Source organism: Paraglaciecola sp. MB-3u-78 (genome assembly GCF_002835935.1).
Lineage (GTDB): Bacteria > Pseudomonadota > Gammaproteobacteria > Enterobacterales > Alteromonadaceae > Paraglaciecola.
On the sequence record NZ_PJCF01000004.1, the window covers coordinates 57,672 to 115,342 of the forward strand.

Sequence of the window (57,671 nt, forward strand, 5' to 3'; positions counted from 1 at the left end):
CAACAGGCATCAGCCCGTATTCTGGGTGTTGCCAACCTACACAATGAGATTATTGGCTTAGAATCGAGTTTAGCCGAATCTGAAGAGCAGCGTTTGCAGATCATTTTATTGGTATTAATCAGCATTTTAGGTTTGATAGCTTTGGGGTACCTATTTTGGGGTAGAGCTTATTTTCGTAAGTTAGCCACTGATCCACTCACAGGGCTGTCTAACGAACATTCTGTATTAGCTAAAATTAAAAAGGTAAAAGCCCCCATAGGTGACAAGGTTAACGCCCTGGCATTATTTGATGTAAGTAACTTTACCTCCGTTAATGCGGAGTATGGTTACAAGGCGGGCGAATTGGCCCTCAAACAAGTTGCTGATTGTTTAAAGCAGGTTACTAGAGAAAAAGATATCGTTGGACGTGTTGCTGCAGATCAATTTATTGTTTGTTTAGTGAATATTGAAGATATGGTCGCCAAAGAGTTATTCTCAAGAGTTCAAAAAGCCCTAGCCGATGTAAGGTTTAAAGTTGACAGTAGAAAAAAGGTTGATGTTCACTCTCACATGCACGTATATAGATCAGTTAACAGTCTTTCTGATGTCGATGATGTTTTAGCTGAAATTCGCAGTGTTTTGCGTAAGGCATGATAATTTTTATTGTCACCTTCCATGAGTGTGTAACTCCTTGGTAATGAAACTGTTACTTCCCCTTAAATATTACGATGATGCTGGCAGAGTCAAGCCTGCTGTAGCTCTATACGTGTGTATCGCGTTTTTATCCAGAAGTCTGATGATATTAATTGGTTCGGTTTCAGTGCGAGAAAATAGTGAGCAGTTGTTAGCACTATTTTATCCTGAAAAACAATATCTCTATATCAGTCTCGCCATTGCTTTTCCGGCTTTTCTGGCGTTACTTCTTTTGGGGTTTAGAGAAAAAATTTGGGATGCAGATAAGTGTTGGATGTTTTCTTGTATCAAACCATTATTACTTTTTTCTGTATTAGCTGATTTAGGCTTACATATTCTGTTGGCTAACATAGGACATTGGCAATTCTCATGGTTAATTGCCTTTACATTGCTACTGGATTCCCTGACTTTCTACTTTTTGGTGAAAGATAAACACACACAAATGATGTTAAAGGATTGGAAAAAATCTATTCAGATATCGCCAGTAGCAAAACCATTGGCTTAAAATTCGAAGGTTTAGGCTTTAGTGCTTGTTTTTAGTACTTATTGCAGATTGTTGGCCAGTGCTTGGTCGTAATAACTTCTGACACTGATTTGGCTATCATTCACTAAACGTTGGTAACAAATACCAGCAAATGCGTAAGTGTTGCCTGCATAGTTTAATACCACATAAGGTGCGCTAGGATCGGATTCATCATAAGCCCAGTTGCCCCCCACTTTATTGCGAAAAATTTCTCCTATGTAAGCACCGTATATATTACAAATTGTGAATACCGCGGTTTCTTCTAATGCTTGATCTTTATATCGTCCTAACCAGCTTAAAATGACATCATCCACCAGATCAATACTTTGCTCAGAGCCATCCAAGGTCAGATTGAACTCTTCTTCAGTGGTGGTTATTGCGTTCTGGGAGCTGTCTATCATTAAATCTGTCAGTTCTGCCGATGTCATTTGCATATTCTGTGTCTCTGGGTTTTTAATATGACTATTGTGTTGCTTATTAGGTGATTTGTCGAATAGAAATAATTTCGTTGCAGTAAACCTCGTTTTCTTAGTTGATCTGTGGGCTGATGTTTTCGTAAAAAGTAGTTAAATAAACATAGTCACATAAAAATAGGTGTGTGTATTTTTGAAGTATTCATTTTTTTTACCCTTATCAGCACTCATTGCGCTGTGTCTGTTATCTGTTTTAGTAACCTACCAAGTGATCCCTTCAGGTTTAGATCTATTGAAGAGCTTGCAATCCAGTTTTAATGACTACTTTTATTTACTTATTTTATTTATTATTTTGTTGGAATCTATTGTCTATGTTGGGTTCTACTTCCCGGGACAGTTTTTTGCTGTGGTGTTGGTTGTTTTGTCTAAACCCCAGCCCCAAGACATACTTTTTTTAACTTTAGCTATGGTTGTCGCGGCAACATTAGGTTCATGCATTAATTATTTGTTAGGTAGAAACTTTGGTGATGCAAACAAACATCAACCACAGGTATCAGTCAAAAGTTTGTTAGTGGCTATGATACACATCAATTCTTTGGCATTTTATATGTTTAGCCAAGGTACAAATCACAAATCACCCAAGGTCGTACTTTGGGCTGGACTACTTAACTTGCCTTATTATTTGTTTCTTATTTGGGGTACGTCAGTATTAAGTGAGCAAGTTATGCAGATGGCTGAAAACACCTGGTTTTTAGTTATAGCGGTCAGCATTTGGTTGGGTATAGCTTTGTTTGTAGATTATAAAAAGTTTAGAGCGACTCATTAGGATCTTTAACTTTATTATTATATTGACTGATTAATTTTGCTATCACCCTTGCCGAGGCGACAAAACCAAAGGTAGCGGTCACCGCCACTGCTGCCCCCAAACCATTATTACAGTCTAACTTAACACTGCCATTTGTTAGGGTTTTCTTCGAACAAACACTACCGTCAGCTTGTGGGTAACGAAGTTGTTCGGTGGAGTAAACACAATCAATTCCAAAACGTCGTTTGGGGTTAGTACTGAAGTTATAAAATCTGCGTAGTTCTGAACGTAATTTTGCCGCCAATGGGTCTTGGATAGTTTTACTGAGATCCGTCACTTCAACTTGGGTGGGATCAATCTGTCCGCCAGCACCACCAATGGTAATGATGGGAATTTTATTACGCTTACAATGGGCTGCCATGGCCGCCTTTGCTTTTATACTATCTGTAGCGTCCACAACATAGTCATAGCTGTTATTGAGTAATTCTGAAACGTTATCTGGCGTCACAAAATCTTCGATTTGTGTCACTCTACAAGCTGGATTTATTTGCATAATCCGCTGAGCCATTGCGTCAACCTTGGCATCACCCACAGTATCCTGAAGAGCATGAATTTGTCTGTTGGTGTTAGTAATACAGATGTCATCCAAGTCAATCAGAGTAATTTGCCCAAGTGCCGTTCTGGCTAGCCCTTCTGCTACCCAAGAACCTACGCCTCCTATGCCAACTACACACACATGAGATTGCCGTAAAATATCGGTTCCGGATACGCCATACAGGCGTTGGGTGCCACCAAAACGTTGATCTGTTACTTGTTGCTGTTCCATATACTCACATTAAGAAGAGGTTTTTATTCTGATTGTTATTATATCAGTGGCGAGGTGTATAACTCCAATGGAGTCTGTTAACTTTTCAAGGTCACTTTATTTTATTGAATCATAAATAAAGTGACCTTGTTTGGTGTTCTTGATTGAATAACCCGTCAAGCTTTAATACAATTCATTTAAATGAATTCGCAGCAATTTTATTGCCTTGGTAAATTTAGAGTAATCAAAAAGGAATGTGTAATGAAACCTGTTGTTTTAGCTGGTGGAAGTGGTAGTCGTTTGTGGCCTAAATCAAGGGCGGCTTTACCTAAGCAGTTTTTAAGTCTGACCAGTGATTTGACTATGTTGCAAGACACTATCGCCAGATTAGCGGGCACAGATGCTGAGCAACCCATAGTCATTTGTAATGATGCTCATCGATTTTTAGTGGCAGAGCAACTTCGTCACCAGGGTATTCAACACGGAGGTATTTTGCTCGAGCCTATGGGCCGAAATACCGCGCCGGCTATTGCTTTGGCTGCTTTGCATGCCTCGTTACATGGCGAAGATCCAATTTTACTTATTTTAGCTGCCGACCATCTAATCAATGATGCGCCGGCATTTCATAAAGCCATCACTCAGGCAGAAGATCTAGCTAAACAAGGCAAATTAGTGACTTTTGGTATTGTGCCTGACTCGGCGCATACAGGTTATGGTTATATTAAACGTGGTGACAAGGTTAAGGGTACAGATGTCGGCTTTGATGTGGCTAACTTTGTTGAAAAGCCAAATCTAGTAACAGCACAACAATATGTCGACTCAGAGGAGTTTTACTGGAACAGCGGCATGTTTATGTTTAAAGCCAGTCGTTACCTGCAAGAGCTTGAAAAATACGCGCCCGAGATGCTGGCAATATGTAAAAAAGCCATTGCTTCTGAATCCACTGATTTAGAATTTGTACGAGTAGATGCCGATGTCTTTGTCACTTGCCCTGATGATTCCATCGATTATGCGGTCATGGAAAAAACCGATTCTGCTTGTGTCGTACCCCTAGATGCGGGTTGGAGTGATGTGGGCAGTTGGTCATCATTATGGGAAACAGCCAAGCAAAAAGATGCACAAAATAACGTGGTCATTGGCGATGCTATTCTTGATAGCGTGACCAACAGTTATATTAATTCCGAACAACGGCTCATTGCTGTCGTGGGTCTAGATGATGTTGTGGTGGTTGAAACTAAAGATGCCGTGTTAGTGGCTCACAAAGATAAAGTGCAAGATATCAAAAATGTGGTGAATCAACTCAAAGCAGAACATCGCCCTGAGTGGGAATTCCATCGCGAAGTGTTTAGACCTTGGGGTAGTTATGACTCTATTGATAACGGTGAACGTTTCCAAGTTAAACGTATCACGGTAAAACCTGGCGAAAAACTATCTGTACAAATGCATCATCACAGAGCTGAGCATTGGATTGTGGTCTCAGGTACGGCAAAAGTCACCAATGGTGAGCAGACTTTGTTGTTATCAGAGAATCAATCGACGTACATTCCAATAGGTGTGATACATGCGCTAGAAAATCCCGGAAAAATCCCTTTGGAGTTGATAGAGGTGCAATCAGGTACCTATTTAGGCGAAGACGATATTGTGCGCTTTTCCGACCGTTATGGCCGTGTTGAAGCCAAATAGACGCAGTTGATATTGAACCCTGAATTAGAGGTTTTGCAAAGAGAATTTATGAAGATTACATGTTTTAAAGCGTATGACATTCGCGGTAAATTAATCGAACAACTAGATGAACACGTAGCCTATCGTATTGGTAAAGCTTTCGCAGAGTTTATGCAGGCCAAAACTGTGGTAGTGGGTGGGGACGTTCGATTGACCTCAGAGCCCCTTAAATTGGCGTTAGCAGCAGGTTTGATTGATGGCGGAGCAACAGTCACCGATTTAGGTATGACAGGCACCGAAGAAATTTATTTTGCCACTAAGCACCTAAAGGTTGATGGTGGTATTGAAGTCACAGCCAGCCATAATCCTATTGATTATAATGGCATGAAATTAGTTAAAACGGACTCTAAACCCGTCAGTGGCGACACTGGCTTGTTTGCGATTCGTGATTTGGCCGAAACTTACTCAGAAGATGACGTTCAAGCTAGACTTGAGTTTTATTCGAATGGTTTAGTCAGTGAACAAAGGTTTATTCAAGGTGAAGCTTCAGTTGTGGCCAATAAACTAAAGGCCACCGGTCAATATAGCGTATTGGACAATATGCAGCCTTATGTGGCCCATATGTTGTCTTATATTGATACTGCTAACATTACACCCATAAAGTTAGTAGTGAATGCGGGTAATGGTGCCGCAGGTGATGCCTTAGACGCTATCCAAAGCGCGTTAGAAGCAGCCAATGTGCCCATTAAATTTATTAAAGTGCATCATCAACCCGATGGCACTTTCCCAAATGGTATCCCTAACCCTTTACTACCAGAGAGTAGGGCAGATACCGCCAATGCGGTTATTGAACATTCAGCGAATATGGGCATAGCCTGGGATGGCGATTTCGACCGCTGTTTCTTGTTTGACGAAAAAGGGGAGTTTGTCGAAGGTTATTATATTGTTGGCCTGTTAGCGAAAGCCTTTTTAGATAAAAAACCTGGCTCAAAAATCATTTATGACCCACGAGTGTATTGGAACACCGAAGATATTGTTTTAGAAGCGGGCGGTATACCCATAAAAAGTAAAACCGGCCATGCTTTTATCAAAGAACGGATGCGCGCAGACGATGCGATATATGGTGGTGAAATGAGTGCCCACCATTATTTCCGTGATTTTGCTTATTGTGATTCCGGTATGATCCCATGGTTATTGGTAGCAGAGCTATTATGTACCACCCAAAAACCGTTATCCCAGTTAGTCAAAGAGCGTATCGCTGCTTTCCCGTCTTCTGGTGAAATAAACAGTACGTTGGCCGATCCTGATGCGTCCATTAAAGCTGTGTTGGACAAATATGAAGCCAGTGCAACAGTGGTGGATTATACTGATGGCATCGGTCTGGAGTTTGAAAACTGGCGCTTTAACTTACGCAAATCTAATACCGAACCTGTGGTTAGGCTTAATGTGGAATCAAAGGCTGATATTGCATTGATGGAAGAAAAAACTGCGGAGTTGTTGGCTTTGTTAAAGTAATTTATCATTTTAATAAACCAAAAAGCCCAGCTAAATAGCTGGGCTTTTTTTTAGTTAGCTTCTTGGCTATATCAAACCGAAGATTATTTGACTTCTTCACCCGCAGCTTGTTTATCCGCGTGGTAACTCGAGCGCACCATAGGGCCACTAGCAACATGGCTAAAACCTAACTCTTTGGCTGTTTCGCCGAGTTCATCAAATTCGTCAGGGTGTACATAACGTTTTAATGGGAAGTGATGTTTACTGGGTTGTAAATATTGGCCCAAGGTCAGCATTTCCACATCGTGGGTGCGTAAATCTTGTAATACTTGGGCGATTTCGTGCTTGTCTTCGCCCATGCCCATCATCAGCCCCGATTTAGTGGGGATATCAGGATGCTGCTGTTTAAACTTTTTCAATAGGTCTAATGACCATTGGTAGTTGGCACCGGGACGGCACTCTCGGTATAAACGTGGAATAGTTTCAAGGTTGTGATTAAATACATCTGGAGGACTTATCTTGAGTATTTCAAGGGCTCTATCCATACGCCCTCTGAAATCGGGCACTAATACTTCTATCTTGGTAGATGGACTGTGTTCGCGAATTGCCGCTATACAATCCACGAAGTGCTGAGCTCCACCATCGCGTAAGTCGTCTCGGTCTACTGAGGTGATCACCACATACTTTAACTTCATCTCAGCAATGGTTTTGGCTAACTTGATAGGCTCTTCTGCGCTAGGAGGCAACGGCTTACCGTGTGCCACATCACAAAATGGGCAGCGGCGAGTGCAGATATCACCCAAAATCATAAAAGTGGCGGTGCCGTGATTAAAACACTCAGCTAAATTAGGGCAACTGGCTTCTTCACATACAGAATGTAAATTATTTTTACGTAAGGTCTTTTTGATATGGTCAATTTTGTCGGTGTTACGTGGCAGCTTTATTTTGATCCACGCGGGTTTACGCAGCATCTCTGCCTTTTCAGTGGGCATGATGGTGATAGGGATATGTTTAACTTTTTCGTCATCCCGAAGTTTAACTCCGGCTTGCGGGCGTGCGTTAGTCATTAAAGCCTTCTCTATATTCTGTGTTTTTTATACCTAATAAGGCAGATAAATGATCCGTTAATTTCACACCTGCTGCAGCGAGCGTTCTCGGACCATTAAGTTGTGCGCAATCTATCATTTCCAGCCCGGCATAACCACATGGATTTATGCGTTGAAACGGGCTTAAGTCCATATTGACGTTCAAGGCCAAACCATGAAAAGAGCAACCTTTGCGGATCCTTAGGCCAATAGAACATACTTTTTTAGCATCAACATATACACCTGGCGCGTCGGCTTTTGGATAGGCATCAATGGCATATTCTTGTAGTGTATCGACCACACATTGTTCCAATGCCGTCACTAAAGTTCTGACACCGAGTTTGTTTTGTTTAAGATTAAGTAACACATACATCATTTGTTGACCGGGTCCATGGTAAGTGACTTGGCCACCTCTATCGACCTTGACAACGGGAATATCGCCGGGCATGAGTATATGTTCTTCTTTACCCGCTTGGCCTTGGGTGAAAACAGCTTGATGTTCTACCAGCCATATTTCGTCCGCTGTTTCAGGGTCCCTGTTATTGGTGAAATCTTGCATGGCTTGCCAAATTGGCAAGTAGGCTTGGAGACCTAACTGTCTGATGATTAATTTAGTGGGCATTATTTACACAAGCACTCTTTACCAAACCGCTCTTTACAAAGCTATCTACAAAACCACTTTCACGAGCTCTAATTTAGCGAGTTCAACATAAAGGGTTTCCATATGTGCTTTGCTGGTCACTGTTATGCTGAGTGAAATGGAGTGATAAGTCCCTTTAGAACTGGGTTTTACCTTTGGGTCATAATCACCTGGCGCATGCACCTGCAAGCAAGATATTACATCTTGGGGCAAACGCTCATGGGCGATGCCCATGATTTTAAAAGTTTGCTGGCAAGGGAAGTCCAGCAGTTGATCAAAATTAGTGTCCATCTTTTTCTCGAATATGTAATAAAAATATAGGGTATTAACTATCAAAGCCAAGGCGTAATTTGACAAAATCAACCATGCGGTCGATAAACCCACCTTCTTTGACTTCTTGTAAAGCAACTAAGGGATATTCAGCAATATCTTCGCCTTCAATTTGAAGATATAACTTGCCTACTACTTCGCCTTTAGCAATGGGCGCTTGTAATTTTTTGTCTAACTTAAAGTTAGCTTTCAACTTTTTACTTTGACCACGAGGAATATTGATGGGGGTGTCTTGCAATATACCCAGATCGACTGTTTCTTTATCACCCATAAAAATGCGATGGGATACGAAGCTGTCACCTGCTTTATAAGGAGTGATAGTTTCAAAGAAGCGGAAACCGTATTTGAGTAATTTTTTGTTTTCTACTTTACGCGCCCGCTCGCTGTCTGTGCCCATCACCACTGAAATCAAACGCATATCTTCTTGGTAAGCCGAAGTGATCAAGCTATAACCCGCATCTGAAGTGTGGCCGGTTTTTATGCCATCAACATTCAAACTTTTATCCCATAATAAGCCATTGCGGTTGTATTGTTTAATATCGTTGAAGGTAAATTCTTTTTCAGCATAGATAGCATATTCATCTGGTACGTCGCGTATCAGCGCCGCAGATAAAATCGCCATATCTCTGGGTGTGGTGAAGTGCTGGGCATCATGTAAACCATGACTGTTTACAAAATAAGTTGAGGTCATGCCTAGTTTTTCTGCATGCATATTCATCATGCTGGCAAAGGCCTCTTCACTTCCGGCGATATGTTCTGCCATAGCGACACAAGCATCATTACCAGATTGCACGATAATGCCACGATTCAGATCTGCTACGGATATTTGTTTACCTACTTCGATAAACATTTTCGACGATTCTGGAAAGTTTTTAGCCCAAGCTTTTTCAGAAATAGTCACCAAATCTGTGTCTTTGATATTACCGTTTAGGATCTCTATGCCAATCACATAGCTGGTCATCATTTTAGTTAAGCTAGCAGGGGGGAGCTGAATATCAGCGTTTTGCTCTGCGATAACGTTACCCGTTTGGAAATCTATTAATATAAAACCTTTAGCTGCAACACTAGGTGCAGGAGGAATAACCACAGCAGCAGAGGCTGAAAAAATGAATAAACACAGCACTAGGCTGTTTACAAGAGAGCTGAAATACGTTTTTGGTTTAAGCATTAAACTACCGTTTTTGATAATGTTGTAAGAATAGAAGTATTAGGCTCGCCTTATTAGACATAAAATAATGACCTCAATTTATGCTGCGCAATATAGCACTTTGAGGGTTAAATTGCTGCTCAACTAACGACTAATCCAAAATAATATCGGAATTTTTGTTAGCTCTAACAATATGTGACTCTGAATATTATAAAAAGTTTAATGATGTCCGTCAGTTTGAGCGTAAGTCTAAACATAAAGTGCTGCTAATCGGAGTAAACTTTATAAGCGTCAGGATAGTCATTACTTTTAAGTTCATGAAGCAGCTCATCTGCTTCATGATCGTTTTTTATTGGGCCAAGATGTAATTTGTAAATGCCCTGTACGAATCTTGTTTTAAAGGGGTGTTGATATAAACTTTTTAAGCCACTGGCTAATTTATCTATTTGAGTTTTGTTTTGTAATGCAGCCACTTGAATATAGACCTGTTGGTTGGTCATATTGAGGTCTTTATTACTGGTATTACTAATAGTAGGGAAGCGTCCTACTGTGATTTTACCCGCTGGATCTACATGGATAACGTCCAACTTTACATCGGTGATCCCCGTTTTAAGCACGTCTAGTTTTAATGCTGCAGCATAGGATAGGTCAATCACCCGACCAATATGAAACGGCCCTCTATCGTTAACTCTAACCACTACCTGTTTGCCATTTTTTAAATTAGTCACGCGCACAAAAGAGGGCAATGGCAAGGTTTTGTGTGCGGCTGACATTTTGTACATATCGTAAATTTCACCGTTAGCCGTTAAGTGGCCGTGAAACTTCTGTCCATACCAACTCGCGTGGCCTTTATCGCTGAATCCTTTACCTGTTTTGAGGGGCTGGTATCTGATCCCTCTGATGGTATAAGGACGCATATTAGCTGGCGCATAGGACACATATTTTGCCACTGCATCTGTTGTAGTTACACTTTGGGGAATGATTTTAGGAGCCGAGTCTTGATGCTGGTAGTAGCGGCCTTTGGGAGCACAACTTACCACCAGGAATACTAAAAAAATCAAACCTAAGCAACGACAATAGTTTTTCATAACAAGGCTAATGACCTACTTTGGCAGTGGTTGCAGCGTTAAAACCTTGTTTGAGTTGTTGACTGAATTGAAATACTGCCATGGCATATAAAGGGCTATGGTTATAGCGAGTGATCGCGTAAAAATTGGGTAAGCCTACCCAATATTCTTTGGTATCTGGTTGCGCAAATTCAAATAGTTTGACGCTCATCTCTTGGCTTAGGTTGGCCTCGGTAATGCTCACTCCTGCTGCTTGTAATTGTGACCACTGATGGGAATATTTAAGAGATTTTGACAATAATGCTGGGTATTGAGTGCCACTCACTTGCGCCTTAAACGCAATGTCAGCATTGGCCTTCCAGTGATGTTTTTTAAAGTAGTTTGCGACACTGCCTATAACGTCTTCAGGATTGTTCAATAAGTCCCGCACTCCGTCACCATCAAAATCCACTGCGTAATGGCGATAGCTGGATGAGATAAACTGACCCCAGCCCATTGCCCCAGCATAAGAGCCCTTGAGCTGGGTGATATCAAAGTTTTCTTCTTTAGCTAATAAAAAAAATTGGGCTAATTCGCTTCGAAAAAATGTTGCCCGAGGAGGATAGTGAAAGCCTAAGGTGACCAGCGCGTCGAGTACCGAATATTTACCTAGGTAGGCGCCATAAAAAGTCTCAACACCCATGATGGCTACGATAATTTCAGCGGGGACACCGGTTTCTTGTTCTGCACGGGCTAAGGTTTTTTGATGAGTTTGCCAGAAGGCCAAACCTTTGGTTAGGCGCTTTTCAGTGAGAAAGATGGGGTAATACTGATGCCAGGGTTTAGCTTCCCATGGCTTGGCAATGGATTGTAATATAGCCTGATTTTTGGTGGCTTTCTGCAACGTCGATTCAACCACCTTTCGATCGAAATGATGGGTATCTACCATCAAATCTACAAACTGCTTTTGCAGGTCTAGGGGGGAAGCATGGATACTCACGCTGGAGATACATAGGCCTAATACAAAAAACGATTTAAACAACTTCATGATTTTTCCTTGAAAGTTAAGCTAATTCACTTAACCAAAAATCTTAGGGTAACAGACCCCGTTATTCTCGAGACACGATTCTTCTTTGCGTACTAATCGCCATCAAAATACCAAAACCTGCTAGCAGAGTCACCATAGACGTCCCCCCATAGCTTACTAAGGGCAAAGGTACACCAACGACAGGTAAAATACCCGAAACCATGCCCATATTCACAAACACATACACAAAAAAGGTGAGGGTAATGCTACCGGCTAAAATTTTACTAAAGGCATCTTGGGCCTTTACCGCTATCAACATGCCTCGCATAACAATAAAGGCGTAAATAGCTAACAGCCCTACCACGCCCCAAAATCCAAATTCTTCACTGAACACCGCAAAGATAAAGTCGGTGTGACGTTCCGGCAAAAATTCTAACTGAGATTGGGTGCCTTGTAACCAGCCTTTACCTTGGGCACCGCCTGAGCCAATGGCAATTTGTGATTGAATAATATGATAACCCGACCCTAGTGGATCACTTTCAGGGTTGAGAAATGTCAGGACCCTTTGTTTTTGATAATCTTGCATCAAAAATATCCACATAATAGGGGTGAAAGCAGAAGCCGCTACAGCAACAAAGGATATAAAGCGCCAGCTCATGCCGGCCAAAAACAGTGCAAAAACGCCTGAACAAGCAATAAGAAGTGAGGTGCCTAAATCTGGCTGGCGAGCAATCAATAACGTGGGTATAGCCACTAAAACAAAACCAATCAGTATATGCCAAGTTCTAGGGGGTAAATTAAATCGGCTAATATACCATGCCACCATCATAGGCACAGCTAGTTTCATGATTTCAGAGGGTTGAAAGCGAAAAAAGCCTAGGTCTAACCAACGCTGAGCCCCTTTACTGGAAACACCTACCACCAAAACTGCGATTAACATGGCAATACCAATCACGTAAAAATAGACCGACAATTTCTGATAAGCCATGGGGGGGATTTGTGCCACCACTAACATCACACCTAAAGCCAGTGCCAGACGTGTACATTGTCTTTGGATCAGAGCTATGTCTTGTCCTCCAGCTGAATAAATGGTTGCTAAACCTACAACCATAAGCACAAGTAACCCCAATAATAACGTGCCATCACAATGTATTCTGTTCCAAAAAGAACGACTATGAGAGTCTAGTTTCATTCTAAGCATCAGGGTTGTGCCACGACTGGTTTAAGTTCGGTTTGTGTCAGTTTCAGTTCCTCTAGTTCTTGTCCTAAATACTCAATCACCTGGTGTTCAGGAAATGTTTGATCTTTAAAATAATTATCCATCATTTTACGGGCGATAGGTGCCGCTTGAGCGCCGCCGTGTCCTGCATTTTCTAACACCACAGAGAGCACTATTTGTGGTTTGTCGTAAGGTGCATACCCGACATACATCGCGTTATCGTGATTTTTCTTGGAGAGCTTGGATGCATCATATTTTTCGTCTGCAGCGATAGAGACTAACTGCGCGGTGCCAGTTTTACCTGCGGATGTATAATTGGTACCTTTAAATGCGTTACGTGCAGAGCCTTTTCGATTCACGGTACCATACATGGCATCCAATACTATATCCCAGTTGTGTTCGTCTTTTATGGCTATGGGACGCCTTTCTTTAATGGCCTGAACCACCACCTTATCCTTTTGCATATTGCCACGAATAATTTGCGGAATAATCCGTCGCCCTCTGTTGACTAAGGTCACTATTGACTGGGTAAGTTGCACCGGTGTTGCTGTCCAGTAGCTTTGTCCAATGCCTATGTTGATGGTGTCACCGATATACCAAGGGAGGTTAAATAAGGCTTTTACTATGCCCCTACTCGGCATAATACCATCGGCTTCTTCATGTAGGTCGATACCGGTATAATCACCAAACCCAAATTCATACATGCTTTCACTGATACGGTCTATACCTAATTTATAGGCCAGATCATAAAAGAAAATATCGCAGGACACTTCTATTGCTTTCGTCACATCCACCCATCCATGGCCCCATGGATTATGGTCTCGCCATTCACGTTCAACATTTTTTAATTTATATTTACCCACATCATAAATTCGGCTTTCAGGTGTAATCACTTTCGCTTCGAGCCCTGTCAATGCCAATAGAGGTTTAACTGTTGATGCTGGCGGATATTGGCCCTGCGTCGCGCGATTAAACAAAGGCCGGTCTGTGGTGAGCAATTTTTTGTAATTTTTACTGCTGATACCATGTACAAACAGGTTGGGGTCGTAACTGGGACTGCTGTATAACGCAAGTACGCCTCCATCTCGAGGATCGATAGCGACTACAGAACCTTTCATACCAGCAAAGGCCTTTTCAGCTTCCTGTTGTAATTCCATATCGATATTTAGCACGATATCTTGACCGGGAGCAGGTGGACTGAAGTCCAATATGCGGATAATTCTACCCTGATTGTTCACTTCGACTTCTTGAAATCCCACTTTCCCATGGAGCTTTTCTTCATGGTATTTTTCGATGCCTCTTTTACCAATATCATAGGTTGCTGCATAGTTTGCTTCAAACCCAGCTTCGCTGAGTTTTTGTAAATCTTTTTTGTTAATTTTAGCCACATAACCTATTACGTGGGTGAGGGCACTCCCATAAGGATAATATCGAGCGAGTCTCGCTTCGACAGATATACCAGGGTACTTATGTTGTTGTGCAGAAAAAAGTGCGACTTCTTTGGGTTTTAAACGGTTGATCAGATTGACCGGTTTGAAACGCCTAGTGCCTTTTAAGTCTCGATAAAAATCACTGACATCTTCTTTGTCGATATCTAATAAAATACTCAGTGTATTAATGGTTAATTCTAGATCGTCAATCTCTTCTGGTATCACTTGAAGACTAAATACCGGACGATTTTCTGCTAGTAATATACCATTGCGGTCATAAATTAATCCACGATTGGGTGCTACAGGTAATACTTTTATGCGGTTACCGTCGGCACGTGTTTGGTAATCTTCGAAGCGACTTATTTGCAAATAATACAAATTTGTCAATACCATGGCAATCATCACAAATACCACTAATAAACCAATAAAGGTGCGCCTAGCAAAAAGATTAGCTTCCGCTGAATGGTCTTTTATAAGGATGCGCGGTGAAGGCAAATTTATTCTCTATTATTCTCTATGATAAGGATGGTTATTATTAATTGACCAAGCTCGATACAAACTCTCAGCTACAATTATACGCACCAACGGGTGTGGTAATGTGAGACTCGACAATGACCACTTTTGTTCAGAAATTTTTATACATTCGGGGGCTAAACCTTCTGGCCCACCAATTAATAAACTGACATCTCTGCCATCCATTTGCCAACTTTCCATGGTTTTAGCCAATTTGGGCGTGTCCCAAGGTGCACCTGTTACTTCTAAGGTGACGACTCGATTGCCTTTGGGAATGGCGGCTAGGGTCAATTCACCTTCTTTTTGCAAGATACGTTTTATATCCGCATTTTTGCCACGTTTACCGGCAACTATTTCGGTGATCTGTACAGGCATATCGGCAGGAAAACGTCTGCAATATTCCGAAAAACCTTGTTCAACCCAAACGGGCATTTTTATGCCCACTGCTATCATTTGAATACGCACTGGTTAATTTAGCCCCAGAGTTTTTCCAACTGATAGAAACCCCGAGCTTCATCTTGCATTACATGCAAGACCACGTCACCTAGGTCTACTAACACCCAATCACCGGTTTCACGGCCTTCAATACTTAAAGGTGCTGTGCCAGCTTGTTTCGCTTCAACTACCACATTTTCGGCAATTGAAATAACATGACGTTTAGAATTACCCGAGCAAATTAACATGGTTTCGGTAACGGAAGATTTTTCTGCAACATCTAAATCAATGATGTCACGACCTTTTAAGTCTTCGACTTTTTCTATTACAAAGGCTTTTAACTGTTGGTGGTCCAAAGACTTTCCTTATGGTTGAATTTTATACAATTGAATTTAACATAGTTTAACAGAAATCTGCTCTTGTCTGATAGAGCTTATGTTGTTGAATATAATCTATTATCTTCGGCGGCAAAAAAGAATCAACTGATTGATTATTGGCTAGTTGTTGCCTGATTTTGCTAGATGACACTGTTAATGATTGAGTATTAGCCACATAGATATGTCCAGCGAGACGACTATGCAGAGCCATTGGGTTGAAAACTTGCCTTTTTTTTAGCAACTCTTGCAGTTGTGGCCCATGACGTTTTAAAGAATTATCAGTATTGCTGTTCAGTGTTTTTATTGACTCTGCGTTTCTTTCACACACCACAAAATGGCAAAGGTCAAAGAGGGTGGGCCACTGGTGCCATGTAAATAAACTCTGCAAGGAGTCGGTGCCGATGAAAAAACACAAAGGTGTATTAGGCATTGCTTTGCGTATTTCTGTTAAGGAGTCGACACTAAAGGTGGGAATTCCCCGACTAATATCTCTAGGGTCTGCGTAAAATAAACCATGATCAGCACAAACCAGTTCTACCATCTTAAGCCTGTCTTCGCTTGAAGCAGCGGCTGGGTTTTTATGACTAGGGATGTAACAGGGCATCAAGGCCACTTTTTTGATATTAGCTTTTTCTGCCCCTTCCAACACTGGGTAAATATGCCCATTGTGAATGGGGTCGAAGGTGCCGCCAAAAATACCTAAAGGAGGAGTAAGTTGCATATAACTTAATAATTCCTAGTCTAAAATGCCATAGTCTAAAGGCACATTATTCAGTGAATAAGGAACAAATAGCAAACACAAATGGCATAACTCTACATAAGGACGGACAACCTGGGATTGTTTGATGGCGTTATCAAACTCAGTTAACTTGAGTTGTAGTGCTCGCATATGCTCTAAGGATAAACGTTGCAACGCAGATTGATATAGAGATTGACGACTTTTCCAGATGCGGTGCTGATTCCAGTTAATCGTTTTCCCCTGCTGTCGGTCAAATAATATTGACTGCAAGGTTTGCCACTCGCGGGTCAAAGCCCAAACAATAATATTAGGCTCGACTCCTTCACTTTCTAACCGGTATAGCATTTTGACCGCTTTTTGAGCATCACCGCTGAGCAACACATCGATTAAATGAAACACAGTGAATCTAGACTGATCAACAACCGCTTCTTCAACCTGTTCAAAGCTTGGATTGCCTTGGGGATAAAGCAGCATTAACTTTTGGATTTCTTGTTTGGCAGCGAGTAAATTACCTTCACAGTAGTCAACCAACAACTGCGAAATTTGCTGAGATGGCTGCATGCCTGCTACACGCATCTGGTTATTTAACCACTGATATAAGGCATTGCCTTCAAGAGGATAACAAGGCACATAAATAGCGTGTTTATCCACTGCTTTAAACCATTTGGTGTTTTGTACGTCTTTACCAATTTTGCTGCCATGTATCACAATCAGTACATCAGGATTAACCTGTTGCGCTAAGCTAGTTAATACTTTGCTACCTTCTGCACCAGGTTTCCCTGTAGGTAATTCGAGTTCAATGATTTGTCTGCTAGAAAACAACGATAAGGTTTGTGTAGCTTCAATCAGTGTATCCCAGCTAAATTGACCGTCTGCCACTAAAGATTGGCGCTCGTCAAACCCTTGAGCTAAAGCTGCATTGCGAATTAACTCAATACATGCGAGTTTTTGTTGTGGCTCATCACCAAAAATCAGATAAAAAGGTTTTAGCTCTGAGGAGGCATCAAGATTAAACCGGTTTGGATAAACCTGCATTAGCCACCTGTAGTCTGTTGCCAATTAGCATATGAGCTGGCAATTTGGCGGATGATACGATTAGCGGCTTCTTGACGCATTTCATTTTGGATCAAGTCCAACTCACGAGATTTTGCTAAGACTGCATCAGGGTCATCTTGGTATTCCCTTGTGACATCAAATTCTATCTCTTGGGGGTCTTGTGCAGGAAATTGGATCTGATATTTAATGGTATATACCAACTCGTATTCTGCTACTTGTCCGGTTGAAAAAAGCGACAATAATCGTCTTTCTAGTTGGTCGGATGTTAAATAAACAATGGCATCTACTTGTTCAGCGATTTGACTAGCACTGAGGGTATTATCCGAAACTTCTATATTAAACCCTTGTAGCTGTTTCCCCAAGATCCGGTGCAATTGGGTGTTTTTCTGTGCCGCTAATAATTGCAGTTGCTGAATGCCTGTGGGCAGCCCGTAATCACCACGTAACTTAAAGCCGCATCCTACTATTGTTAAAACAATAGTGAGGATACAAACATTTAAGAATATTCGTTGCAGCACCTTAATTCGCCACTATGTTGATTAATTTACCTGGTATATAGATGACTTTTCGAATGGTCTTGCCATCTGTATGTTGCTGCACATTTTGTTCGGCTAAACCCATGGATTCGACTTGTTCTTTCGTAGCATCTGCAGCGACAGTTATTTTAGCTCTGACTTTACCATTAACTTGCAGCACTATAAGTTTTTCGTCTTCCACCATAGCGTCAGCTTCGGCCACAGGCCATGGCGCGGTTTCTATTTCATCTTTATGACCCAAATCTTGGTACATCACATGACAAATGTGGGGTGCGATAGGAGCAAGCAATAAGACTATTGCATTAATACCTTCGCGCAGTACAGCTAAGTCTTGCATCGACGTTTTGGGCGCTTTGTGTAAATGATTAAGCAATTCCATGGTGGCAGCAACCGCTGTGTTAAATGTCTGGCGTCGACCAATATCATCACTGACTTTTTCAATGGTTTTATGGATTAAACGTCTAAGGTTTTTCTGGGTGCTAGACAAGTTTGCTTTATCTAGAGCGGCTATTTCGCCTGCTTCGACATGCTCTTGTACTAAGTTCCAAAGACGTTTTACAAATCTGTGTGCACCTTCAACGCCAGAGTCAATCCACTCTAATGTTTGTTCAGGCGGCGCGGCAAACATAGTAAAGACGCGGATCGTATCAGCACCATATAAATCAATCACTTGTTGGGGATCGATGCCATTGTTTTTGGACTTAGACATTTTGATCATGCCGTGATGGATGACTTCCTTGCCGTCAGACTCAAGTACAGAGCTGATGATCCTGCCTTTATCGTCTTTTTCACTGATCACATCCGCAGGGTTAAACCACTCTTTTTTGCCTGCTGTATCTTCACGATAAAATGAATCCGCTAACACCATACCTTGACATAATAAACGTTTGTAAGGCTCATCAGATTGAACCAAACCTTCGTCACGCAACAGTTTGTGGAAAAAACGTGAGTATAATAAATGTAAAATAGCGTGTTCTATTCCACCTACATATTGATCGACAGGTAACCAATAGTTGGCTTGTTCTGGATCTAACATGGCTTGGTCGTTTTGCGCACTGCAATATCGAGCGTAATACCATGATGATTCCATAAAGGTATCAAAGGTATCCGTTTCTCTTAACGCCGGTTGACCCTGGTATTGGGTTTTTGCCCACTGAGGATCCGCTTTGATTGGAGAAATAACCCCATTCATTTGCACATCTTCTGGTAATTCGACGGGCAATTGCTCACTGGGTACAGGTACGGATTCGCCATTTTCTAAATTCAACATGGGGATAGGGGTGCCCCAGTATCGCTGTCGTGATACGCCCCAATCTCGCAAACGATAATTGACTTTCTTTTTACCCATATTTTGGTCACTAAGGGTTTGTGCAATTTTATCAAAGGCTTCCATTGACGTCAGCCCATTATATTCTCCTGAGTTAACCAATAGGCCTTTTTCCGTAAACGCCCCTTGGTTTACATCACACTCAACAGTACTTTGAGCATCGCCTTGAATAACTTGTTTTATTTCTAGAGCATATTTAGTGGCAAACTCCCAGTCACGTTGATCGTGCCCTGGTACCGCCATTACTGCACCTGAGCCATATCCCATTAATACAAAATTGGCTATCCAAACCGGTACCTTGTCACCTGTTAAAGGGTGAATAGCATAATAACCTGTGGCGCAGCCTTTCTTTTCCATGGTGGCCATATCAGCTTCGGCTACTTTGGTATTTTTGCATTCTTCAATAAAGGTGGCTAAATCACTGTTGGTTTTCGCCGCTTCTAATGCAATGGGATGTTGCGCTGCAACGGCAACATAGGTCACCCCTAATAAGGTATCTGGCCGTGTGGTATACACATCAAAACTGGTTTGTTCTGCGACTGTTTGTTCCAGATTAAAGGTGATTTCTACGCCTTCTGAACGGCCAATCCAGTTTTTTTGCATGGCGCGTACTTGTTCTGGCCATTCTTCTAATTGTTCTAAATCGTTAACTAACTCTTCAGCGTAGTCGGTGATCTTAAGAAACCACTGAGGGATTTCTTTTTGTTCAACTAAGGCGCCAGAACGCCAACCGCGACCATCAATCACTTGCTCGTTAGCAAGAACCGTATGATCTATTGGATCCCAGTTAACAGTAGCGTTCTTTTTATAAACTAAACCTTTCTCGAATAGACGGGTAAAAAACCATTGTTCCCAGCGGTAATAATCTTTTTTGCAGGTGGCGATTTCGCGATCCCAGTCGTAACCAAACCCTAAGGTTTTTAATTGGGTTTTCATATACTCAATATTCGAGTAGGTCCATTTGGCTGGTGCAGTATTATTATTAAGGGCCGCGTTTTCAGCAGGTAAACCAAAAGCATCCCAACCCATTGGTTGCAGTACATTTTTACCTAACATTCTTTGATAACGACTGATCACATCACCAATGGTGTAATTCCGCACATGACCCATATGCAAACGGCCACTTGGATAAGGGAACATAGAAAGACAATAAAATTTTTCTTTATTAGCATCTTCAGTTGCTTTAAAGGTTTGCTGAGTTTCCCAATAGGCTTGAACCTCTTTTTCGATTTCTTGAGGTTGGTACTGTTTTTCGGCCATTAAAAAAGATTTCCGTGACTAGAGGGATAAGGTCAAAAAGACCCTAAACAATGATATGAAATTTAGCTAGTTAGAATACCTTAGCGTATCCCTTGCTAACAATAGTAAATACGTGATTTATCGAGCTTATTCTGAAGTTTTTAGATATATTTAGGCTTTTGGATCCTAAAGGTTAAATTTTAACCGATTAAAAAAATCCTAGTTGTTTATAGATATTCCATTTTATTTGTATTAAAAATAGTCAGTTCTCTATATTCTTTTCGTATCCGTTTGACAGCCTGATGTTTACAGGTTTCACTCATTGGTATATTCCTAATTTGTCGTAATTAAGTCTTTTAACATGCAAAGTAAATATGCCTTACATCTGCAGCAGCTGACTGCAAAACCCAGTAGACGATTGATTAATCAAGCGTTAAAAGATCAGCAAGCTTTACATTCGACTTTTATCGGTCAAGACCGGGCTCGTGACGCTTTATCCTTTGGTTTAGGTATAGCAGCACGAGGATACAATCTTTATGTAATGGGTGAACAAGCCACAGGGCGCTTTACCTTAGTACATGAATTTATTGATAAATACGTGAATAAAACGGTCACACCTGATGATTGGTGTTATATCAATAATTTTGAAGATGAACGTGAACCTTTTTCATTGAAGTTACCAGCAGGTGAAAGTAAAAAGCTGGTTAGAGACATGGAAAACTTGATTGATGAATTATTAGATACCTTTCCCGCGGCATTTGATAACCCAGGATATCAGCGCAAAAAAGCCGCCATCACCCGTGAATTTGATCAAGGTTACGACAAAGCGATTGATGAAGTGGAACAACAAGCGCAACAACAAAATGTCGCCTTGTGTGAAGACGGTGGCACTATTACATTTTCGCCGATTATTGATGGCATACCAGTTACTGATGCTGATTTTGCTAAAGCCTCAGATCAACAGCGTCAACATTATTATCAATTAATTGATGAACTTGAAGACAAATTAAGCGAAGCGTTAATCGAATTACCCAAATGGAAACGTGCCACAGCTGAAAAACTCAGGTCCTTAAAAAAAGAAACGGCAGAGCAGGGGATCAGGCCCTTACTAAAAGATCTAGAACACAAGTATTCATCTGACTTGGCTATCTTAAAATTTTTACGGCAACTTAAATCACATTTGGTCGAAACCGTGGTTGAAGTCTTAGCTGACGATAAAAAAGACGATAAACATGACGAGTACGATAAACGTGCCATTTTAGAAGAACAATATTTACCCAATGTGATTGTTTCCCATGAGTTAAATAGTGGCTCTCCAGTCATATATGAGCCCAATCCCACCCATCAAAATTTGTTTGGTCGGGTTGAATATACCAATATTCAAGGTTCGGTTTTTACCAACTATCGGATGATCCGCCCTGGTGCGATGCACCGCGCTAATGGTGGATACTTGCTACTAGATGTGGACAAACTTATTGATCAACCTTATGTATGGGAAACTCTCAAGTTAGTCTTAAAGTTTGGTTCCCTTAAAATGGACTTGCCGCAACATGATGTGGGTATGGTGAATTCCATCACGCTCAATCCACAACAAATACCTATAGATGTCAAAGTGATATTATTAGGTTCCCGTGACTTGTATTACACCTTGCAAGATTACGACGATGAGTTTTATGAGTTGTTTAGGGTCTTGGTCGATTTTGATCATGAAATTCTCTTGGATAAAAAGACCTTATTTGATTTTGTCGGCCGGGTAAGAATTCAAATTAAAGAACTGGGCTTGCAGAGTATTTCGGCCAAAGCTATGTATCGTTTAGTGGAATACAGTTTACGCTTGGCAGAACATCAACAACGCTTATCTGCACGCTTTTCAGATGTGATTGAACTTCTCCATGAAGCCGACTTTTTTTGCAGAAAGCAAAATGCTCAAGAACTGGATGTGACCCACATCGAAGATGCTTTAGCTGCCAAGACTCATCGTACTGGTCGTGTTAGTGAAGCCGTATTAGACGATATTAAACAAGGCCAAATTCTCATTGCGACACAAGGTGTCGATGTAGGCAAAGTCAATGGTTTAACGGTACTGGAAATTGGCGATAGTATGCTTGGAACGCCTGCGCGGATTACTTCGACGGTTTATGCGGGTTCTAATGGTGTGGTAGATATCGAACGTGAAGTTGAATTCGGTCAACCCAGCCACTCTAAAGGGGTGATGTTATTAACGGGGTATTTGGGTCATAAATATGCTCAATTATTTCCATTAACCTTATCTGCGAATATTGCCATTGAGCAGTCTTATGGTCACATTGACGGTGATAGTGCTTCGTTAGCAGAATTAGTCGCGCTGATATCTGCTTTAACTAAAATGCCTGTTCGTCAAGATTTAGCCATTACCGGCTCAATCAATCAATATGGTCAAGTTCAGTCTGTGGGCGGAGTGAATGAAAAAATAGAGGGATTCTTTAAACTCTGCCAACATCGCGGATTAACGGGTAAACAAGGGGTGATTATTCCCAAGTCTAATCAAGTCAATCTTATGCTTGATAAAGAAGTGTTGGCGGCAGTAAAAGCACAAAAGTTTTACATTTGTGTGGTGGAAACGGTTGATGATGCCTTGGAATTGTTGATGGATAAAGATGCGGGTGTGCATAATAGTAAAGGCCGCTATCCCAAAGGTTCGGTTAACTACATGGCGGTTTCAAGCTTACTCAATATTGCAAATATAGTGGCGGGCGCTGATGATGATTAAGTTCAACTATACCCAATACCTTGAGTGTAAACTCTCAACAGTGAAGCATTATTCTGTTAGGATCTTGTCATTAATTTTTTATTTTATAAGATCACAGTATGAAAATTGCAAAAGGCACAGTTGTACAGTTCCACTATCGAATCAAAGATTTAGACGGCAAAGAATTAGAGTCTAATTTTAGCGATCAAGCCGTTGCTTATCTGCATGGTTATAACAATATGATGCCGGGTATCGAAAAGTCTTTAGAGTCTATGTCAAAAGGTGACTTGCTTGAAGCGGAGCTGGAAGCCGAGGAAACCTACGGTGAAATCCAAGCCGACAGCGAACAACGTATATCGGTTAAACATTTGCTAGGTGCAGATAAAACTGCAGAAAAAAAACCAAAATGGAAAGCGGGTATGACAGCTGTAGTGAACACCGAGCAAGGTCACCGTGAAGTGACAATTGTGAAAGTGGGCAAATTTATGGTGACGATAGATACCAATCATCCATTAGCGGGTAAAACCTTACAATTTGAATTTCAAGTTGAAGATGTGCGCGTAGCAAGCGATGAAGAAATTGAGCATGGTCATGCCCATGGCGATGGTGGTCACCACCATTAGTTCATTTGTTGACTCCCCCGAGTCAACAGACCTTATGTATCAAAAGCGAAAGAATTCGTTTGGAAGTTGAATACTTGATTACGCCCTAAATCTTTAGACTGATATAGGGCTCTATCGGCCCCAGCAAATAATTTGGTAAATTCATAACCACAAACGGATGCATCAGACACACCAAAACTTGCGGTTAATGTGAACTGATGTCCAGTTGCTGAGGTGTCAATTTTTTCAATCTCTTTGCGGCATTTTTCAGCTATATGTGCGGCTAAATGATTGCCACAACCCGCTAACAATATCCCAAACTCCTCGCCGCCTAAACGACCCATTATATCATTTTTACGACAGGCTAATTTTGCCGCATTTACTGCCATTTTAAGGGCTTCATCACCCACTAGGTGACCATAGCTATCATTAATTTTCTTAAAATAATCCAAATCAAAAATCACAAAACTAACGGGTTGATTGGTTTTTTTGCAAAGCTCAATTGCTGAAAAAGCTAATTGTGCAAAATAATGGCGATTGGCAATACCGGTTAATTCATCGGTCTGAGCAAAATAACGCATTCTAAGATAGACTTTTCTATTTTTATAAGCCCATAAAATAAACACAACTAAGGCCAAAGATAATAACGCTAAAATCAAAAGTCTGTTGTGTGCGGATTCTTTGTCTAGCAGCACTTGAGTTTTTAGTAACGCATTTTCATTATCTAAAATGGCGATTTGAGTGTTTATTTGTATTACGTTAAGTTTTGCTTTTTGAATGGCAAGTAATTTTGCATTATTTTGGTCTAGCTGGATTTGACTCGCTGTAGAATATCTTTTGTAGTAATAAAAAGCTTGAGCATAATCCTGGCGATGTTCATTAACCTCTGCAAGCACTTTATAAGCAGTGGTCATAGCGGGTTGATATTGATGTTGCTCTTCAGTATCTATTAGTCTTTGGGCAAGTACTTCGGCACTAGAATCATTTTGTACTGCCATGTAGCTTTTCGCTAATAAGCTGTAAAAACCAGCTATCAGTGCTTGATATCGGGTTTCATTAATACTCGAAATATTACTTTCTAGTAATTCAACAGCTTTTTGAGGGGAATTTAGCGCTAAATGATATTCGGCGAAATAAACATTAATACCTTGTAGAGCAACTGGCTCATTTGCTATTGCACAAAGCTTTGACGCTCTTTCAAAATATATGGTACTAATTTCATTGATTGATGTCTTAATTTGACTGTTGAGTAACTCTGCAGAAGTTAGACACCTAAACCTTGGGGAGACATCAGTGTTTAATAAATCTTTAGCTATATTTTTGGCTAGCTCATATTCACCAATATTATTGTAAAAATTTAGAATGTTATACTTAATAAGCCCAATTTTGGTGTTTTTGGGATTTAAGTCTGGCTCAAGATAGGCAAATAAAAGGTTTACGGTTTGTAAGGCATTTAGCCAATCGTTTGAGGTGGCATATACACTTAATAAAGTACCTAGTGCTCTCACTTTAATATCTATATTTTTACTTTCTTCTGATAATTTATTTAAAGAAAATTTTGCTTTTTGTACATTTCCGTTTATGAACAAGTTGTATGCTTTTAAATACTGAAATAGATCTCGTTCGTTAGCATCAAGTTGAGCTTCATCAATATTATCAAGTATAATTTGTGACTGTTCTGGGTCAGATAACCTTAATTCATCAGCTTTAGCTATTTGCATAGAAAAGCGCCCGCCAGCGTTTGAATCACGCACGGACACTAAAATTAAGAATAGGAGTATTAATCTTAAAAAATTAATTTAATTTAACCTTACTTTGAATTTGTTAATAACATGTTGTATTTTTAAGACTGTTTTTCTTCTGGCTCTTTTTCTTCTTCTGGTTCTTTTTCTTCTGACTCTTTTTCGTCTGGAACGCTAATGAGCTCTATTGCATTAAAAGTATTCGCCTTACTAATTATGTCTTCAAGAGTTTCTTTATCCTGTGCACTCAAAAGGCTTGGGTCAAATGACGCATCAGCGCCTAGTTTTTCAAGTAATGTAATAGCGGTCAAAATAGTTCCTTTTTTATCAAGTTGAAAAGTGCTTGTGTAAACCTACTAATGGGCATTTTTTTCGAGCAAAGCGAGTCTATCTATAATTGATTGGTTTTTCAGTAATTTTTGACTAGGTGGTATCAACATAGTGGTGATGAGAGATAATTCTGCTTCAATAAAATCACCTAAGGTTATCCATTCAATTCTTGGTTCTCGTATGGCAACGGTTGGGCATTCGTACAATGCCACCTTATGTTCATTAGGATAATTCTCATTAAGTAACTCAACTAAAATCTGACGGTAAGCTTTACCGGTACTGAATTTCGCCGCAGACTTGTCACCGGCAATGCCTACTTGCCACAATATTAAATAAGCGCTGGGGTCAACTTGACGTTGATAAAACATAAACTGACTGGCTTCGAAGTGTTGACTGCCTACTTTTCCAGGGTCTACGCCTAAATCAGCATATAAACAATCTTCGGCTGAAATGCCAGGCACCATATGCGCTGCATAGCCTTCTTTTTTCGCTATTTTTATAACGTTGTGTGGCGGCAATGCAAATACACCAGGATGACCATAGAAGGCACCCACTACTTTTTTACCGGCTCGCACTTCAGTCATCATTGCATTGACCATTTCTTTATAAGTGATACGCCTGTCTTTCCCTTCAGCGTAGAACACTTGTAATGAATGTAAGTTTGAGTTCATCTCTGTTACCCACATTTCCATCAGAGGGTGGCCAGCGAAAAATACAATGTCAGCATTTTCTATATGGCTGCGAGCGATTGGCGCTATATGTGCACCAACCGTCATACCTGTTCCTACGCAGACTATACTGCCTGTCTTATTCGAATCGTGCATATCACTACTTATTAGGTTTCAAAGTGATAAATAAATCTACCAAGTGGTTATTAAACCTTTGGCCAAAGGGCATGCGCACAGTGGATATCTATGGGATCTATTTATTGCTATGTTGACACTATCGTTTTGGCAGTTCTATTTTTCTGTCATCGCTTGGTTTATATAAAACTAATACATGTCCAATTGCATGTACTTTGGTGGCCCCAGTTTCTCTGACTATGGCATCCATGATTAAAGTTTTTTCTTCTTTGTCATCTGTCGGTATTTTTACCTTGATTAATTCGTGGTGCTTAATAGCACCGTCTATTTCGGCTAAAACCCCTTCAGTAAGGCCATTGTTGCCTAGTTGAACCACTGGTTTTAATGAATGGGCTAAGCCCTTTAGGTGCTGCTTTTGTTTGTTTGATAAAGTCATTGATTAGTATTTCTTACAAATTTATTAAAGATGGATGGTTGAAAAGAGCTATTCTAGCGCCATCTCACACTTAATCCAAATTTGAATACAGTGTTTTTGACAGGTCGATGAGCAAAAATAAACAATCTGTTAGTAGCCAGCGTTGGTTAAAAGAACATTTTGATGACAAATTTGTGCAAAAAGCACAAAAACAAGGTCTGAGATCTAGAGCTGGATTTAAAATAGAAGAAATTCAACAAAAAGACGGTTTGATTAAACCCTCCATGACAGTGGTTGATTTAGGCGCCGCACCAGGTGGTTGGTCACAATACGCCACGAAAGTGGTGGGTGATGATGGTTTAGTCATCGCTTGTGACATTTTACCTATGGATCCCTTGGCAGGCGTATCATTTCTTCAGGGTGACTTTCGTGAAGAAAATGTTTTAAATGAATTATTGAACAAAATAGGTGGCAAAAACGTAGATGTAGTAATGTCTGATATGGCGCCAAATATGAGTGGTAACGATGCAATAGACCAAGCTAAGTCAATGTATTTAGGCGAGCTAGCTTTAGATATGTGCCACCAAGTTTTGAAGGCAAATGGCAGTTTTGTGATCAAAGTATTTATGGGGGAAGGGTTTGAACCATTTATGAAAGAGTTGCAAAAAGCCTTTAAAATGGTCAAAACCAGAAAACCTGAATCATCCCGAGCGCGCTCCAGAGAAGTTTATCTGGTGGCGACAGGATACAAATTATAGTAGTCTCGTCTTTAATAAGTAACAAGGCGCGAGACGCAATTCATAGAGTCTAATAGACTCTAGCAACAACAGAGGTTTAACAACTTGAGCGACATGGCAAAAAATTTAATCTTATGGCTGGTTATCGCTGTCGTATTGATGTCGGTTTTCCAAAATTTTTCAGGCACTGAGTCAAAATCAACCAATACTGATTACACATTGTTTTTGCGCGATGTTAGTAATGGTGTGGTTAGCAGTGCCACTATCGACAGAAATACAGGGCAAATTAATGGTGTAAAACGTAATGGTGAGTCTTTCACTACCATTATTCCTTATACTGACCTTGCGTTGATGGATGAGTTGATTGAAAACAATGTAGCAGTTTTTGGTAAAGAGCCAGAGGAGTCGTCTCTTTTAACCTCGATATTTATATCGTGGTTCCCAATGTTATTGCTGATTGGTGTGTGGATATTCTTCATGCGCCAGATGCAAGGTGGTGGAGGCGGTAAAGGTGCGATGTCTTTTGGTAAAAGCAAAGCTCGCCTTTTAGGAGAAGATCAAATTAAGACCACTTTTGCTGATGTGGCAGGGTGCGATGAAGCTAAAGAAGACGTATCTGAATTAGTCGATTTTCTCAGTGACCCAACTAAATTCCAAAAGTTAGGCGGTAGGATCCCAACAGGTATTCTGATGGTTGGTCCTCCTGGAACGGGTAAAACGTTGCTGGCAAAAGCGATAGCCGGTGAAGCAAAAGTTCCTTTCTTTACTATCTCAGGTTCTGATTTCGTAGAAATGTTTGTCGGTGTGGGTGCATCTCGTGTGCGTGACATGTTTGAACAAGCTAAAAAATCAGCTCCATGTATTATTTTTATCGATGAAATTGATGCAGTAGGGCGAAAACGTGGTGCCGGTGTAGGGGGTGGTCACGATGAAAGAGAACAAACACTTAACCAGATGTTAGTTGAGATGGATGGTTTTGAGGGTAATGAAGGTATTATTGTTATTGCCGCAACTAACCGTCCAGACGTACTTGACCCAGCCTTACTAAGACCTGGTCGTTTTGACCGTCAAGTGACTGTTGGTTTACCAGATATTCGTGGACGTGAACAAATTCTTAAAGTACATATGCGTAAAGTGCCATTAGGCGACAACGTTGAAGCAAGCTTAATTGCTCGTGGTACCCCTGGATTTTCTGGTGCTGATTTGGCCAACTTGGTCAACGAAGCCGCTTTGTTTGCAGCTCGAACAGGCAAGAAAGTGGTTGCCATGGATGAGTTTGATAAAGCCAAAGATAAAATCATGATGGGCTCTGAACGTAAAGGCATGGTTATGTCAGAGGCAGAAAAAACCAATACGGCATATCATGAAGCAGGTCACGCTATTGTAGGCCGCATGGTACCAGAGCATGATCCAGTATATAAAGTGTCGATTATACCTCGTGGTAGAGCATTAGGTGTGACTATGTATCTTCCAGAGCAGGACCGATACAGTCATAGTAAGAAACATCTTGAAAGCATGATATCTAGCTTGTTTGGTGGGCGAATTGCTGAAAACATTACCTTAGGTGAAGATGGTGTCACGACTGGCGCATCAAATGATATTGAACGTGCTACTGATATTGCTCGTAAGATGGTAACTCAGTGGGGGTTATCTTCGAAAATGGGCCCTATGCTTTACGCTGAAGAAGAAGGTGAAGTTTTTCTTGGCAATACCATGTCTAAGTCTAAGAATATGTCTGATGACACTGCTCGAGCTATTGATGCTGAGATTAAATCGATAATCGATCGTAACTACGAGCGTGCTGAAAAAATCCTCAACGAAAACCGTGATGTTTTGGAGACAATGAAAGATTGTTTGATGAAATACGAAACTATCGACGCTAAACAAATTGATGATTTAATGGCAAGGATAGAGCCAAGACCCCCAGCAGATTGGGTACGTGATAACAAAGATGATAGCGATAAACCTTCTGGCGGTGCACCTGTGGCCGATGCAGATAAAAAAGATGACAAGCCAGTTCAACCTAATGTAGGTAATCCTGGCGACGCAACCAACTAAGTTTATTGGATGTGCTCAAAACGCTTTGTTGATTCTTCAGCAGAGCGTTTTTTTTATACAAAATATAATAATATTGAGCGTTTATGCAGTTTAAAGATAAGTGTTTAGATTTATCTTCACCTAGAGTGATGGGGATATTGAACGTCACACCGGATTCATTTTCCGATGGTGGCACCTTCAATATGCTCGAAAATGGGCTTGCTCAAACGGGCTTAATGTTAAGTGAAGGTGCTGACATTATTGATATAGGCGGTGAGTCCACCAGACCTGGTGCTCAGGATGTTTCTATACAACAAGAGCTGGATCGTGTTATCCCAGTGATTGAGTCAATATGTCAACGTTTCGATACTATTATCTCCATAGATACCAGTAAAGCTCAAGTGATGACTGAAGCAATTAATGCCGGCGCTAGCTTGATTAACGATGTACGTGCACTGCAGGAAAACGGCGCGTTAGAAGCTGCAGTTGCAGCCAAAGTACCTGTATGCCTAATGCATATGCAAGGGCAACCTAGAGTGATGCAACAAAATCCTCATTATGAAGATGTTGTTAAGGATGTGATGGCATTTTTACAGCAACGTATCGCTATTTGCCGTAAAGCCGGCATTGCTGGGGAGCAAATTATTGTTGATCCAGGGTTTGGGTTTGGAAAATCACTTGAACACAATTACCAAATGTTAGCCAACTTTGAAAAGTTTCATAGATTAAATGTACCTGTTTTGGCAGGCATGTCACGTAAGTCGATGCTTGGACATTTGTTACAACGAGAAATAGGTCAACGTTTAGCTGGTAATGTTGCAGTTGCTACAGTGGCTGCGCAAAAAGGTGCACAAATAATTAGAGTTCATGATGTTAAAGAGACAGTAGATGCTGTTAAAATAATAAACATGATTAACGCTTGCAGGAATAATAATGAGCGATAGAAAATATTTCGGTACGGATGGTATCCGCGGCAAAGTGGGTGAAAACATCATTAATCCCGAATTTGTGATGAAATTGGGTTGGGCTGCAGGTAAAGTTTTAGCCGGCCAAGGTACCAATAAAGTACTCATTGGCAAAGACACCCGCATTTCAGGTTATATGTTGGAGTCGGCTCTGGAAGCAGGATTATCAGCAGCAGGTATTAATATAGGTTTGCTTGGACCTATGCCAACCCCAGCTATTGCTTATTTAACAAAAACATTCCGTTCTGAAGCTGGCATAGTGATCAGTGCATCTCACAACCCCTATTACGACAATGGTATTAAGTTTTTTTCTGCCGATGGTATGAAGTTAGATGACGCCATTGAGATTGCCATAGAAGAGCAGATGGACAGACCTATGGAGTGTGTCGCGTCTGATAAATTGGGTAAAGCTGTACGTATTAGCGATGCAGCGGGTCGCTATATTGAATTTTGTAAAGGTAATTTCCCTTCTTCATTATCACTTAAAGGTTTAAAAATAGTAGTCGATTGCGCTAACGGCGCAACCTATCACATTGCACCCAATGTGCTAAGTGAATTAGGTGCAGAAGTCATAGAGATTGGCACTGAACCGGACGGTTTGAACATCAACCGTAAAGTAGGCGCCACGTCAATGAAAGCGGTAACAGAAAGTGTTATCAAAAATAAAGCTGATTTAGGTTTTGCTCTGGATGGTGATGGGGATCGCTTAATGTTAGTTGATCACAAAGGTAATGTGATTGATGGCGACCAAATTGTTTATATCATTGCCAGAGATGCTCTTAAAAGCGGGCGTTTACAAGGTGGGGTAGTTGGCACCGTGATGAGCAATTTAGGCTTAGAAGTGGCACTAGGCACTCTAGGTGTGCCATTTGTGCGTAGCAAAGTAGGTGACCGCTATGTAATGGAGTTACTCAAGCAAAAAGGTTGGTCAATTGGTGGGGAAGGCTCAGGCCATGTACTGAACCTGGCCGCAGCTTCTACAGGTGATGGTATAGTGGCAGGACTGCAAGTTTTAGCTGCTATGTTACATGCGGGTATGACCTTAAACGAGTTGAGTCGAGGTATGACTAAATATCCCCAGACACTGATCAATGTAAGATTTTCTGAAGGCACTAAACCACTTGAAGACATAGGTGTTATTCAAGCAGTGTTAGAGGCTGAAAAAGCCTTAGATGACAGGGGGCGAGTATTGTTACGTAAAAGTGGTACTGAACCCCTTGTTAGAGTGATGGTAGAAGCGAATGATGCGCAGGATTCTAGTACTTGGGCCGAACATATTGCTGATGCTGTGCGTAAAGTAACCGATTAGTCAGGTTTACAGAGCATTAATAGGTTCAGGCACTTGTATATTGTCATTGGGTTAGTTAATATCTCGCGCGCTTTTTTATTGGTGTTATAAAGACATGACGGAGCAAAACGTGCAATTAAATAGTCGTAGACAGTTAGTCGCTGGTAATTGGAAGATGAATGGCGATAAAGCACTGGCTCAGCAAATGCAGGCTCAACTTGCTGCTGCCAGTCTTGATAATATGGATGTGGTGATTTGTCCACCTTTTCCTTATTTGGGATTATTTGATGGCAAAGTCAAATTGGGTTCACAAAATATCAGCCAATTTGACTCTGGTGCGCATACTGGTGAAGTATCTGTCGCTATGCTTAATGAGTTCAACTGCCAATATGTGATTGTTGGGCACTCTGAACGTCGTGCAGACAACAATGAGTCTAACGAATTAGTCGCGTTAAAAGTTGAACAGGTTTTAAAAGCCAATTTAACCCCAATTTTATGTGTAGGCGAACCTGAGAGTGTGCGAGAAGACGGCACATTATTCGAGTATATCGCCGAGCAGTTAGATGCAGTATTGCTGAAAGTTGGCATAAGCCAATTTGCTAATATTGTGTTAGCTTATGAACCCATATGGGCTATAGGCACAGGCAAAACAGCGAGTCCAGCGCAAGCGCAAGAAGTGCATGCTTTTATCCGCGGACATTTAGCAAAACAAGATGACAACATTGCGGCCAATATAGTTATTTTGTATGGCGGCAGTGTTAAAGGTAACAATGCCCAAGAGTTATTTTCTCAGGCAGATGTAGATGGTGGTTTAATTGGCGGTGCCAGTTTAAATCCAGAAGATTTTTTAAGTATTTGCCAAGCGGCAAATCAGTAGAGGCAGCACATGGTTTTTTACGAAATATTAGTTATTGTTTATTTGATTGTAGCGGTTATGTTGATTGGTTTTGTTCTGATCCAACAAGGAAAAGGAGCGGGTATGGGCGCTTCTTTTGGCAGTGGCGGTTCGAATACGGTATTTGGTTCAACAGGATCGGGTAACTTTCTAACGAGAACAACGGCAATACTTGCGACGCTGTTTTTTGTTATTAGTCTGATTTTGGGAAATCAAACAGCAGATAAAGAAAAGTCAGTAGACGAATGGCAAAATCTAGAAGTACCCGCTTCTGAACAAGCTGCAGACTCAGATGTGCCAGTGACTGAACAGACTATGTCGGCTTCTCCTGATGCTGATGTACCTTTAACAGAAGCACCTAAAGAAGACGACGTACCAAACTAATTAAAAGTTAAATTGCGGATGTGGTGGAATTGGTAGACACGCAGCCTTGAGGGGGCTGTGGCTTAGGCCGTGAGAGTTCGAGTCTCTCCATCCGCACCATACACAGGTTCTATGAGAACCTTTAAAGACCCGAAAGCCTAGTTAAAATGAGGCTCTCGGGTTTTTTTATGTCCAAAGAGAATTAATAACGGTTTGTAATATTCAGCTTTTTTAGTAACATCCTTGGTAACATTGAAACGGATCTTTAAATCTGGTGTTACCAAAATGGCTAAAATAACCAAACCACTGACAAATACAGAAGTTAAACAAGCTAAGCCCAAAGACAAGGATTACACCTTGTTAGATGGTGAAGGCCTTCAGCTTAGAGTAAAAACGAGTGGCACCAAAAGTTGGCTATTTAACTATTATCACCCCATCACTAAAAAACGAAAGAATCTTAGTTTAGGTCAATACCCCGCACTAACATTAGCTGAAGCAAGAAAACAGCGCGCAAGTTCAAAAGAATTACTCACCAACAATATGGACCCTAAAGAATATCGTGATGATCAGTTAAGTGATGAAAAACTCAAGATGGGTTTCACGCTTAAGAGTATTGCCCTTGATTGGTTCGAAGTTAAAAAAACTAAAATTGCTGAAACTACATCCAAAAGTTTATGGCGTAATTTTGAAAACCACCTATTCCCAAGTATCGGCCATAGACCAATAGATAAAATCCTTGCCCCAGAAGTCATTAAAACGCTAAAACCATTAGCGGGAAAGGGCAGTTTAGAAACATTACATAAAACCATTGGTCACTTAAATGAAGTAATGAAACATGCTGTTAATACAGGACGTATACACCATAACCCGCTTGCTGGCATTAGTGCTGCCTTTAACACACCCAAAGTGACTCATATGGCAACGATTAAGCCAGAAGAATTACCAGAATTGATGAAAGCTATTAGCTATTCAAATATAACGTTAGTGACGCGTTGCCTATTAGAATTTCAATTACATACCATGGTTCGCTCAAGTGAGGCCGCAAAAGCCAGTTGGGATGAAATAGACTTTGAAAATATGTTGTGGGAAATACCCGCTGAACGCATGAAAATGAAAGTTAAACATACAGTGCCATTAACACAGCAAGTACTAAACCTGCTAGAGCTTGTTAAACCGCTTACAGGTGAACGCAAATATATCTTTCCAGCAGATAGGCATCCTAATCAGCCTAGTGGCTCAGAAAGGGCTAACAAGGCATTACAGCGAATAGGTTTTAAAGGGCGTTTAGTTGCTCATGGTATGCGTTCACTAGCTAGCACCACGTTAAATGAGAAAGGCTTTGATGGTGATGTTATTGAAGCCGCATTAGCCCACCAAGAAGAAAATGAAGTAAGGCGCGCATATAACCGCAGCAAGTATTTAGAACGCAGGCAAAAATTGATGTATTGGTGGTCTGAACATATAGAACAGGCTCAAACAGGAAAATCAGTAAACACAAATGTTGTAGTAAAATTAAAGGGGCAAGGATGAGCCACGATAACGAAGAAGAATATGACTGGGCAGAAGATGAATACTCGATGGAGGAATCAACAATCCTCGATTTAGTAAATAATAAATTGGTGAAGAGTAATTATTTTAATTCGTTTGAATGGAGCAGGAATTGTTTTGAACGAATAAAAAACAATCAAACCTCCCCCTTGATTACTAGTGAATATTTGTTTGAAAATAATTTAACTCCGTCTTTCACAAGTAATCTTAACGACTTAAATAACTATAAAAGTTTAGGCTTTGATGAATTAGATCTTCTTGAAAGTAAATATTCAAAGATAGGAGTCAGAAATTACCAGACTGACAAATCAAATTATATTATTGATAATCCAGTGGAATTGTTTATGGACGAACTGATTTATGGCGAATTCCCCGCACCTGAAACACTTTTATCATTATATAAGTGTTTTAATCTATATTTCTTATCAAAAGGCACTTTAACTTTAGAAGAGGTTTTTTTTGGAAAACCTATTAAACGTGCTGGGAGTTACGCTAAAAGAAAGTTTTCAAAACAGGTTTATTCTGAGTTTCACTGGTGTGTAATGCGAGAAATTCAAGAGCCTAGTTTTGACTTAAAGGACTTTTCTATTCGTTATTTAGCCAATGCCAGCGAAGAAGAAAACCCATCGTTAAGGTATTTTCACGAAGGTAATATAAATAGTTTTCTAAAAGGATATGATCGTTGGAAAAGTAATATATCCAAAGACAATAAACTAAAAAAGACGATAGATGTAAGATTAAGCACCCAATACTGCCTAATTGGTTTGGGTTACGAAACCGAACAAGTTAAAAACTTAATTGTTGAGCACTTTGATGCCAAAGCTAGTATCGAATCTAATCTAATAAGTATTTTACAACAAATAGTGACGGACAAATAACCAGTATATTTGTTTCGCTTTTTGTTTTGCTCTCATTATACATATGTGAATAATAGGAGGTCAGTTAACTATAAGGAACTGACATGACTATTAACAATCACTACCATTTAATCCGCAGACCCGAAGTTTTAGCATTAACCGCTAGATCTAAATCCGCATTACAACTAGACGAAAAAGCAGAGTTATTTTGCCCTGCTATATCGATTGTTTATCGTGCCGTCGCCTATGTAAAATCAGAAGTTGAAGCTGTTATTCAAGCTCGTATTGAGGGGCAACCAACTGAACAAATCAAACAGCTTGTTCAAGAGCTAATCAACCAACGCAATAAAGCGGCTAGGGGGCAACATGGATAATTTATTATTTACTGCTCCAGATGGCTCAATCCCTGAGGTTAACAGCCCTGCTTACTTACTACTGAAGTCACTCTATGAAAATGGAAAGTCTCCTAGAGATTATTTATGTAATGAATTAGGTGGTGGCTTTCGGGCTTACCTTCAGCAACTCATGGGTGGATATTATCAGCATTGGTTAATCCATTCAGAACAAGGCGAATATAACGGTAAAAAACAAGCCTTATATTGGCTTGATGAACGTCACTTTTCTGGTGATTGGGAGCAAGACAAAGACGCAAGAGCCATCGCCCGAAAGCAGTACAAAGACCGCTCATACTACGGTAGTAAAAGTGCGGTTATGCGCCTTCAAATAGCAGAGCAAGAAAAAGCCGAAGCTGATAAAGAATATCAACAGCGCATAGAAAGTAAAAAGCCCACTGAGTGTTAGCAAAGTAGGCTTTCGTTTGAACTGGCTAGTGGATGAAGTTTAGCGGCTAAACCACTAGCCAATAACCAGAGTATAACTGAGAAATTAAGTTAGTGGATACATACCTGTCATAAGCTGTGGATATGGAGTTGTTTTTTATTGGTCACTATTTGTAGGTTTTTTACCCTGAAAATTATTACCATTTAAACCACATCTTTTTATATAGCCAGATACAACAAGTATGTATTCGCTAACTTTTGGCTAGGTAATTATTAATATCCTTTCCTTAATCTCTTAGTTATTAAATTAATATGCCTTATGTAACTAAAGACAAAGCAGTAACAGTAAACGGCCAAACATGGTGGGTAAATTCGGCAGGTAGTGGCTTGATAACACATGCTATTAAATCGATGATTAACCAAGTTGATGCCATGTTAAGCCATCATAGCAAAATACATATAATACGGTTTGACCTGAGAGTTATTGAGTACACCGAAAATAATGAAATAATGACGGTTTTTAACCGATCTTCCGCACCCACTTTAAGAATAAATTCTCCGGTATACATCACCAAGGCAATTAATGATGATGTGTTGTCGTTCTTTTAAGTTCATCACCAGCGGAATGTGTTCAGCTTGATACAGAACTGTAATATTTTCGAAGCATTGGAAAACCCATCGAGCAGTGGGTGTTTGGCTTGGCTTTTTTTTCTGGTCGGGGAAGTAACACGCCTTGTCTTTGAGTGTTTTGCGGATTTGATGCTCTAGACTGGCGTACACCATTAAACAACTGGTCATGACCATCAGTAAGGCTTCAATACGTTCTGGCTTCTTGAGGTAAATGGCACTGGTTAGGAAGTCGGGACTTTTTAAGAAACGAAAGCCTTTTTCAACATTTTGCTGGGCTTTGTAGCTGCTGAGTAAACTGGCCATATCCAAATCATCACTGACATCATTGGTGGCAATAATGAACAGTCCGAGTTGCTGTAAAGCGGTTTGGCGTGATATCAGAGGTGTGCATAATTCGCCCGTGATTTGATATTCAATGCGCGTGGGTAATTCGCCTCGTTTAGGTCGTCCTGCGTTTGCATATACCGCCACTTCAATTGCTCGGGCATTGACATCACACACGGTTTGTTTACTTCGCCATTTTACAATGGCGCTTTGTGCATCTTGGACGCAGGCAAAGCGTTGTTGGCTTAACTGTTTGAAGCTTTTTCGCGCTTGCTCGCCGGCTTTTAACATGCGCTTGTTTAAGTTGTGTTGCTCACGCTTGTAAGCCTGCTCACTGCGAATGAGTAACCATGTTTGTTTAACACCGCCATATTCGCTGTCATAACTGACGCCTTCATAGCCTTGGGAAATAGGGGTAAACAGTAAAGTGGGGGCTTGTGCAACCAGTGCCTTCGCTTCTCTCAGTGTTTGCGGCACCCGCGTGATAAATAATTGACCTTGGGCGTCTAATTCCTCAATCGTTTCTTTGACATAAAGCGCCGCATCGGCCACTAAATAGCGGCTGGCTTGAGCCGCTTTTAAACTACCAATATGCGCCTTCACAATCTGTTTAAAGCCTTCCATATCATTGTTGTTGCCACTGGCGGGCTTCATGTACACCGGAATACCCGACTGGTTTTCGCAAATGAGATTTAATATCACCTGATTGAGCTCAGGGCGATGGTCACGTGAATAGCCTTGGGCAATGCGAATGTGTCCAAACTCACCCACTGGTGTGGCTTGGCCATCATAATGGAAACTAGTGGAGTCGAGATGCACCGCTTGGCAATCTAACCCTAGATGATTGACCACCCGCTCGCCTATGCCTTGGTAAAGAGAGGATACGCCCTTGTCGTAAAGTGCATCCAAACATCGCCCAAGCGCATCGTCATTAATATCATCGGCAGATATTCCTTCCCCGAGCAAACGGTCAAGCGGTTTGCTTTCAAAATATTCACTGTACATATGCAAAGTGCGACCGGTAAAACCTAAACCATTGAGTAGCATCGCCACGAATAATTGTCCAAAGCTGACTTTACGCTCATTAGAGCCACCTAATGCATCATCAATGTATTGTGCAAGTTGAATATCTTTACAAAATCCAGCGACAAGGCCAAGGTGATCGAGGGATTTGGAGGAGGGGTAAGTCATTATTTATAGCTCTCAAAAGAGAGTAATAGATCAAAACTGGGGATCGGCGTCAAGGTGTTTTTAACAAACCCACATCAAGTGGTCAATTAATAACCAAATTCAATTCTAAATTTAGGTGCGGAATGACAGTTTTAATCGTAGATTACATAAATGGCTTAAACGTAAATACAATTTAAACCGTGTTGGTTTTATGTGGTGTAGAGAGTTAGAGACTGCCAAGAAACAACACTATCATTATGCGCTAGTGATTGACGGTCACAAAGTGAATTACCCTTATGAGGTAACAAACAAAGTAAAAGAGGTATGGCGGCAATTAGACGGCTCTGAATTCTTCCCTGACAACTGCTATTACAATGTTAAAAGAAATGACTATGAGACGATACAAGATGCTATCTGGCGTATATCTTACTTAGCTAAAGCTAGGGGCAAAGGATACAAGCCTGATCAAACAAAAAACTATGGTACAAGTCGCATAAAACCAAGAGCCACCGCACCCAGACAAATTAATAATGAGATGAATAACCATGAATAATACAGATATCAAAAACGACAACCAAAGTTATTTACCCGCAATCACTATTAAGCCTGGGATGACTAAGGCACAGATTATTCAATTAATGTTTATATCGTCAAGAGACCCAGTTAAACGGTTTAAGGTATTAGCTCAACTTGATAAATTTGATGTCGATTATTCTCACTTAGGTGAAGACATTCATAGCATAGACAGGAATGCTCTATATTTATTTACGAAGAAAGAAAAATCCGAATTTAAATATTTAACTGAGTTGTTATCTAAAAACCATAATCTAGCATTCAAGGCCGCTGGTGGAGAGTTGAGTTTAGGCGAAGCATTGAAACAGGCTGGCATTAAAGACCGTCGAAGAGTACTTAAGGTTAAACTAAACAATAATCCAATTATTACAGGTCAAAGTATTGTCGATGAGATTGGGATTGAGCGAGCCTTGCTAATAGCTCAAGCAATTATCGCTATCAATAACCCACAATTAAAGCCTGTTTTTCGCACAAGATAAAAATGGTATACTGTAAACTTATCATTACAATATTGAGTGGGTTTTAAGCGTGGCAACAAATACTGAAGCACCTAAAAGTAAGTATATGAGTGGAAATATAAGGCATCTAATTAACCAAGCTATTCAACATGAATTATCTAACCTTCCAACTACTCTTTCAGAAATAAAAGATCCTGTTCAAAGATTAAACTTCTTAACTAAATTTATGCCTTTTGTTTGTGCGCCTATTAAGCAAGTAAGCGTATGTACAGCGCGAAACGAAACTGGCGAAAACGATATTTTTTCGTTGTAGTTTTTCGGAGTAAAAAATAATGCCTAAAGGCCACCACTATGGCAGAACACAAAGCAGGGCGTACACTGGTGAATATCATCGCATCCATGCCAATATATTTAAATCACTACTCACAAAGCCAATAGGTAGCTATTCGCTCAACTCTGACTACCTTAGCGATGAACATCGAAAACTGGCCTTAACAGAAAATGAAAATAGCTTTCGATTTATAACATTTACAATAAACGAAAAGCCTCACCAAATAGCCCTCAAGCTCGATCACAGCAGCGCAAGTAATAAACTATACATAACTTGCCCATACTGCCAAAAACAACGGCAGCATCTATACGCGATTAAATACGCGTATGCTTGTAGGCAATGTATAGGCTTAAATTACGCTAGCCAAAGCGAACGACCAAAAGAAAGACTAATGAGGCGCATTAGAAAGCTTAGAAAAGAATTGTGGGGGCATAACTGGCCTGATGTTAACAATATGTTTGAGCAAGTAACTTACTGGCCTAAACCTAAATGGATACGCTGGAAAACTTTTGAGCAAAAAAGAAATAAGATAAATGAGTTAGAAAAGCAATATTGGCCTATGGCAATTGCTCAAATGAAAACAACTTTTGGTGATCAATTTATGGAATATCTTTAGTAGGTTACTACATTAAACGACTTGTAAAAGCCAAACATAAGCAGGAACTAACAGGACAGCCACGCTCATTAACTGAATTAAGAAACGCTGAACTTAGATGCTTGGATACGGTGAAAATACCGGAACCTCTTTGGCCTTTAAGCGTTTGTTGTGCTTACCATGTTGTAGAGTCCATCATAGTGACAAATTTCCGAAAACCATATAAAGCAGTTATCTTATTAGATGTATCTATATGTTCTTGTGTAACATCTTTTGACCACGATGAATTTTGGTTGGCTGCTTTGTATTCTGTTAAGGTTTCTGGTGAGCATTTACCTTCAACATAAGTATTATTTAATAAATTTAGTTTTACTAAAAATTCTTTTGATAATGCTATTTCACGAATAACTGGCTCAGGAATAACGAAGGTTTTATGCGAGAACGGTGTTGTAACCCCATAATCATAGATGTGTTCATCGTGTTCAGTGATTATATCTGTTGATTCAAACGAATGTATTTTGCCATCAATCTTTATATGTAAAGCTTTGCCGTTACCAATATTTGTTATTGTTTTAGTGCCGGCATCTAACAGAATAGTACCTCTATTATGTTTAGGTGTATCTTGATATAACTCAAAAGCAACTATATTTGAACAAAACATTTTTGATACACGTATGAATTTTGTTTTGTCAAACTGAGAGACTCCTGACGTGGGGACGTTATACATTTGTCCAAAGCTTTTTTGAATATCAGCTTGCGACACACATCCGCTTAGTATTAAAGCACATAAGATTGTGCCAGCCTGAGCAAGCCGTTTTAGCTTGATTATCATATTGGTGTCCTTTTAATAAAAACAATTCCATTGAGATTAATACAGCAGAGATTATTAAAATATTCGTGGCTAAGGCAAAAATAATACTCAAATTAATTGTGGTGGTCAATAAGTAGTGATGGCTGGGCAGAGAAAAAGGGAGACTGTCCAGGGTTAACAAATATGAACATGTTGATAACGGTTTCATCCTGCTTTTTTGTTGGTAAATGTAGGTATTGAAAATCCAAAAAAACTTATCATTAAACTTCATTGGTCCTACTGTAGATATGTTGCCGTGTGTACTTGCTGGAAATAGACGTTTCTAAGCAGCCTGTGCGGCAGTGAGCACAGTGAAGATTTTATAGGGGTCACACGTAAACAGATAAGCTGCCTTTGTGGCACTTTGGAGACAGTGATTATTAAGATGATTTTGTTTTTTAGTAACACTGGTGGTAACACTATGGGTTTGTTTTTTAAGTAATTTACATTGTAATCAATATCTTATGTCGTTAATTCGAGTCTCTCCATCCCATTGGATCCGCCGGACTGGCCTATCCCGGATCTATAGCACCGATCATCTGGCAAATTTATTTTTTAAATAGAAACTAATAGGACAGAAACTAATAGGAAACTAATAGTCATCAGAAACTAATAGGACAGTCATCGTAGTCTGTTGATTATTTCTCAGTGATCTCGGCGTGCTCTGTGGTTCAACATCTTTAGCTATTTACTACTTTTATCTAGCCACTAAATTTCGCGTGACGGTCACTACTGATTAAGTGCAGTTAAATCGCGGGCAAAAAAAAGCCTGATAAATCATCAGGCTTAAAAAGAGAACACACACATAAACTACATAGTCAGAGGGGGAATAGCTGTATTAGTTCAATCTATCGGTAATTTATTTTACTGAATGTAGTCCTGTCCAAATTAAGATAAATTGCCCTGACATTTCAGCTCTTGATTCTTCCTCCGTGCTCTCGATTTTCTCTGTGGTTCAACTTCTTTTGCTTTTAGTTTTTAGCTATCCACTGTATTTATCTGCTTTTTAACATTTAATTTCGATAAACCTTGTCCCATCAATAAATATAGCAATAATCGGGCGTGGTTTTATTTGTTGAGTTTATATAGTGCAATTATTAGCAGTAGAGTGTTTAGGTAAAACACTTAAGTTAGACGGTTCAATGGCTGGGTGGCAACAGCTGTTTTGGGGGGAGCAATGCGTTTCTCAAATGAGTGCCAGTGCCGACAATGAACACTTTTCACATCAATTTTCTCTACAAGGTGAGCAAGGCGAGCTGCAAGTGAAGCTCAATGGTGCTTTGCAATGGCAGCCTTTTGAACTGCAATTCAAGCTTTTAGTTAATGATGAGTTATTGCATGAAAATACCCTTACTGAAAAAGATATAGAGCAAAGGCAAGTCATCCAAGGCAAAAAACAACCGATGAAATTTAGTTTTATTGGTATGGGGGGGCTGGGTTTAAAACTGTTTAAAAGTGCCAAGGTTATTAAAGTGTTATTTGCTGCAGGCAGTTTGGCCGCTTATAGCTGGTTGTTTTCTATTGAGTTTGCCATTGCCCTGATATGTTGCCTGGTATTTCATGAATACGGTCATATCAAGGCGATGAAGTACTTTGGTCTGAAAACCAAAGGTATTTACCTTATTCCTTTTGTGGGAGGTTTAGCCCTCAGCGACGACAAAATTAATACACGCTGGCAAGATGTTGTCATTTCAATTATGGGGCCATTTTTTGGTTTGACATTGTCTATTTTTTGTTTAGTCGGATATTGGCTTACCGATATAGAAGTACTCGCAGGTTTAGCGGTATTTAATGCGCTGCTCAATTTATTTAATATGTTACCTGTATTGCCTTTAGATGGTGGCCACGTACTTAAAAGTATTGCTTTTTCAATTAACTCTCGTGTAGGCATAGTCGCCTGTGCATTGGGAGCCATGTTAGGTGTTTATGTCAGTTATCACTTTGGTTTGGCTTTGTTAGGTTTTTTACTTGCCATAGGTAGTGTGGAAATATTTTTTGAATATAAACGCCGACATCTAAGTGAGCTATTGCCCCTTAACCAATATGCACAAATCGTTTCTATTTTGTGGTATGTCATCACTTTGGGTGGCTTAAGTGCCATTATTTGGATTGTGGGTCAAACAGATAACGGTGCTTTGTCATTACCCCTTCAAATATTGAGTAGTTAATGTGACCCCATCTCTAAACTATTAGGAGATAGTTAATCTATGGTGAATGTTTTTGCAGCGGATTGTGGACCTGCGGTGAGGGGAAGGTCGTTGAAAGCCATTTCTGTGGCGCCAGACAAATTTATTCGAAGTGGTACCATTTGTATAAGGCTAATATCTACTTTTGACCGATGACAATAACTATAGATTGGCAGCTTGCTGTCATAATCTTCCTCAATATCATATCAACTTTAAGCATTGTCACGCTAGTTCAAATTAGGCCATGAAAATGAGAACGTTCCCGCGGTAACTGCTGCATAAATCAAGGCATCAATCAAATACCGAATACAATTTGACCAAGGTTGACCCATCCAAATGCTATAAGAAATTTGTGCCCAACCGTAAGTCAGAAACGAGGCAATGAAGACCTGCCTAAACACCATCATAACATCTGTATTTGCGGTAATCGAAATGCTCGCCAAGTACCCTATTAAGAACGACCCAAAGATAAAAAAGAGTATCTGCTGTGATAAAAGCTTGCCCATAGGAGGCATGCCATTGGGCATAATAGTGATCATCGCAACGGGGCCGTCATTAAATTTTTTTCTCATCGGCTCAGCGCCCATTGCTTTCATATTACTACAATAGGGCAGGGTATAAAGCGCGGGTGCCGGTGATTTTTCTGCCAGTGCAGTGGATACGACTTCTTCATTAGAAAGCCCTTTATAATCTGCATTGTGATACTTAATAAGCATGTGGATCAAGGCACTGGCGATCCAAGATAACAATCCAGCCACCAAAATTGCCAGCCATAATCTTAGTCAGCAGTTTAGATTAAACCCTATCGTTGACAGCTTCCATTTCATCGCTGTTTGGTGCAGAATATATAAAGGTAAATTATTGCCTCCCCCTAGCTATTCTGCATCCTAGCAGTGATGGATGAGTTTGTCGGCCTTGGTTAGGTCACTTATAAATTTAACAACCTCGCTGCAGTTTCCTGTAGATATCAGATAAGGTCTTCAGTGAGGGTAAAGGATCCGTCCTGTCCACAAGGAGCACGGCTATGTTTACATCTCTAAAAGATAAACTGATTAATTCTAAATTTTTAATGGATCGTCTTAACAAATGGTCATGGCTTGGTAAAATTGCCAATAAAATCGCAATAAACCTAACCGTTAATAGTGCAAGAACTCGTCCACACCCATGGAGTACTGTGCATGACTATGTTTCTTGGGTTTCATTGACAGATAAAAAGTGGAGTGCCAGGCATTTACCCGCTGATAGCCGTCAAAGAAAATTGCCAGATACTCTTGTGCTTACGGAGCTATTTAACCGAGGTGAGCAGCCACAGCGAATGTCTAAAAAGTCGACCTGTTTGTTCCCAGCCTTTGCACAATATTTAACGGATGGTTTTATCCGCACCCGCATGCCTAGCGAAAACGCGGGAGACACGGCGCAAGTAAGATTACAAAACACGTCCAATCATCAGATCGACCTGTGTACATTGTACGGACGAACTCAAGAACAAACTGATGCATTACGAGTTAAAAGCGAAGAAAAGGGACAAAAAGGGCGTTTGAAATTTCAACTTCTGAAAGATGAAGCGTTTTCACCTTACTTGTATGACATTGAAGGAAACTTGACAGATCCCGAATTCAAATTACTTGATCCACCATTGGGTATTGGCAAGATACAGGACGCACAGCAAAAGGCACTTATATTCGCAGTTGGTGGTGATAGGGTAAACTCTGCTCCACAGGTCACTATGATTAACACGTTGTTTTTGCGGGAACATAATCGGCTTGCTGAGGAAATAGAAATCGATCACCCTGATTGGGATGATGAACAGATTTTTCAAACTGCCAGAAATATTGTGATAGTACTGTTTATTAAAATCGTAGTTGAAGATTATATCAATCATATTTCACCCGTTGAATTTAATCTCAAGGCTGATCCTAGCGTTGCATGGAATGCAAAATGGAATAAACCTAATTGGATAACCACTGAATTTAGTTTGTTGTATCGGTGGCATTCGTTGATACCCGAAAATATGAATTGGAACGGTGATGACTACTCTCCGTCGAGGGCTTTTATGAATAATAAACCTTTGGTTGATTATGGTCTACGACAAGGAATGTTGGATATGAGCAATCAAGCCGCCGCTGAATTAGGCAGCTTTAATACGGCTAACTTTCTTCTAGGAGTAGAGAAGCAGGCAATAGATCAGGGCAGACTGGCAAGGCTTGCAACCTATAATGATTATCGTGCTTATGTGTCTTTGCCCAAAAAGAAGAGGTTTGACGAGGTATCGTCTAACCCAAACGTTATCGAGTTTTTGGAAAACCATTATTCATCGGTTGATAATATCGATTTTTATATAGGACTTTTTGCTGAAGATAGACAGAAAAACTCCCCATTACCTGAGTTGATTCTGCGTTTTGTGGCTATAGATGCTTTTTCACAGGCACTCACCAACCCGCTTTTATCTGAGCATGTTTTTAATGAAAACACGTTTTCAACTGTTGGTTGGGCAGCAATTAAAAAAACTTCAACTTTATCGGATATCCTAAAACGGCATTATGGCAATATTGGTGACAATGAGTTTATTGGTATGACCCAAGAAAGTTGGCATCCAGAATAGTTTGTTTGAATTAGGATCTACTGTGGTCTTGCGGCACCATCAAAGGTAACGTCCTTTGATGGTGCCGCAATCATATTGCCCTTCGATCAATACTTGCATTAGTCCGCTTGGCAACACTTTACCTCACATCAGCGAGTGACAACACCTTGCAAAAAGTGATTCATGATTTTTCGTTTTGTGATGAGGTTTCGTTGGGCGTAGAGGATATGCAAGAAATTGCTTTGATGTCGAATATGGAGTCTAACTTCACTGAAAAAGCGATTGTGGTGATTATTCCTAGAACACCTGAAGGTTACGCTCGTGTAGCTGCTTTGGGTCAAGCCATTAAATCTCCAGACTGGAGGGTATTAGCGGCGCAAAACTATGAGGATGCGTTAACCAAAATATGATTAATTTTCTTAACCTATGTTTTTTTTCCTATTAATAATCCACTTTTTTTGATGATATGAGTATAAAATCAGCCGTTCATAATACAGTCCTAATACAATATCTGTAATTCAGACTGAATAATCTTACCTCTTCTGCTAATTATACTTGCATAACTGCTTCAAATCCGTAAAATACGGCGGCCTTTTATCTGGCTAAAAACTGTCAGAATTAAAGGTAAATTAAGTTAACGTTAACGCTACAACGAGTCTGAGGCATATATGGTTACTATTCGTTTACAGCGTGGTGGCGCTAAAAAGCGTCCATTTTATCAAGTAGTGGTTGCAGACAGTCGTCGTTCACGCGATGGCCGTTTTATTGAAAACATTGGTTTTTTCAATCCAACTGCAATGGGTCAAGAAGAGCGTTTACGCTTGGATTTGGGTCGCATTGAGCATTGGGTTGGGGTAGGCGCAGGCTTATCTGACCGTGTTGCACGCTTGGTAAAAGATGCACAAAAAGCAGCTGCTTAATTGCAGTTGCAAAAAAGGGTTTAAGCAATGAGTCTTGCGTCTGACACATTAGTGATTGGCATAATCGGAGCACCTTACGGTGTCAAAGGTTGGGTCAAAATTACTTCTTATACCCACGATTTAGACGGCGTGTTTGCTTACACTCCTTGGCTTTTGGGTCAAGTGCAAGAAGGCAACGAGTATGTCGTAGACCAATGGCGAACCCATAATAAAGGTTTAGTTGCCAAACTGGTTGGGGTGGAAAATCGAGACGATGCCGAAGGTATCAAAAATCTTGAGATTTCCATTAAAGCAGCAATGCTACCTGAACTAGATGACAGCGATGTTTATTGGCGTGAGTTAGTCGGCATGCAAGTTGTTACCGATAAAGGTTACAACTTGGGTGTAATTAAAGAGTTATTCGAAACTGGTGCTAACGATGTGTTGTTAGTAAAAGCCAATTTGAATGACGCTTTTGGTCAAAAAGAACGCATGGTTCCTTATTTGTTAGATCAAGTGATTAAACAAGTGGACCGGCAGGCGAGAACGGTCACAGTGGATTGGGATCCTGCATTTTAATGCAAGAGTCTAGTCAGGAACCGAGTCGTTGGTATGGTGTTATTAGTCTTTTTCCAGAAATGTTTGAGACTTTTACCCAGCAGGGAGTAGTAGGGCGAGCCGTGAAAAACGGATTGTTACAAGTAGAGTGTTTTAATCCAAGAGACTTTACTTTCGACAAACATCGCACTGTTGACGACCGACCATACGGTGGTGGACCTGGCATGCTGATGATGGTTCAGCCATTAAAAGACGCTATTCTGGCAGCTAAAGCAGCTGCGGGAAGAAAAACAAAGGTGATTTACCTTTCTCCCCAAGGGAAAAAGCTGGATCAGGCAGGGGTGAAACAGCTTTCTGAAAATGAAAGTCTGATCCTAGTAGCTGGTCGGTACGAAGGTATCGACGAACGGGTAATACAAACACAGGTTGACGAGGAATGGTCAATTGGTGATTACGTGTTAAGTGGCGGCGAACTCCCTGCGATGGTCTTAATGGATGCAGTTTCAAGGTTTGTACCCGGTGTGTTAGGGCATAAACAATCTGCCGAGCAAGACTCTTTTAGTCATGGCTTGTTAGATTGTCCGCACTATACCCGGCCAGAAAACTTGGACGGTGAGCTTGTTCCTAAGGTGTTGTTGAGTGGTGATCACCAAAAAATCAAGCAGTGGCGGTTACAACAGTCGTTAGGTAGAACCTGGCAACGACGCCCTGAATTATTAAACGCTCTAGCTCTGACTGAGGAGCAGCAAAAGTTGTTAGATTTATTTCTAGAAAGTTTGCCGCAGCATAATGACAGTTAATCTAGTATGAGAGGATATGATGAGTAAAGTAAATCAAGACATCATCAAGAAAATTGAAGAAGCGCAGCTAAAAACTGACGTTCCGGCATTCAGTGCTGGTGACACAGTAGTTGTGCAAGTACGCGTTAAGGAAGGCGAAAAAGAACGTCTTCAGGCTTACGAAGGCGTTGTCATCGCTAAACGTAACCGTGGCCTACACTCTGCTTTTACAGTTCGTAAGATTTCTAACGGCGAAGGTGTTGAGCGTATATTCCAAACACACAGCCCGGCAGTCAGTTCTATTGAAGTGAAACGTCGTGGTGCTGTTCGTCGCGCTAAACTTTATTACTTGCGTGAACGCTCTGGTCGTTCTGCACGTATTAAAGAAAAGCTAGGTTAATTTAAATTTTGCGTTACCGTTAACTTAATAAGAAAACCCGCCTTCTGGCGGGTTTTTGCTATCTAGGACTTAAAAAAGTGACGAGTTATTATTTAGTACGATGCACTGCTTGAGGTTCGTTAACTGCGGTTTTTTTATGCATAGTATCAAAAGTACTGCCATAGGCAGGACGTTTAATATTTTTCCCTGCTCCTCGTAACGGTCTCAACTCTCCGTTGGTCCAAACCATCTTGCTTTGGCTTAGCGTATGTAATGCAATCCCCTTGATTGTGTGGCCTTCAAAAATATTAAAGCCAACGTTTTGATGATGTATTTTTGCTGAGATAATACGGCTACCATTGGCATCCCACAACACAATATTCGCATCAGCACCCACAGAGATTGACCCTTTACGTGGATAGATATTAAAGATTTTTACGGCATTGGTTGATGTGACAGCCACAAATTCGTTAGGGGTGAGTTTGCCAGAGTTGACGCCAGAGTCACACAATACCGACATTCTATCTTCGATGCCCGCCGTGCCCTTAGGGATCATGCTGAAGTCTTTTTTGCCCATGGCTTTTTGATCGGCGCAGAAACAGCAGTGATCTGTAGCTGTGGTTTGTAAGTTACCTGATTGCAATCCTTTGCATAACGCGTCTTGGTGTTTCTTGGCGCGAAAGGGGATGGCCTTCTGGGCCAGTGATACCTCTTTCTAGAATTTTTTTCTGTAAGTAAAAAACCAAATCGCCATTTTCTGCATGTACGGTTAGCATGGCGGCTTGATCTGATCTATTGATTACTAATAACAAACAACTTCTATTTCAATACCCTCTTCAAGGTCAAAATAAAAACGTTTACCTGGTTCATAGTCACCATGATTGTATGTAACAAAACCACTTGCTTTGATCTTCTGTTCTACCGCATCTAAATCATCTACCAGAATACCTATATGATTGAGGTGTGTGATGGTTTTATGCGATGTATCAACCAGATGTTTATCATCATGACTATACAGCGCAAGATAAGTCTCATCGCCACCTAGATGAATCGTCCGGCCATTGTCTTTTGCTGCACCGGCCCAGCGGATCTTCCAATCAAATATATGACCCAATATACTGGCGGTAGCATCTGTGTCGCGGACAGTGAGGTTGATATGTTCAAGTCTACTTAGCATTGGATCTTCCTTTTGAATGTTGTGGGAACTTTTTAACTTGAATAGCACTTTAATACCTCAAGTTAACTTGAGGTAAAGTGTTTTTTTAGTTTTTTTCTTAATTTTGAATGGGATCAATTGTGGGTTGCTTTAGGGAGGATTTTTAGCAGTGCATAAGATGTTATTCCACAAGCAAAGGTAGTTTGTTTTCAACATCAATCCATTTCTCGGCATCTTCTGGTGCTGGTTTTAGTTCTGTAATATTTGGCCATATTTCTGCTAAATCGGCATTTATTTTAAGATAGTGTTTTTGATCCTCGGGCAAGTGAGTATCTTGAAAGATAGCTTCTACAGGGCATTCAGGCACACAAAGGCCGCAGTCTATACAAATATCTGGGTGGATCACTAGGAAGTTTTCACCTTCATAAAAGGCATCTACTGGGCATACAGGCACACAGTCGGTATATTTACATTTGATGCAGCTATCAGTGACTACAAAGGTCATGGCCGAGGGTATCTTTGTTTGATTTTTATCATTGGGACGATCATAAAGTAGCGACAGCAAAAAACAACAACTGTGTCGCTAATTCAATCTAGAATTTACCTATCGTAAGCATTCTATCTGACATAAAATACCTCACCTCGGCAATTGAAGAGCTGCGCCGAATACAGGTGAGTTGTTTATGTTTTATCATTGGAAACCTTATGTTGCGTTTAAACGAAGTTAAATTACCTTTAAATCATAATGAAGAGGCACTGCCCGCTGCTATTTTGCAGAAGTTGGGAATTGCCCCAGAAGATATGTTGTCTTTTGAGGTATTTAAACGTGCTTATGATGCCCGTAACAAAGCAGATATTTTATTGATTTATATTGTTGATATTGAGGTTGTTAATCAAACGGCGTTACTCACTCAGTTTATCAATGATCCCCATGTGCGCGAAACCCCAGACATGACATATAAGTTTGTTGCCCAGGCCCCACAAAACCTAAGCTCTCGCCCAGTGGTGATTGGTCTGGGTCCATGCGGTTTGTTTGCGGCCTTGATATTGGCGCAAATGGGTTTTAAACCCATAGTCTTAGAGCGCGGCAAAGCAGTGCGTGAACGTACCAAAGATGTGTTTGGTTTTTGGCGTAATAAACCGCTTGATACTGAGTCAAATGTGCAGTTTGGTGAGGGCGGTGCAGGTACTTTTTCCGATGGCAAGTTATACAGTCAAATCAAAGACCGCAAGCATTATGGCCGCAAGGTCCTAAATGAGTTTGTGGCAGCTGGCGCACCTGAAGAAATTTTATTTGTGAGTAAACCTCATATCGGCACTTTTAAGCTGGTAAACATGGTAGAAAAAATGCGTGCACAAATCATCGAACTGGGTGGTGAAATACGATTTAGCACCCGGGTGGATAAGGTCGACATTCTAGATGGGCAACTCAAGGGCTTGCACTTGTCTACTGACGAATATTTGCCATGTGAACACGCTATTTTGGCCGTAGGACATAGTGCACGTGATACGTTCGAAATGTTATATAAGCAAGGTGTTTACGTTGAAGCCAAGCCATTTTCAGTGGGTTTTAGAATAGAGCATGAACAATCGATGATTGATCAAAGTCGCTTTGGAGATAATGCGGGTCATCCTATTTTAGGTGCTGCAGATTATAAGTTGGTGCACCACTGTAAAAACGGTCGTTCGGTCTATAGTTTTTGTATGTGCCCTGGTGGAACCGTAGTGGCTGCTGCGTCTGAAGCGGGTAGAGTGGTGACCAATGGCATGAGTCAATATTCCCGTCATGAGCGTAATGCCAATAGCGCCATAGTCGTGGGTATTACACCAGAACAAGACTATCCAGAACATCCGTTAGCCGGCATTGCCTTACAGCGCCAACTTGAAGAGCTTGCTTACAAAGTCGGTGGCGAAAATTATCATGCACCGGCGCAATTGATTGGCGATTTTTTAAAAGGTCAATCGAGTGAGAAACTAGGTGCAGTCAATTCGTCCTATACGCCAGGTATTACTTTGACCGATTTATCTAAAGTCGTACCCAGCTTTGTTATTGAAGCCATTCAAGAGGCCATTCCTGCCTTTGATAAAAAAATCAAAGGATTTGCCAAGGCTGATGGTTTGTTGACGGGTGTTGAAACCCGTACTTCCTCACCTATTTGTATTAAACGTGGCAAAGACTTGCAAAGTATTAATACGGGCGGTTTATATCCTGCCGGAGAAGGGGCCGGTTATGCGGGAGGTATTTGGTCGGCAGGCATTGATGGAATAAAAGTGGCAGAAGCGTTAGCGTTAGATATGTTATCCCAAAGCCAAAAAGATTAGTGCCGGACATTGAAACATTCCAGAAATTTACATAAAGATAATTACCCATTAGCGCAGCTAGTGCAGAGTTATCCTGCTTTGCAGCCACATGTTCTCATTAAGCCCGATGGTGGTAAAACCATAGACTTTGCCAACCCAAATGGTGTCAAAGCCCTCAACGCTGCATTATTATCCCACTATTATCAGGTGAAATTTTGGGATGTCCCCGCTGGATATTTATGTCCTCCCGTTCCAGGTAGGGCCGATTATGTTCATTATTTAGCCGACCTGTTAGCCAAAGATAATCAAGGTGTGGTGCCTAAAGGCAACACCATTAAAGGTTTAGATATTGGCACAGGTGCAAATGTTATTTATCCGATTATTGCGACTCGATCCTATGGTTGGCAAATGGTGGGAACCGACATTGATCCTGTTTCGATTAAATCGGGAAACACTATTATTGCTTCAAATTCTGTTTTAACCAGCCACATTAATGTTAGACAACAACTTGAGCCACAACATATTTTTACTGCTGTGGTCAAGCCAGATGAACACTTTGCTTTTTGCATGTGTAATCCGCCCTTTCATCAATCAGCTGAGCAGGCCAAAGCCGTTTCCCAGCGAAAAATTCAGAATCTAATCAAGAATAAGTCAAAGCGAGGTAGCCCCGTAAACACCCAAAGACACAGTGCTGCCCTTAATTTTGCAGGGCAATCAAATGAGCTGTGGTGCGAGGGAGGTGAACGACAGTTTATCCAGAGAATGATTACTGAAAGCCGTGATTATGCAAACCAAATAGGCTGGTTTAGCAGTTTGGTTTCGAAGAAAGACAATCTAATTCACATATACAAAAGATTAGGTGAGCTGGGTATTAGCGATGTTAAAACTGTTGAGATGGCACAGGGACAAAAAGTCAGCCGTTTTGTGGCGTGGCGTTTTTAAAAGTAGCTTGAGAGGGCAAATATGAGTGTCTTAACCGAAAAACAAAAAATGTTGCAAGGGCTTGAGTATTTTCCCAGTGACAAATCATTACAGCAAGATAGAGCCAAGGCCAAAAAACTTTGCCAGCAGTTTAATCAGTTTGATATGGATGATAGAAAGGGCAGTCGAAAAATCATAAAAGCATTATTTGGTGACTGCCAAGGTGCTTGGATCGAGCCAAATTTTTATTGTGATTACGGCTATAACATTTCTACAGGTAAAAACTTCTATGCCAATCATGGCTTAGTGATCTTAGATGCTGCAGCTGTTACTTTTGGCGATGATGTGATGCTCGCTCCAGGAGTATTAATTTCAACCGCTACTCATCCTTTGGATGCGGTTAAACGCAACAAAGGCATTGAGACAGCCACAGCCATCACTATCGGAAATAGTGTCTGGATTGGTATGGGCGCCAAAATATTAGAAGGTGTGAATATTGGCGACAATGCAGTCATTGCGGCAGGCGCTGTGGTCAATAAAGATGTTCCCGCTAATGCTGTAGTGGCGGGTGTGCCCGCCACAGTGATTAAAATGTTGAATTGAACGGGTAAGTAGATAACAAGTACTATTGTCCATCGTTTTTTGTTGCTCGGGTGTATGGCAAAAACGTTTCTGGTAATTACTATTATTTCATAGAATGCAAAAATGGAGTTTTTATGTCGAGTCAAACTAGTTGGACAATGCGTGCGTTGGACAAAGTGGAAAGGGTTGGAAATAAGTTACCTGATCCTGCGATTATATTTTTGTTTTGTCTGGTTGTGGTGTGGGTATTATCAGCCATATTATCAAACTTCACCTTCAGTGCGATAGATCCCAGAACGGCTGAAACTGTAGTGGTGAACAACTTATTAACTGGCGACTCTATGGCAGATTTTTTGTCTAGAATGGTTACGATCTTTACTGGTTTTGCCCCCTTAGGTGTGGTGTTAGTCGCTATGTTGGGCGTGGGAGTCGCAGAACATTCAGGGTTTATTAGTGCGGGTTTGAAACGTATGCTCGACTCAACCCCTAAGACCTTGTTAACACCTATGGTGGTATTAGTGGCCATTGTTAGTCATACCGCTACCGATGCTGGGTATGTGTTGGTTATTCCACTTGCGGGTGTGATTTTTTATGCGATGGGCAGACATCCTCTAGCTGGTATTGCAGCAGCATTTGCGGGTGTTAGCGGTGGTTTTTGTGCCAACTTTATTCCATCTGCTATCGACCCTTTACTGCAGAGTTTTACGCAGAGTGCGGCGCAAATTATCGATCCTGCCATTCAAATAAACCCGCTTAACAACTGGTTTTTTAATTCTGCATCAACCTTATTGGTCGTGAGTATCGGCTGGTATTTAACCGATAAAGTCATTGAGCCTCGCTTAAGAGATGTAGAAGTTGATGGAGATCCTGCCGACATTCCGAAGTTCGATGAATTGGATGCAAAACAAAATAGGGCGTTGAAGGTTGCCTCTTTGACAATGTTGGGAGGTCTGATTGCTTTAGTCGCCGTTTTATACCCTGACTCTTCACCATTTAGGGCACCTACTGGCGAGTTAACATCCTTTACTGCACCCATTATGCAATCTATTGTTCCAATCATCTTCTTGCTGTTTTTATTACCGGGTGTGGTGTTTGGTTTTATGTCGGGCACTTTTAAATCAAGTAAAGACATGATTGATACCATGACGAAAGCCATGCAAGGCATGAGTTATTATATCGTTATGGCATTTTTCTGTTCGTTGTTTATCGATGCCTTTGGTAAGTCAAACTTAGGAGCATTGTTGGCAATAGAAGGGGCTGAGGTATTAAAATCACTGGCATTACCCAGTATGGTGACAATAGTGGGTATTATTTTTCTAACCGCTTTTGTGAACCTGTTTGTGGGTTCATCCTCTGCTAAGTGGGCTTTATTAGGACCTATTTTTGTGCCTATGTTGATGCAGCTAAATATTTCGCCAGATTTGACTCAAGCGGCATACCGGGTAGGGGATTCGTCTTCCAATATTATTACACCCTTGATGCCGTATTTTCCATTAGTCGTGGTGTATTGCCAACGTTATGTTAAGTCAACAGGCATCGGCACTCTACTCTCGTTAATGTTGCCTTATTCAATTTGTCTTTTGCTTCTTTGGTCTGTGTTTTTACTTGCTTATTGGGGACTGGGTATGCCTCTTGGCATCCAATCAAGTTATGTCTATCCAGCAGGATAATCCCTATGTTTGGCTGCCTTTTTTAGTCAATAAGATAATTTCTGATAGATCCTATACCGGTTCTAAGATCTATTGGTTTGGCTATTTTCATGGGGGTATTGCTTGAAAAACAGGCAGGCAACCTAATAAAGGCAATTAAAACTTGTTGTTAGTTTTAATTACTGCTAAAAAGTCAATTCTATTTCGAAAATAATAAATTCTGCAGTGTACTAAAATCGTTACACCGTATAAGTGTTATAGAAAAGTACGGTGCTAAGGGTCTCCTAATGTGTTGATCTAAGGCCAAATTTCAGTTTATTTTAAAAGAGTCAATTCATGTTACGTGACAGCATCAACAATATTAATATTTCCTCTGAGAAAGTCTTAGTGACACCTCAAGCGTTAAAATCAGAGTTACCAGTGAGTGATTCCTCGTTACAAGTTATTCAATCATCAAGGCAAGTTATTAGTGATATTTTACATCGTAAAGACCATCGGTTTTTGCTGATATGTGGCCCTTGTTCCATTCATGACATCGATGCGGCAAAAGAATATGCAATAAAGCTCAAAGAATTACACGAGAGTTGTAAAGACACGTTGTACATTGTGATGCGTGTCTATTTTGAAAAACCTCGCACTACTGTGGGTTGGAAAGGATTGATCAATGATCCGCACATTAACGATACCTTTGATATTGAGACCGGTTTACGCAAGGCCAGAGAATTATTAATTTGGTTGGCAGAACTTGAATTGCCTGTCGCCACTGAAGCCCTTGACCCAATCAGCCCTCAATATTTGGCGGAATTGTTTAGTTGGTCTGCAATAGGTGCGCGTACGTCTGAATCACAAACCCATAGAGAAATGGCCAGTGGTTTGTCTATGCCTGTGGGTTTCAAAAATGGTACCGATGGCAGTTTAGGTATAGCCATCAATGCATTGCAATCAGCTGCATCTGGTCATAGTTTTATGGGAATTAATGGTGAAGGACAAGTGAGTGTGATCACTACCCAAGGAAATCCGGACGGGCATATTATCTTACGGGGTGGCAAACAACCTAATTATGACTCGGTTTGTGTGGCTGATTGTGAAGCTGAATTAGATAATGTGAAATTGAGTGCAGGCTTAGTGATCGACTGCAGTCACGCGAATTCTAGCAAAGACTTTCGCAGACAACCCTTGGTGGCTAAAAATGTCGTAAACCAAATCCTTGAAGGGAATGAATCGGTTATCGGTATTATGTTAGAAAGTCACTTGAATCATGGAAACCAAAGCAGCTCGGGTAAAACGCCTGCAGATTTAGAATATGGTGTATCCATAACAGACGGTTGCATTAACTGGCAAACAACAGAAGATTTAATTAATCACATGCGAGATAAGTTGATAACAGTCTTACCTATGCGGTTAAATAGGTTAAATGACGCCGAAGACTAGGAAACCTTATGCCCGTATCACCCAATGAACTTAGTGAGTTGAGACAACAAATCGATGAAACTGATAGCCAGTTAGTTAAGTTATTGGCTCAGCGGGCTGAAATCACCGCTAAGGTAGGTAAATATAAAAGTCAGGTTGGCTTGCCCATTTATGTACCTGAGCGTGAAGCTGAACTGATTGCCAAAAGACGAGCAGAAGCGGAACAACAAAACGTATCTCCGGTTTTAATTGAAGATTTGTTACGCAGGATCATGCGTGAGTCTTATCATACTCAAAATGTTGAATATTTATGTACTAACCCACTGATTCAAAAAATTGTAGTGATAGGTGGGGCTGGTGCCTTAGGCAGGATTTTTGTTGATATGTTTAAACGCAGTGGATACCCAGTCCAATTGCTTGAACAAAACGACTGGCCGAACGCCGATTCTATTCTCAGTGATGCCGGCTTAGTGTTAGTCGCAGTGCCCATCAAATTAACCGAAAGTATCATATCTAAACTGACATGTTTGCCTTTAGATTGTGTATTAGTTGATATCACCAGTACCAAACAAAAACCACTAGCTGCCATGATGGCTGCGCACAAAGGTCCGGTATTGGGTTTACATCCCATGTTTGGGCCTGATGTACCTAGTATGGTTAAACAGGTAATGGTGGTATGCCATGGCCGTGATGAGGGGCAATATGAATGGCTATTGCAGCAAATTCGTAT

60 protein-coding genes and 1 tRNA gene (2 of these 61 cut by a window edge) are annotated in these 57,671 nt (G+C 40.7%); 35 read left to right on the forward strand and 26 right to left on the reverse strand.

Translation table 11 applies throughout. From position 1 onward, the window contains the following. Both CXF95_RS07000 and CXF95_RS07005 read left to right on the forward strand, forming a co-directional pair. Window positions 1–633, forward strand: partial view of a GGDEF domain-containing protein gene (locus tag CXF95_RS07000; RefSeq protein WP_101198029.1) — the final stretch only. It extends 1,164 nt beyond the left edge of the window; the window shows 633 of its 1,797 coding nt (coding positions 1,165–1,797); its start codon lies beyond the left edge, outside the window; the stop codon is at window positions 631–633. Between the two features lie 43 nt (window positions 634–676). Further along, the gene (locus tag CXF95_RS07005; protein ID WP_101198030.1) at window positions 677–1,177 is read left to right on the forward strand and encodes a DUF2919 domain-containing protein; all 501 of its coding nucleotides are present in this window, start codon (window positions 677–679) and stop codon (window positions 1,175–1,177) included. Between the two features lie 38 nt (window positions 1,178–1,215). On the opposite strand, the gene CXF95_RS07010 is transcribed toward CXF95_RS07005, so the two are convergent. Beyond that, window positions 1,216–1,629 (reverse strand): hypothetical protein, encoded by a 414-nt coding sequence (locus CXF95_RS07010; RefSeq protein WP_101198031.1) that lies wholly within the window; start codon window positions 1,627–1,629, stop codon window positions 1,216–1,218. A 172-nt stretch (window positions 1,630–1,801) separates the two neighbouring features. On the opposite strand from CXF95_RS07010, the gene CXF95_RS07015 reads away from it, so the two are divergent. Next, window positions 1,802–2,434, forward strand: a complete 633-nt coding sequence (locus tag CXF95_RS07015; protein ID WP_101198032.1) for a hypothetical protein — start codon at window positions 1,802–1,804, stop codon at window positions 2,432–2,434. Here CXF95_RS07015 and tcdA read toward each other — a convergent pair. Further along, window positions 2,418–3,239: a tRNA cyclic N6-threonylcarbamoyladenosine(37) synthase TcdA gene (gene tcdA / locus CXF95_RS07020; RefSeq protein ID WP_101198033.1), complete on the reverse strand. Its 822-nt coding sequence runs from the start codon at window positions 3,237–3,239 to the stop codon at window positions 2,418–2,420. The genes CXF95_RS07015 and tcdA overlap by 17 nt on opposite strands. A 240-nt stretch (window positions 3,240–3,479) precedes the next feature. On the opposite strand from tcdA, the gene CXF95_RS07025 reads away from it, so the two are divergent. Both CXF95_RS07025 and CXF95_RS07030 read left to right on the forward strand, forming a co-directional pair. Further along, on the forward strand, window positions 3,480–4,901 hold the full coding sequence (locus CXF95_RS07025; protein ID WP_101198034.1) for a mannose-1-phosphate guanylyltransferase/mannose-6-phosphate isomerase: 1,422 nt from the start codon (window positions 3,480–3,482) through the stop codon (window positions 4,899–4,901). 48 nt (window positions 4,902–4,949) lie between these two features. Next, window positions 4,950–6,395 carry a phosphomannomutase CpsG gene (locus tag CXF95_RS07030; protein ID WP_101198035.1) on the forward strand — a complete coding sequence of 482 codons (1,446 nt, stop codon included), beginning with the start codon at window positions 4,950–4,952 and terminating at the stop codon, window positions 6,393–6,395. Window positions 6,396–6,478: 83 nt separating this feature from the next. Here CXF95_RS07030 and lipA read toward each other — a convergent pair whose 3' ends face one another. The 14 genes from lipA to leuS form a co-directional block, all read right to left on the reverse strand. Beyond that, window positions 6,479–7,441, reverse strand: a complete 963-nt coding sequence (gene lipA / locus CXF95_RS07035) for a lipoyl synthase (protein ID WP_101198036.1) — start codon at window positions 7,439–7,441, stop codon at window positions 6,479–6,481. Further along, window positions 7,434–8,081, reverse strand: coding sequence for a lipoyl(octanoyl) transferase LipB (lipB, locus tag CXF95_RS07040; protein WP_101198037.1), 648 nt, complete (start codon window positions 8,079–8,081; stop codon window positions 7,434–7,436). The genes lipA and lipB overlap by 8 nt, the downstream gene beginning before the upstream one ends. A 45-nt stretch (window positions 8,082–8,126) precedes the next feature. Next, entirely contained in the window at window positions 8,127–8,390 is a 264-nt protein-coding gene (ybeD, locus tag CXF95_RS07045) for a DUF493 family protein YbeD (protein WP_101198038.1), read from the reverse strand. Between the two features lie 34 nt (window positions 8,391–8,424). Further along, a complete protein-coding gene (locus CXF95_RS07050) occupies window positions 8,425–9,597 on the reverse strand; it encodes a serine hydrolase (protein ID WP_198556520.1) in 1,173 nt (390 codons plus the stop codon). Between the two features lie 245 nt (window positions 9,598–9,842). Continuing rightward, window positions 9,843–10,664, reverse strand: a complete 822-nt coding sequence (locus CXF95_RS07060; RefSeq protein WP_101198039.1) for a septal ring lytic transglycosylase RlpA family protein — start codon at window positions 10,662–10,664, stop codon at window positions 9,843–9,845. A 7-nt stretch (window positions 10,665–10,671) separates the two neighbouring features. Beyond that, entirely contained in the window at window positions 10,672–11,670 is a 999-nt protein-coding gene (gene mltB, locus CXF95_RS07065) for a lytic murein transglycosylase B (protein WP_101198040.1), read from the reverse strand. A gap of 61 nt (window positions 11,671–11,731) precedes the next feature. Next, window positions 11,732–12,850, reverse strand: coding sequence for a rod shape-determining protein RodA (rodA, locus tag CXF95_RS07070; protein WP_101198041.1), 1,119 nt, complete (start codon window positions 12,848–12,850; stop codon window positions 11,732–11,734). Then, on the reverse strand, window positions 12,850–14,793 hold the full coding sequence (mrdA, locus tag CXF95_RS07075; RefSeq protein ID WP_101198042.1) for a penicillin-binding protein 2: 1,944 nt from the start codon (window positions 14,791–14,793) through the stop codon (window positions 12,850–12,852). The genes rodA and mrdA overlap by 1 nt, the downstream gene beginning before the upstream one ends. 12 nt (window positions 14,794–14,805) lie before the next feature. Next, a complete protein-coding gene (gene rlmH / locus CXF95_RS07080) occupies window positions 14,806–15,276 on the reverse strand; it encodes a 23S rRNA (pseudouridine(1915)-N(3))-methyltransferase RlmH (RefSeq protein WP_101198043.1) in 471 nt (156 codons plus the stop codon). 8 nt (window positions 15,277–15,284) lie between these two features. Then, window positions 15,285–15,602, reverse strand: a complete 318-nt coding sequence (gene rsfS, locus CXF95_RS07085; protein WP_101198044.1) for a ribosome silencing factor — start codon at window positions 15,600–15,602, stop codon at window positions 15,285–15,287. 46 nt (window positions 15,603–15,648) lie between these two features. Continuing rightward, the gene (gene nadD / locus CXF95_RS07090) at window positions 15,649–16,344 is read right to left on the reverse strand and encodes a nicotinate-nucleotide adenylyltransferase (protein WP_101198045.1); all 696 of its coding nucleotides are present in this window, start codon (window positions 16,342–16,344) and stop codon (window positions 15,649–15,651) included. A 15-nt stretch (window positions 16,345–16,359) separates the two neighbouring features. Next, window positions 16,360–17,397 (reverse strand): DNA polymerase III subunit delta, encoded by a 1,038-nt coding sequence (gene holA / locus CXF95_RS07095; RefSeq protein WP_101198046.1) that lies wholly within the window; start codon window positions 17,395–17,397, stop codon window positions 16,360–16,362. Next, entirely contained in the window at window positions 17,397–17,936 is a 540-nt protein-coding gene (gene lptE / locus CXF95_RS07100; RefSeq protein WP_101198047.1) for an LPS assembly lipoprotein LptE, read from the reverse strand. Before lptE ends, holA begins: the two co-directional genes overlap by 1 nt. Before the next feature lies 1 nt (window position 17,937). Further along, a complete protein-coding gene (gene leuS, locus CXF95_RS07105) occupies window positions 17,938–20,541 on the reverse strand; it encodes a leucine--tRNA ligase (RefSeq protein ID WP_101198048.1) in 2,604 nt (867 codons plus the stop codon). A gap of 340 nt (window positions 20,542–20,881) precedes the next feature. Between leuS and CXF95_RS07110 the strand changes: the two genes are divergently transcribed. Further along, window positions 20,882–23,269, forward strand: a complete 2,388-nt coding sequence (locus CXF95_RS07110; protein ID WP_101198049.1) for a Lon protease family protein — start codon at window positions 20,882–20,884, stop codon at window positions 23,267–23,269. A 98-nt stretch (window positions 23,270–23,367) separates the two neighbouring features. Beyond that, entirely contained in the window at window positions 23,368–23,871 is a 504-nt protein-coding gene (locus tag CXF95_RS07115; protein WP_101198050.1) for a peptidylprolyl isomerase, read from the forward strand. A gap of 32 nt (window positions 23,872–23,903) precedes the next feature. Here CXF95_RS07115 and CXF95_RS07120 read toward each other — a convergent pair whose 3' ends face one another. The 4 genes from CXF95_RS07120 to yhbY form a co-directional block, all read right to left on the reverse strand. Further along, window positions 23,904–25,571 carry a GGDEF domain-containing protein gene (locus tag CXF95_RS07120; protein ID WP_101198051.1) on the reverse strand — a complete coding sequence of 556 codons (1,668 nt, stop codon included), beginning with the start codon at window positions 25,569–25,571 and terminating at the stop codon, window positions 23,904–23,906. A 122-nt stretch (window positions 25,572–25,693) separates the two neighbouring features. Then, the gene (locus CXF95_RS07125; RefSeq protein ID WP_101198052.1) at window positions 25,694–25,903 is read right to left on the reverse strand and encodes a hypothetical protein; all 210 of its coding nucleotides are present in this window, start codon (window positions 25,901–25,903) and stop codon (window positions 25,694–25,696) included. A gap of 45 nt (window positions 25,904–25,948) precedes the next feature. Then, on the reverse strand, window positions 25,949–26,746 hold the full coding sequence (locus tag CXF95_RS07130) for an SAM-dependent methyltransferase (protein WP_101198053.1): 798 nt from the start codon (window positions 26,744–26,746) through the stop codon (window positions 25,949–25,951). A gap of 118 nt (window positions 26,747–26,864) precedes the next feature. After that, window positions 26,865–27,161 carry a ribosome assembly RNA-binding protein YhbY gene (yhbY, locus tag CXF95_RS07135; RefSeq protein ID WP_101198054.1) on the reverse strand — a complete coding sequence of 99 codons (297 nt, stop codon included), beginning with the start codon at window positions 27,159–27,161 and terminating at the stop codon, window positions 26,865–26,867. Between the two features lie 107 nt (window positions 27,162–27,268). Here yhbY and rlmE point away from each other — a divergent pair, with 107 nt between their 5' ends. The 11 genes from rlmE to CXF95_RS07190 all read left to right on the forward strand — a co-directional run bounded on the left by rlmE (window position 27,269) and on the right by CXF95_RS07190 (window position 36,631). Beyond that, on the forward strand, window positions 27,269–27,898 hold the full coding sequence (gene rlmE / locus CXF95_RS07140; RefSeq protein WP_101198055.1) for a 23S rRNA (uridine(2552)-2'-O)-methyltransferase RlmE: 630 nt from the start codon (window positions 27,269–27,271) through the stop codon (window positions 27,896–27,898). Between the two features lie 84 nt (window positions 27,899–27,982). Then, on the forward strand, window positions 27,983–29,935 hold the full coding sequence (gene ftsH / locus CXF95_RS07145; protein WP_101198056.1) for an ATP-dependent zinc metalloprotease FtsH: 1,953 nt from the start codon (window positions 27,983–27,985) through the stop codon (window positions 29,933–29,935). A gap of 83 nt (window positions 29,936–30,018) precedes the next feature. Then, window positions 30,019–30,858: a dihydropteroate synthase gene (folP, locus tag CXF95_RS07150; RefSeq protein WP_101198057.1), complete on the forward strand. Its 840-nt coding sequence runs from the start codon at window positions 30,019–30,021 to the stop codon at window positions 30,856–30,858. Then, complete coding sequence (glmM, locus tag CXF95_RS07155) at window positions 30,848–32,188, forward strand: phosphoglucosamine mutase (RefSeq protein WP_101198058.1); 1,341 nt, start codon at window positions 30,848–30,850, stop codon at window positions 32,186–32,188. The genes folP and glmM overlap by 11 nt, the downstream gene beginning before the upstream one ends. Window positions 32,189–32,297: 109 nt before the next feature. Then, window positions 32,298–33,044, forward strand: coding sequence for a triose-phosphate isomerase (gene tpiA / locus CXF95_RS07160; RefSeq protein ID WP_101198730.1), 747 nt, complete (start codon window positions 32,298–32,300; stop codon window positions 33,042–33,044). A gap of 9 nt (window positions 33,045–33,053) precedes the next feature. Continuing rightward, the gene (gene secG, locus CXF95_RS07165) at window positions 33,054–33,446 is read left to right on the forward strand and encodes a preprotein translocase subunit SecG (protein WP_101198059.1); all 393 of its coding nucleotides are present in this window, start codon (window positions 33,054–33,056) and stop codon (window positions 33,444–33,446) included. 14 nt (window positions 33,447–33,460) lie between these two features. Further along, window positions 33,461–33,545, forward strand: a tRNA-Leu gene (locus CXF95_RS07170). Window positions 33,546–33,710: 165 nt separating this feature from the next. Then, a complete protein-coding gene (locus CXF95_RS07175) occupies window positions 33,711–34,955 on the forward strand; it encodes an integrase domain-containing protein (RefSeq protein WP_101198060.1) in 1,245 nt (414 codons plus the stop codon). Further along, on the forward strand, window positions 34,952–35,851 hold the full coding sequence (locus CXF95_RS07180; RefSeq protein WP_101198061.1) for a hypothetical protein: 900 nt from the start codon (window positions 34,952–34,954) through the stop codon (window positions 35,849–35,851). Before CXF95_RS07175 ends, CXF95_RS07180 begins: the two co-directional genes overlap by 4 nt. An 83-nt stretch (window positions 35,852–35,934) precedes the next feature. After that, window positions 35,935–36,204, forward strand: coding sequence for an AlpA family transcriptional regulator (locus CXF95_RS07185; protein ID WP_101198062.1), 270 nt, complete (start codon window positions 35,935–35,937; stop codon window positions 36,202–36,204). Next, a complete protein-coding gene (locus CXF95_RS07190; protein ID WP_101198063.1) occupies window positions 36,197–36,631 on the forward strand; it encodes a hypothetical protein in 435 nt (144 codons plus the stop codon). Before CXF95_RS07185 ends, CXF95_RS07190 begins: the two co-directional genes overlap by 8 nt. 521 nt (window positions 36,632–37,152) lie before the next feature. Here the strand turns inward: CXF95_RS07190 and CXF95_RS07200 are convergent. Then, window positions 37,153–38,754, reverse strand: a complete 1,602-nt coding sequence (locus CXF95_RS07200) for an IS1634 family transposase (protein ID WP_101197774.1) — start codon at window positions 38,752–38,754, stop codon at window positions 37,153–37,155. Between the two features lie 115 nt (window positions 38,755–38,869). Between CXF95_RS07200 and CXF95_RS07205 the strand changes: the two genes are divergently transcribed. The 4 genes from CXF95_RS07205 to CXF95_RS30455 all read left to right on the forward strand — a co-directional run bounded on the left by CXF95_RS07205 (window position 38,870) and on the right by CXF95_RS30455 (window position 40,711). After that, window positions 38,870–39,286: an inovirus-type Gp2 protein gene (locus tag CXF95_RS07205; protein WP_101198064.1), complete on the forward strand. Its 417-nt coding sequence runs from the start codon at window positions 38,870–38,872 to the stop codon at window positions 39,284–39,286. Beyond that, entirely contained in the window at window positions 39,279–39,785 is a 507-nt protein-coding gene (locus CXF95_RS07210) for a hypothetical protein (protein ID WP_101198065.1), read from the forward strand. The genes CXF95_RS07205 and CXF95_RS07210 overlap by 8 nt, the downstream gene beginning before the upstream one ends. 49 nt (window positions 39,786–39,834) lie before the next feature. Continuing rightward, window positions 39,835–40,077 (forward strand): hypothetical protein, encoded by a 243-nt coding sequence (locus tag CXF95_RS07215; RefSeq protein ID WP_232787701.1) that lies wholly within the window; start codon window positions 39,835–39,837, stop codon window positions 40,075–40,077. 472 nt (window positions 40,078–40,549) lie between these two features. After that, window positions 40,550–40,711, forward strand: coding sequence for a hypothetical protein (locus tag CXF95_RS30455; protein ID WP_232787702.1), 162 nt, complete (start codon window positions 40,550–40,552; stop codon window positions 40,709–40,711). A 154-nt stretch (window positions 40,712–40,865) separates the two neighbouring features. On the opposite strand, the gene CXF95_RS07225 is transcribed toward CXF95_RS30455, so the two are convergent. Continuing rightward, window positions 40,866–41,522, reverse strand: coding sequence for a hypothetical protein (locus tag CXF95_RS07225; protein WP_101198068.1), 657 nt, complete (start codon window positions 41,520–41,522; stop codon window positions 40,866–40,868). Window positions 41,523–42,628: 1,106 nt separating this feature from the next. On the opposite strand from CXF95_RS07225, the gene CXF95_RS07230 reads away from it, so the two are divergent. Continuing rightward, window positions 42,629–43,708: a metalloprotease gene (locus CXF95_RS07230; protein WP_101198069.1), complete on the forward strand. Its 1,080-nt coding sequence runs from the start codon at window positions 42,629–42,631 to the stop codon at window positions 43,706–43,708. 245 nt (window positions 43,709–43,953) lie between these two features. Here the strand turns inward: CXF95_RS07230 and CXF95_RS07235 are convergent, their stop codons facing one another. Then, window positions 43,954–44,484, reverse strand: a complete 531-nt coding sequence (locus CXF95_RS07235) for a hypothetical protein (RefSeq protein WP_101198070.1) — start codon at window positions 44,482–44,484, stop codon at window positions 43,954–43,956. Window positions 44,485–44,750: 266 nt separating this feature from the next. Between CXF95_RS07235 and CXF95_RS07240 the strand changes: the two genes are divergently transcribed. The 6 genes from CXF95_RS07240 (at window position 44,751) to rplS (ending at window position 48,943) form a co-directional block, all read left to right on the forward strand. Beyond that, window positions 44,751–46,328 carry a peroxidase family protein gene (locus CXF95_RS07240; protein ID WP_198556521.1) on the forward strand — a complete coding sequence of 526 codons (1,578 nt, stop codon included), beginning with the start codon at window positions 44,751–44,753 and terminating at the stop codon, window positions 46,326–46,328. Window positions 46,329–46,474: 146 nt separating this feature from the next. After that, window positions 46,475–46,717, forward strand: a complete 243-nt coding sequence (locus CXF95_RS07245) for a hypothetical protein (protein WP_101198071.1) — start codon at window positions 46,475–46,477, stop codon at window positions 46,715–46,717. A gap of 258 nt (window positions 46,718–46,975) precedes the next feature. Beyond that, window positions 46,976–47,227, forward strand: a complete 252-nt coding sequence (gene rpsP / locus CXF95_RS07250; protein ID WP_007621765.1) for a 30S ribosomal protein S16 — start codon at window positions 46,976–46,978, stop codon at window positions 47,225–47,227. A gap of 27 nt (window positions 47,228–47,254) precedes the next feature. Next, window positions 47,255–47,785 carry a ribosome maturation factor RimM gene (gene rimM, locus CXF95_RS07255; protein WP_101198072.1) on the forward strand — a complete coding sequence of 177 codons (531 nt, stop codon included), beginning with the start codon at window positions 47,255–47,257 and terminating at the stop codon, window positions 47,783–47,785. Next, a complete protein-coding gene (trmD, locus tag CXF95_RS07260; RefSeq protein ID WP_101198073.1) occupies window positions 47,785–48,564 on the forward strand; it encodes a tRNA (guanosine(37)-N1)-methyltransferase TrmD in 780 nt (259 codons plus the stop codon). Before rimM ends, trmD begins: the two co-directional genes overlap by 1 nt. A gap of 19 nt (window positions 48,565–48,583) precedes the next feature. After that, window positions 48,584–48,943 (forward strand): 50S ribosomal protein L19, encoded by a 360-nt coding sequence (gene rplS, locus CXF95_RS07265; protein WP_101198074.1) that lies wholly within the window; start codon window positions 48,584–48,586, stop codon window positions 48,941–48,943. 88 nt (window positions 48,944–49,031) lie between these two features. On the opposite strand, the gene CXF95_RS07270 is transcribed toward rplS, so the two are convergent. The 3 genes from CXF95_RS07270 to fdxA form a co-directional block, all read right to left on the reverse strand. Continuing rightward, window positions 49,032–49,565, reverse strand: coding sequence for an amidohydrolase family protein (locus CXF95_RS07270; RefSeq protein ID WP_232787703.1), 534 nt, complete (start codon window positions 49,563–49,565; stop codon window positions 49,032–49,034). 159 nt (window positions 49,566–49,724) lie between these two features. Further along, window positions 49,725–50,099 carry a VOC family protein gene (locus CXF95_RS07275; RefSeq protein ID WP_101198075.1) on the reverse strand — a complete coding sequence of 125 codons (375 nt, stop codon included), beginning with the start codon at window positions 50,097–50,099 and terminating at the stop codon, window positions 49,725–49,727. 160 nt (window positions 50,100–50,259) lie between these two features. Further along, on the reverse strand, window positions 50,260–50,583 hold the full coding sequence (gene fdxA / locus CXF95_RS07280) for a ferredoxin FdxA (RefSeq protein WP_101198076.1): 324 nt from the start codon (window positions 50,581–50,583) through the stop codon (window positions 50,260–50,262). 200 nt (window positions 50,584–50,783) lie between these two features. Here fdxA and CXF95_RS07285 point away from each other — a divergent pair, with 200 nt between their 5' ends. The 6 genes from CXF95_RS07285 to tyrA all read left to right on the forward strand — a co-directional run. Continuing rightward, window positions 50,784–52,400, forward strand: a complete 1,617-nt coding sequence (locus CXF95_RS07285) for an NAD(P)/FAD-dependent oxidoreductase (RefSeq protein ID WP_101198077.1) — start codon at window positions 50,784–50,786, stop codon at window positions 52,398–52,400. Between the two features lie 9 nt (window positions 52,401–52,409). After that, on the forward strand, window positions 52,410–53,321 hold the full coding sequence (rlmF, locus tag CXF95_RS07290; RefSeq protein ID WP_101198078.1) for a 23S rRNA (adenine(1618)-N(6))-methyltransferase RlmF: 912 nt from the start codon (window positions 52,410–52,412) through the stop codon (window positions 53,319–53,321). A 21-nt stretch (window positions 53,322–53,342) separates the two neighbouring features. After that, window positions 53,343–53,903 (forward strand): sugar O-acetyltransferase, encoded by a 561-nt coding sequence (locus CXF95_RS07295; RefSeq protein ID WP_101198079.1) that lies wholly within the window; start codon window positions 53,343–53,345, stop codon window positions 53,901–53,903. A 113-nt stretch (window positions 53,904–54,016) separates the two neighbouring features. Beyond that, window positions 54,017–55,552, forward strand: coding sequence for an AbgT family transporter (locus CXF95_RS07300; RefSeq protein WP_101198080.1), 1,536 nt, complete (start codon window positions 54,017–54,019; stop codon window positions 55,550–55,552). Window positions 55,553–55,867: 315 nt separating this feature from the next. Continuing rightward, window positions 55,868–56,962, forward strand: a complete 1,095-nt coding sequence (locus CXF95_RS07305; RefSeq protein WP_101198081.1) for a 3-deoxy-7-phosphoheptulonate synthase — start codon at window positions 55,868–55,870, stop codon at window positions 56,960–56,962. A gap of 8 nt (window positions 56,963–56,970) precedes the next feature. Beyond that, a protein-coding gene (gene tyrA / locus CXF95_RS07310) for a bifunctional chorismate mutase/prephenate dehydrogenase (RefSeq protein ID WP_101198082.1) crosses the window boundary here: on the forward strand, window positions 56,971–57,671 show its 5' portion. It continues 442 nt past the right edge of the window; the window shows 701 of its 1,143 coding nt (coding positions 1–701); its start codon is at window positions 56,971–56,973; its stop codon lies off the right edge, out of view.

What these genes read in the sequence shown, in the direction of transcription:
- CXF95_RS07010 (WP_101198031.1), bottom strand. Translation starts at nt 1,629, where the DNA reads ATGCAAATGACATCGGCAGAACTGACAGATTTAATGATAGACAGCTCC.
- nadD (WP_101198045.1), bottom strand. Translation starts at nt 16,344, where the DNA reads ATGCAACTTACTCCTCCTTTAGGTATTTTTGGCGGCACCTTCGACCCC.
- rpsP (WP_007621765.1), top strand. Translation starts at nt 46,976, where the DNA reads ATGGTTACTATTCGTTTACAGCGTGGTGGCGCTAAAAAGCGTCCATTT.
- CXF95_RS07030 (WP_101198035.1), top strand. Translation starts at nt 4,950, where the DNA reads ATGAAGATTACATGTTTTAAAGCGTATGACATTCGCGGTAAATTAATC.
- CXF95_RS07225 (WP_101198068.1), bottom strand. Translation starts at nt 41,522, where the DNA reads ATGATAATCAAGCTAAAACGGCTTGCTCAGGCTGGCACAATCTTATGT.
- rimM (WP_101198072.1), top strand. Translation starts at nt 47,255, where the DNA reads ATGAGTCTTGCGTCTGACACATTAGTGATTGGCATAATCGGAGCACCT.
- CXF95_RS07200 (WP_101197774.1), bottom strand. Translation starts at nt 38,754, where the DNA reads ATGACTTACCCCTCCTCCAAATCCCTCGATCACCTTGGCCTTGTCGCT.
- tcdA (WP_101198033.1), bottom strand. Translation starts at nt 3,239, where the DNA reads ATGGAACAGCAACAAGTAACAGATCAACGTTTTGGTGGCACCCAACGC.
- CXF95_RS07180 (WP_101198061.1), top strand. Translation starts at nt 34,952, where the DNA reads ATGAGCCACGATAACGAAGAAGAATATGACTGGGCAGAAGATGAATAC.
- rlmE (WP_101198055.1), top strand. Translation starts at nt 27,269, where the DNA reads ATGAGCAAAAATAAACAATCTGTTAGTAGCCAGCGTTGGTTAAAAGAA.
- CXF95_RS07060 (WP_101198039.1), bottom strand. Translation starts at nt 10,664, where the DNA reads ATGAAAAACTATTGTCGTTGCTTAGGTTTGATTTTTTTAGTATTCCTG.
- CXF95_RS07240 (WP_198556521.1), top strand. Translation starts at nt 44,751, where the DNA reads ATGTTTACATCTCTAAAAGATAAACTGATTAATTCTAAATTTTTAATG.
- CXF95_RS07300 (WP_101198080.1), top strand. Translation starts at nt 54,017, where the DNA reads ATGTCGAGTCAAACTAGTTGGACAATGCGTGCGTTGGACAAAGTGGAA.
- lipA (WP_101198036.1), bottom strand. Translation starts at nt 7,441, where the DNA reads ATGACTAACGCACGCCCGCAAGCCGGAGTTAAACTTCGGGATGACGAA.
- glmM (WP_101198058.1), top strand. Translation starts at nt 30,848, where the DNA reads ATGAGCGATAGAAAATATTTCGGTACGGATGGTATCCGCGGCAAAGTG.
- CXF95_RS07305 (WP_101198081.1), top strand. Translation starts at nt 55,868, where the DNA reads ATGTTACGTGACAGCATCAACAATATTAATATTTCCTCTGAGAAAGTC.
- CXF95_RS07185 (WP_101198062.1), top strand. Translation starts at nt 35,935, where the DNA reads ATGACTATTAACAATCACTACCATTTAATCCGCAGACCCGAAGTTTTA.
- CXF95_RS07110 (WP_101198049.1), top strand. Translation starts at nt 20,882, where the DNA reads ATGCAAAGTAAATATGCCTTACATCTGCAGCAGCTGACTGCAAAACCC.
- CXF95_RS07115 (WP_101198050.1), top strand. Translation starts at nt 23,368, where the DNA reads ATGAAAATTGCAAAAGGCACAGTTGTACAGTTCCACTATCGAATCAAA.
- secG (WP_101198059.1), top strand. Translation starts at nt 33,054, where the DNA reads ATGGTTTTTTACGAAATATTAGTTATTGTTTATTTGATTGTAGCGGTT.
- rplS (WP_101198074.1), top strand. Translation starts at nt 48,584, where the DNA reads ATGAGTAAAGTAAATCAAGACATCATCAAGAAAATTGAAGAAGCGCAG.
- rodA (WP_101198041.1), bottom strand. Translation starts at nt 12,850, where the DNA reads ATGCTTAGAATGAAACTAGACTCTCATAGTCGTTCTTTTTGGAACAGA.
- lipB (WP_101198037.1), bottom strand. Translation starts at nt 8,081, where the DNA reads ATGCCCACTAAATTAATCATCAGACAGTTAGGTCTCCAAGCCTACTTG.
- CXF95_RS07130 (WP_101198053.1), bottom strand. Translation starts at nt 26,746, where the DNA reads ATGCACGATTCGAATAAGACAGGCAGTATAGTCTGCGTAGGAACAGGT.
- CXF95_RS07210 (WP_101198065.1), top strand. Translation starts at nt 39,279, where the DNA reads ATGAATAATACAGATATCAAAAACGACAACCAAAGTTATTTACCCGCA.
- CXF95_RS07120 (WP_101198051.1), bottom strand. Translation starts at nt 25,571, where the DNA reads ATGCAAATAGCTAAAGCTGATGAATTAAGGTTATCTGACCCAGAACAG.
- fdxA (WP_101198076.1), bottom strand. Translation starts at nt 50,583, where the DNA reads ATGACCTTTGTAGTCACTGATAGCTGCATCAAATGTAAATATACCGAC.
- yhbY (WP_101198054.1), bottom strand. Translation starts at nt 27,161, where the DNA reads ATGACTTTATCAAACAAACAAAAGCAGCACCTAAAGGGCTTAGCCCAT.
- leuS (WP_101198048.1), bottom strand. Translation starts at nt 20,541, where the DNA reads ATGGCCGAAAAACAGTACCAACCTCAAGAAATCGAAAAAGAGGTTCAA.
- CXF95_RS07295 (WP_101198079.1), top strand. Translation starts at nt 53,343, where the DNA reads ATGAGTGTCTTAACCGAAAAACAAAAAATGTTGCAAGGGCTTGAGTAT.
- CXF95_RS30455 (WP_232787702.1), top strand. Translation starts at nt 40,550, where the DNA reads ATGTTTGAGCAAGTAACTTACTGGCCTAAACCTAAATGGATACGCTGG.
- mltB (WP_101198040.1), bottom strand. Translation starts at nt 11,670, where the DNA reads ATGAAGTTGTTTAAATCGTTTTTTGTATTAGGCCTATGTATCTCCAGC.
- holA (WP_101198046.1), bottom strand. Translation starts at nt 17,397, where the DNA reads ATGCAGGTTTATCCAAACCGGTTTAATCTTGATGCCTCCTCAGAGCTA.
- CXF95_RS07005 (WP_101198030.1), top strand. Translation starts at nt 677, where the DNA reads ATGAAACTGTTACTTCCCCTTAAATATTACGATGATGCTGGCAGAGTC.
- CXF95_RS07190 (WP_101198063.1), top strand. Translation starts at nt 36,197, where the DNA reads ATGGATAATTTATTATTTACTGCTCCAGATGGCTCAATCCCTGAGGTT.
- CXF95_RS07285 (WP_101198077.1), top strand. Translation starts at nt 50,784, where the DNA reads ATGTTGCGTTTAAACGAAGTTAAATTACCTTTAAATCATAATGAAGAG.
- CXF95_RS07050 (WP_198556520.1), bottom strand. Translation starts at nt 9,597, where the DNA reads ATGCTTAAACCAAAAACGTATTTCAGCTCTCTTGTAAACAGCCTAGTG.
- trmD (WP_101198073.1), top strand. Translation starts at nt 47,785, where the DNA reads ATGCAAGAGTCTAGTCAGGAACCGAGTCGTTGGTATGGTGTTATTAGT.
- CXF95_RS07275 (WP_101198075.1), bottom strand. Translation starts at nt 50,099, where the DNA reads ATGCTAAGTAGACTTGAACATATCAACCTCACTGTCCGCGACACAGAT.
- ybeD (WP_101198038.1), bottom strand. Translation starts at nt 8,390, where the DNA reads ATGGACACTAATTTTGATCAACTGCTGGACTTCCCTTGCCAGCAAACT.
- CXF95_RS07025 (WP_101198034.1), top strand. Translation starts at nt 3,480, where the DNA reads ATGAAACCTGTTGTTTTAGCTGGTGGAAGTGGTAGTCGTTTGTGGCCT.
- CXF95_RS07175 (WP_101198060.1), top strand. Translation starts at nt 33,711, where the DNA reads ATGGCTAAAATAACCAAACCACTGACAAATACAGAAGTTAAACAAGCT.
- folP (WP_101198057.1), top strand. Translation starts at nt 30,019, where the DNA reads ATGCAGTTTAAAGATAAGTGTTTAGATTTATCTTCACCTAGAGTGATG.